This is a genomic window from Rhizobium sophoriradicis (genome assembly GCF_003939025.1).
GTDB lineage: Bacteria > Pseudomonadota > Alphaproteobacteria > Rhizobiales > Rhizobiaceae > Rhizobium > Rhizobium sophoriradicis.
In genome coordinates this window covers 55,583-112,169 of the sequence record NZ_RQIH01000017.1, presented here as the reverse complement: position 1 = coordinate 112,169, position 56,587 = coordinate 55,583, and the positions used below count along the sequence as shown (strand labels likewise).

At 61.7% G+C, this 56,587-nt stretch carries 56 protein-coding genes and 1 tRNA gene (2 of these 57 cut by a window edge); 35 read left to right on the top strand and 22 right to left on the bottom strand.

The window, feature by feature from the left end:
* From EFR00_RS26135 to EFR00_RS26110, 6 genes are all read left to right on the top strand, one after another.
* Window positions 1-514, top strand: partial view of a TadE/TadG family type IV pilus assembly protein gene (locus tag EFR00_RS26135; RefSeq protein WP_077995099.1) — the 3' portion only. It extends 122 nt beyond the left edge of the window; only the last 514 of its 636 coding nucleotides appear in the window; its start codon lies off the left edge, out of view; it ends in the stop codon at window positions 512-514.
* Window positions 514-1,095, top strand: a complete 582-nt coding sequence (locus EFR00_RS26130) for a TadE/TadG family type IV pilus assembly protein (protein ID WP_077995039.1) — start codon at window positions 514-516, stop codon at window positions 1,093-1,095. Before EFR00_RS26135 ends, EFR00_RS26130 begins: the two co-directional genes overlap by 1 nt.
* Before the next feature lie 103 nt (window positions 1,096-1,198).
* On the top strand, window positions 1,199-2,419 hold the full coding sequence (locus tag EFR00_RS26125; protein WP_077995040.1) for a phosphopentomutase: 1,221 nt from the start codon (window positions 1,199-1,201) through the stop codon (window positions 2,417-2,419).
* Window positions 2,416-3,384 carry an adenosine deaminase gene (locus tag EFR00_RS26120; RefSeq protein ID WP_009995012.1) on the top strand — a complete coding sequence of 323 codons (969 nt, stop codon included), beginning with the start codon at window positions 2,416-2,418 and terminating at the stop codon, window positions 3,382-3,384. The genes EFR00_RS26125 and EFR00_RS26120 overlap by 4 nt, the downstream gene beginning before the upstream one ends.
* Window positions 3,385-3,513: 129 nt before the next feature.
* Window positions 3,514-4,143, top strand: a complete 630-nt coding sequence (gene upp, locus EFR00_RS26115; protein WP_077995041.1) for a uracil phosphoribosyltransferase — start codon at window positions 3,514-3,516, stop codon at window positions 4,141-4,143.
* A 126-nt stretch (window positions 4,144-4,269) separates the two neighbouring features.
* Complete coding sequence (locus EFR00_RS26110) at window positions 4,270-4,839, top strand: retropepsin-like aspartic protease family protein (protein ID WP_077995042.1); 570 nt, start codon at window positions 4,270-4,272, stop codon at window positions 4,837-4,839.
* Between the two features lie 6 nt (window positions 4,840-4,845).
* On the opposite strand, the gene deoA is transcribed toward EFR00_RS26110, so the two are convergent.
* The 8 genes from deoA to EFR00_RS26070 form a co-directional block, all read right to left on the bottom strand.
* A complete protein-coding gene (deoA, locus tag EFR00_RS26105) occupies window positions 4,846-6,153 on the bottom strand; it encodes a thymidine phosphorylase (RefSeq protein WP_077995043.1) in 1,308 nt (435 codons plus the stop codon).
* Between the two features lies 1 nt (window position 6,154).
* A complete protein-coding gene (gene deoC, locus EFR00_RS26100) occupies window positions 6,155-6,931 on the bottom strand; it encodes a deoxyribose-phosphate aldolase (RefSeq protein ID WP_077995044.1) in 777 nt (258 codons plus the stop codon).
* Window positions 6,932-7,044: 113 nt separating this feature from the next.
* Entirely contained in the window at window positions 7,045-7,845 is an 801-nt protein-coding gene (locus EFR00_RS26095; protein WP_077995045.1) for a purine-nucleoside phosphorylase, read from the bottom strand.
* Entirely contained in the window at window positions 7,842-8,231 is a 390-nt protein-coding gene (locus tag EFR00_RS26090; RefSeq protein WP_003589240.1) for a cytidine deaminase, read from the bottom strand. The genes EFR00_RS26095 and EFR00_RS26090 overlap by 4 nt, the downstream gene beginning before the upstream one ends.
* Before the next feature lie 2 nt (window positions 8,232-8,233).
* The gene (locus tag EFR00_RS26085) at window positions 8,234-9,205 is read right to left on the bottom strand and encodes an ABC transporter permease (protein ID WP_077995046.1); all 972 of its coding nucleotides are present in this window, start codon (window positions 9,203-9,205) and stop codon (window positions 8,234-8,236) included.
* Between the two features lie 10 nt (window positions 9,206-9,215).
* Entirely contained in the window at window positions 9,216-10,319 is a 1,104-nt protein-coding gene (locus tag EFR00_RS26080; RefSeq protein ID WP_077995047.1) for an ABC transporter permease, read from the bottom strand.
* A gap of 7 nt (window positions 10,320-10,326) precedes the next feature.
* Window positions 10,327-11,838 (bottom strand): ABC transporter ATP-binding protein, encoded by a 1,512-nt coding sequence (locus EFR00_RS26075; RefSeq protein ID WP_039617281.1) that lies wholly within the window; start codon window positions 11,836-11,838, stop codon window positions 10,327-10,329.
* 88 nt (window positions 11,839-11,926) lie between these two features.
* A complete protein-coding gene (locus tag EFR00_RS26070; protein ID WP_077995048.1) occupies window positions 11,927-12,919 on the bottom strand; it encodes a BMP family lipoprotein in 993 nt (330 codons plus the stop codon).
* A gap of 156 nt (window positions 12,920-13,075) precedes the next feature.
* Between EFR00_RS26070 and EFR00_RS26065 the strand changes: the two genes are divergently transcribed.
* Entirely contained in the window at window positions 13,076-13,267 is a 192-nt protein-coding gene (locus EFR00_RS26065) for a hypothetical protein (protein ID WP_125864864.1), read from the top strand.
* Here the strand turns inward: EFR00_RS26065 and EFR00_RS26060 are convergent.
* Complete coding sequence (locus EFR00_RS26060; RefSeq protein WP_038686170.1) at window positions 13,228-13,545, bottom strand: hypothetical protein; 318 nt, start codon at window positions 13,543-13,545, stop codon at window positions 13,228-13,230. The genes EFR00_RS26065 and EFR00_RS26060 overlap by 40 nt on opposite strands.
* 227 nt (window positions 13,546-13,772) lie before the next feature.
* On the opposite strand from EFR00_RS26060, the gene EFR00_RS26055 reads away from it, so the two are divergent.
* Window positions 13,773-13,862 (top strand) — tRNA-Ser (locus EFR00_RS26055).
* Between the two features lie 32 nt (window positions 13,863-13,894).
* Here the strand turns inward: EFR00_RS26055 and EFR00_RS26050 are convergent.
* Window positions 13,895-14,185, bottom strand: a complete 291-nt coding sequence (locus tag EFR00_RS26050) for a type II toxin-antitoxin system RelE/ParE family toxin (protein ID WP_077995049.1) — start codon at window positions 14,183-14,185, stop codon at window positions 13,895-13,897.
* A gap of 2 nt (window positions 14,186-14,187) precedes the next feature.
* Window positions 14,188-14,439 (bottom strand): type II toxin-antitoxin system ParD family antitoxin, encoded by a 252-nt coding sequence (locus tag EFR00_RS26045; protein ID WP_009994620.1) that lies wholly within the window; start codon window positions 14,437-14,439, stop codon window positions 14,188-14,190.
* 212 nt (window positions 14,440-14,651) lie between these two features.
* Here EFR00_RS26045 and EFR00_RS26040 point away from each other — a divergent pair, with 212 nt between their 5' ends.
* Complete coding sequence (locus EFR00_RS26040) at window positions 14,652-14,861, top strand: KTSC domain-containing protein (RefSeq protein WP_009994618.1); 210 nt, start codon at window positions 14,652-14,654, stop codon at window positions 14,859-14,861.
* 326 nt (window positions 14,862-15,187) lie between these two features.
* A complete protein-coding gene (locus tag EFR00_RS26035) occupies window positions 15,188-15,412 on the top strand; it encodes a CrpP-related protein (protein WP_010057833.1) in 225 nt (74 codons plus the stop codon).
* Here EFR00_RS26035 and pncB read toward each other — a convergent pair.
* The 7 genes from pncB to EFR00_RS26000 form a co-directional block, all read right to left on the bottom strand.
* Window positions 15,409-16,713: a nicotinate phosphoribosyltransferase gene (gene pncB, locus EFR00_RS26030; protein ID WP_077995050.1), complete on the bottom strand. Its 1,305-nt coding sequence runs from the start codon at window positions 16,711-16,713 to the stop codon at window positions 15,409-15,411. The genes EFR00_RS26035 and pncB overlap by 4 nt on opposite strands.
* 166 nt (window positions 16,714-16,879) lie before the next feature.
* Window positions 16,880-17,260, bottom strand: coding sequence for a hypothetical protein (locus tag EFR00_RS26025; protein ID WP_009982537.1), 381 nt, complete (start codon window positions 17,258-17,260; stop codon window positions 16,880-16,882).
* A gap of 200 nt (window positions 17,261-17,460) precedes the next feature.
* Window positions 17,461-18,420 carry a 2-hydroxyacid dehydrogenase gene (locus tag EFR00_RS26020; protein WP_077995051.1) on the bottom strand — a complete coding sequence of 320 codons (960 nt, stop codon included), beginning with the start codon at window positions 18,418-18,420 and terminating at the stop codon, window positions 17,461-17,463.
* A gap of 8 nt (window positions 18,421-18,428) precedes the next feature.
* On the bottom strand, window positions 18,429-20,066 hold the full coding sequence (locus EFR00_RS26015) for an ABC transporter ATP-binding protein (protein ID WP_077995052.1): 1,638 nt from the start codon (window positions 20,064-20,066) through the stop codon (window positions 18,429-18,431).
* Window positions 20,063-21,211 (bottom strand): ABC transporter permease, encoded by a 1,149-nt coding sequence (locus EFR00_RS26010; RefSeq protein WP_077995053.1) that lies wholly within the window; start codon window positions 21,209-21,211, stop codon window positions 20,063-20,065. Before EFR00_RS26010 ends, EFR00_RS26015 begins: the two co-directional genes overlap by 4 nt.
* A complete protein-coding gene (locus EFR00_RS26005; RefSeq protein WP_038686157.1) occupies window positions 21,211-22,299 on the bottom strand; it encodes a microcin C ABC transporter permease YejB in 1,089 nt (362 codons plus the stop codon). Before EFR00_RS26005 ends, EFR00_RS26010 begins: the two co-directional genes overlap by 1 nt.
* Window positions 22,300-22,449: 150 nt before the next feature.
* Complete coding sequence (locus EFR00_RS26000; protein WP_039617265.1) at window positions 22,450-24,282, bottom strand: extracellular solute-binding protein; 1,833 nt, start codon at window positions 24,280-24,282, stop codon at window positions 22,450-22,452.
* A 247-nt stretch (window positions 24,283-24,529) separates the two neighbouring features.
* On the opposite strand from EFR00_RS26000, the gene mepA reads away from it, so the two are divergent.
* From mepA to EFR00_RS25970, 6 genes are all read left to right on the top strand, one after another.
* On the top strand, window positions 24,530-25,645 hold the full coding sequence (gene mepA / locus EFR00_RS25995; protein ID WP_039617263.1) for a penicillin-insensitive murein endopeptidase: 1,116 nt from the start codon (window positions 24,530-24,532) through the stop codon (window positions 25,643-25,645).
* 84 nt (window positions 25,646-25,729) lie between these two features.
* Window positions 25,730-26,110 (top strand): methylglyoxal synthase, encoded by a 381-nt coding sequence (locus tag EFR00_RS25990; protein ID WP_010061364.1) that lies wholly within the window; start codon window positions 25,730-25,732, stop codon window positions 26,108-26,110.
* A gap of 17 nt (window positions 26,111-26,127) precedes the next feature.
* Window positions 26,128-27,150, top strand: coding sequence for a glucokinase (locus EFR00_RS25985; RefSeq protein ID WP_077995054.1), 1,023 nt, complete (start codon window positions 26,128-26,130; stop codon window positions 27,148-27,150).
* A gap of 123 nt (window positions 27,151-27,273) precedes the next feature.
* Window positions 27,274-29,061, top strand: coding sequence for an ABC transporter ATP-binding protein (locus tag EFR00_RS25980; RefSeq protein ID WP_077995055.1), 1,788 nt, complete (start codon window positions 27,274-27,276; stop codon window positions 29,059-29,061).
* Between the two features lie 13 nt (window positions 29,062-29,074).
* Window positions 29,075-29,899 carry a 4-hydroxy-tetrahydrodipicolinate reductase gene (gene dapB / locus EFR00_RS25975; RefSeq protein ID WP_077995100.1) on the top strand — a complete coding sequence of 275 codons (825 nt, stop codon included), beginning with the start codon at window positions 29,075-29,077 and terminating at the stop codon, window positions 29,897-29,899.
* Between the two features lie 21 nt (window positions 29,900-29,920).
* The gene (locus EFR00_RS25970; RefSeq protein WP_038686149.1) at window positions 29,921-30,556 is read left to right on the top strand and encodes a 2,3-bisphosphoglycerate-dependent phosphoglycerate mutase; all 636 of its coding nucleotides are present in this window, start codon (window positions 29,921-29,923) and stop codon (window positions 30,554-30,556) included.
* A 39-nt stretch (window positions 30,557-30,595) separates the two neighbouring features.
* Here the strand turns inward: EFR00_RS25970 and phnF are convergent, their stop codons facing one another.
* Window positions 30,596-31,333: a phosphonate metabolism transcriptional regulator PhnF gene (gene phnF / locus EFR00_RS25965; RefSeq protein WP_009989346.1), complete on the bottom strand. Its 738-nt coding sequence runs from the start codon at window positions 31,331-31,333 to the stop codon at window positions 30,596-30,598.
* Window positions 31,334-31,513: 180 nt separating this feature from the next.
* Between phnF and phnG the strand changes: the two genes are divergently transcribed.
* The 14 genes from phnG to phnN all read left to right on the top strand — a co-directional run bounded on the left by phnG (window position 31,514) and on the right by phnN (window position 43,615).
* A complete protein-coding gene (phnG, locus tag EFR00_RS25960; protein ID WP_038686145.1) occupies window positions 31,514-31,990 on the top strand; it encodes a phosphonate C-P lyase system protein PhnG in 477 nt (158 codons plus the stop codon).
* On the top strand, window positions 31,990-32,598 hold the full coding sequence (phnH, locus tag EFR00_RS25955) for a phosphonate C-P lyase system protein PhnH (protein WP_077995056.1): 609 nt from the start codon (window positions 31,990-31,992) through the stop codon (window positions 32,596-32,598). Before phnG ends, phnH begins: the two co-directional genes overlap by 1 nt.
* 4 nt (window positions 32,599-32,602) lie before the next feature.
* Complete coding sequence (locus EFR00_RS25950) at window positions 32,603-33,709, top strand: carbon-phosphorus lyase complex subunit (protein ID WP_077995057.1); 1,107 nt, start codon at window positions 32,603-32,605, stop codon at window positions 33,707-33,709.
* Window positions 33,706-34,581: an alpha-D-ribose 1-methylphosphonate 5-phosphate C-P-lyase PhnJ gene (locus EFR00_RS25945; RefSeq protein ID WP_077995058.1), complete on the top strand. Its 876-nt coding sequence runs from the start codon at window positions 33,706-33,708 to the stop codon at window positions 34,579-34,581. The genes EFR00_RS25950 and EFR00_RS25945 overlap by 4 nt, the downstream gene beginning before the upstream one ends.
* On the top strand, window positions 34,578-35,354 hold the full coding sequence (gene phnK / locus EFR00_RS25940; RefSeq protein ID WP_038686136.1) for a phosphonate C-P lyase system protein PhnK: 777 nt from the start codon (window positions 34,578-34,580) through the stop codon (window positions 35,352-35,354). Before EFR00_RS25945 ends, phnK begins: the two co-directional genes overlap by 4 nt.
* Window positions 35,355-35,388: 34 nt before the next feature.
* Window positions 35,389-36,096, top strand: a complete 708-nt coding sequence (gene phnL / locus EFR00_RS25935; protein WP_077995059.1) for a phosphonate C-P lyase system protein PhnL — start codon at window positions 35,389-35,391, stop codon at window positions 36,094-36,096.
* On the top strand, window positions 36,093-36,710 hold the full coding sequence (locus EFR00_RS25930) for a DapH/DapD/GlmU-related protein (protein WP_077995060.1): 618 nt from the start codon (window positions 36,093-36,095) through the stop codon (window positions 36,708-36,710). The genes phnL and EFR00_RS25930 overlap by 4 nt, the downstream gene beginning before the upstream one ends.
* 119 nt (window positions 36,711-36,829) lie before the next feature.
* Complete coding sequence (gene phnC, locus EFR00_RS25925; protein WP_038686131.1) at window positions 36,830-37,672, top strand: phosphonate ABC transporter ATP-binding protein; 843 nt, start codon at window positions 36,830-36,832, stop codon at window positions 37,670-37,672.
* 70 nt (window positions 37,673-37,742) lie between these two features.
* Window positions 37,743-38,654: a phosphonate ABC transporter substrate-binding protein gene (gene phnD / locus EFR00_RS25920; RefSeq protein WP_077995061.1), complete on the top strand. Its 912-nt coding sequence runs from the start codon at window positions 37,743-37,745 to the stop codon at window positions 38,652-38,654.
* Window positions 38,655-38,721: 67 nt separating this feature from the next.
* A complete protein-coding gene (gene phnE, locus EFR00_RS25915) occupies window positions 38,722-39,702 on the top strand; it encodes a phosphonate ABC transporter, permease protein PhnE (protein ID WP_077995062.1) in 981 nt (326 codons plus the stop codon).
* Window positions 39,702-41,054: a phosphonate ABC transporter, permease protein PhnE gene (gene phnE, locus EFR00_RS25910; RefSeq protein WP_077995063.1), complete on the top strand. Its 1,353-nt coding sequence runs from the start codon at window positions 39,702-39,704 to the stop codon at window positions 41,052-41,054. The genes phnE (EFR00_RS25915) and phnE (EFR00_RS25910) overlap by 1 nt, the downstream gene beginning before the upstream one ends.
* Window positions 41,055-41,173: 119 nt before the next feature.
* Complete coding sequence (locus EFR00_RS25905) at window positions 41,174-41,869, top strand: DUF1045 domain-containing protein (RefSeq protein WP_077995064.1); 696 nt, start codon at window positions 41,174-41,176, stop codon at window positions 41,867-41,869.
* A gap of 13 nt (window positions 41,870-41,882) precedes the next feature.
* On the top strand, window positions 41,883-43,022 hold the full coding sequence (locus EFR00_RS25900) for an alpha-D-ribose 1-methylphosphonate 5-triphosphate diphosphatase (RefSeq protein WP_077995065.1): 1,140 nt from the start codon (window positions 41,883-41,885) through the stop codon (window positions 43,020-43,022).
* On the top strand, window positions 43,019-43,615 hold the full coding sequence (phnN, locus tag EFR00_RS25895; RefSeq protein ID WP_077995066.1) for a phosphonate metabolism protein/1,5-bisphosphokinase (PRPP-forming) PhnN: 597 nt from the start codon (window positions 43,019-43,021) through the stop codon (window positions 43,613-43,615). The genes EFR00_RS25900 and phnN overlap by 4 nt, the downstream gene beginning before the upstream one ends.
* A 371-nt stretch (window positions 43,616-43,986) precedes the next feature.
* Here phnN and EFR00_RS25890 read toward each other — a convergent pair whose 3' ends face one another.
* Window positions 43,987-46,344 (bottom strand): DNA translocase FtsK, encoded by a 2,358-nt coding sequence (locus EFR00_RS25890; protein WP_077995067.1) that lies wholly within the window; start codon window positions 46,342-46,344, stop codon window positions 43,987-43,989.
* A gap of 170 nt (window positions 46,345-46,514) precedes the next feature.
* Entirely contained in the window at window positions 46,515-49,508 is a 2,994-nt protein-coding gene (gene polA, locus EFR00_RS25885; protein WP_077995068.1) for a DNA polymerase I, read from the bottom strand.
* Window positions 49,509-49,943: 435 nt separating this feature from the next.
* On the opposite strand from polA, the gene EFR00_RS25880 reads away from it, so the two are divergent.
* Window positions 49,944-50,360 (top strand): MarR family winged helix-turn-helix transcriptional regulator, encoded by a 417-nt coding sequence (locus EFR00_RS25880; RefSeq protein ID WP_009996949.1) that lies wholly within the window; start codon window positions 49,944-49,946, stop codon window positions 50,358-50,360.
* A gap of 155 nt (window positions 50,361-50,515) precedes the next feature.
* On the opposite strand, the gene EFR00_RS25875 is transcribed toward EFR00_RS25880, so the two are convergent.
* Window positions 50,516-52,843 (bottom strand): bifunctional diguanylate cyclase/phosphodiesterase, encoded by a 2,328-nt coding sequence (locus tag EFR00_RS25875; RefSeq protein WP_077995069.1) that lies wholly within the window; start codon window positions 52,841-52,843, stop codon window positions 50,516-50,518.
* A gap of 212 nt (window positions 52,844-53,055) precedes the next feature.
* On the opposite strand from EFR00_RS25875, the gene EFR00_RS25870 reads away from it, so the two are divergent.
* The 4 genes from EFR00_RS25870 to EFR00_RS25855 all read left to right on the top strand — a co-directional run.
* Window positions 53,056-54,444, top strand: coding sequence for a dipeptidase (locus EFR00_RS25870; protein ID WP_077995070.1), 1,389 nt, complete (start codon window positions 53,056-53,058; stop codon window positions 54,442-54,444).
* Between the two features lie 388 nt (window positions 54,445-54,832).
* On the top strand, window positions 54,833-55,522 hold the full coding sequence (locus tag EFR00_RS25865) for an SH3 domain-containing protein (RefSeq protein WP_039617237.1): 690 nt from the start codon (window positions 54,833-54,835) through the stop codon (window positions 55,520-55,522).
* 487 nt (window positions 55,523-56,009) lie between these two features.
* Window positions 56,010-56,231 (top strand): hypothetical protein, encoded by a 222-nt coding sequence (locus EFR00_RS25860; protein WP_077995101.1) that lies wholly within the window; start codon window positions 56,010-56,012, stop codon window positions 56,229-56,231.
* A 262-nt stretch (window positions 56,232-56,493) separates the two neighbouring features.
* Window positions 56,494-56,587: the 5' end (the start) of a transglycosylase domain-containing protein gene (locus EFR00_RS25855; protein WP_077995071.1), read on the top strand. Its footprint extends 2,231 nt past the window's final position; only the first 94 of its 2,325 coding nucleotides appear in the window; its start codon is at window positions 56,494-56,496; the stop codon falls past the right edge of the window.

Genomic DNA, 56,587 nt, shown 5'->3' with positions numbered 1-56,587 from the left:
CATCCCTTATTTCGTCGTGATCTTCGCGATCCTCGAAACCTTCATCGCCTTCGCCGCCGAAGAACTCGTCTCCAATGCCGTCGATACGATGAGCCGGCGGATGCGGACCGGACAGATCACCTACAATCTCGGTCGTACGACCGATATGACCCAGACGCAATTCCGGCAGGCCTTCTGCGGCGAGATCTCAATCCTGATCAGCTGCTCGGCGACCGAGGCGGCGACGCCGAGCAAGCTCTACCTGGATGTGCAGACCTTCGCCGCCTTCTCGGCCATTCCGACGACGATTCCCAAGCTCTCCACCGACAGATATTCCGACATCAACACGGCGGCGATCAAATATTCGCCCGGCGGCGCCGGCACGATCAACATGCTGCGCGCCTACTATCGCTGGGAAATCATCACGGATCTGGTCCGGCCTTACATCACGACGATCCGCCCCTCCGACGGTTCGATGCCGACGCAATATCTGATCATCGCGACCGCGGCCTTCCAGAACGAGCAGTATCCATAATGGCATTGCGCAACCCGTTCACCAGACTGGCACTGACGGCGCGGCGGCTGATCCGAGAGCGCCAGGGCGCCGGCGCGATCGAGTTTGCGATCCTCTTTCCCGTGCTGGTCATGCTCTATATCGGCGCTTTCGAGATCACGATCGGCCTCAGCGTCTCCAAGCGCGCGACCCGTGCCGCCGGTTCGATCGCCGATCTTGTCACCCAGCAGCAATCCGTCACGAAGAGCACACTCGGCGAGATGCGGTCGGTCGCAAACGCGATCTTCGTGCCCTACAACTCGTCCTCGCTAACGCTGAAGATCACTGGGATTACTGTCGACGCCAGCGCCAATGCCACGGTGCTCTGGTCCTGGGCGCAGGACGGGAGCGTGCCCTATGCCAAGAATGCCGCGGTCAGCGACATACCCTCGGACATGAAGACGGCCAACAGCTTCCTGGTCCGTAGCGAACTCAGCATTCCCTATACGATGTTCCTGTTCGCGCCGAATTTCATGCCGGATGGAGTGCGCACGATCAACATCAGCCGCAGCTATTTCTACCGCCAGCGACAGGGCGATTCGATCCCCTGCGGCGACTGCTGACCTCCCCCATCTCGAATTTGCCAAGCCGGGCGCAGCATTATATGCCTGGGCCGCAACCGCTTCCGACATCCGGAGGTCGGCGATCGGTCCTTTCGGGGGTAAAATGGCGCGTGCCTTTCTTTTCGTTCTGGATTCCTTCGGCGTCGGCGGCGCGCCGGATGCGGCCGCCTATGGCGACGAAGGCGCCGATACGTTCGGCCATATCGCCGAATTCTGCGCCGCCGGAGCCGGCGATCGCGCCGGGCTACGCAGCGGACCGCTTCGCCTGCCGAATATGTCCGAGCTTGGGCTGATGCATATTGCGCGCGCGGCCTCCGGTCAGTTTCCGGCCGGCATGTCTCTTCCGGAAAAGGTCTACGGCGTTTATGGCGCCGCCAACGAAATCTCCCGTGGCAAGGACACGCCCTCGGGCCATTGGGAGATCGCGGGAACCCCGGTCAATTTCGACTGGGGTTATTTCCCGACGGAGGGCGACGCCTTCCCGCCGGAGCTGATAGAGGCGTTGTGCAGAGACGGCGATGTCCCCGGCATTCTCGGCAACTGCCATGCTTCCGGAACCGAAATCATCGCCCGGCTCGGCGAAGAGCATATCCGCACCGGCAAGCCGATCTGCTACACCTCGTCGGATTCGGTCTTCCAGGTCGCCGCCCACGAAGCACACTTCGGTCTCGAACGCCTGCTCACCTTCTGCCGTATCGCCCGTGGCCTCGTCGATCCCTACAATATTGGCCGCGTCATCGCCCGGCCCTTCATCGGCCTGTCGGCTTCCACCTTCCAGCGGACCGGAAATCGGCGCGACTTCTCGGTGCTGCCGCCGGAACCGACATTGCTGGACAGGCTGCTCCAGAACGGCCGGCACGTGCATGCCGTCGGGAAGATCGGCGATATCTTCGCCCATCAGGGAATTTCGCGCGTCATCAAGGCGACTGGCAACGAGGCGCTGATGGATGCGTCACTGTCGGCGATTGACGCGGCGAACGACGGCGATCTCGTCTTCACCAATTTCGTCGATTTCGACATGAATTACGGCCATCGCCGTGATGTGCCGGGCTATGCCGCAGCCCTGGAAGCCTTTGATGCGCGCCTGCCGGATGTGCACAAGAAGCTGAAGCCCGGCGACCTCGTCGTGCTCACCGCCGATCATGGCTGTGATCCGACCTGGCGCGGCACGGACCATACGCGCGAACGCGTGCCTGTTATAGCCTACGGCCCCGGCATCCGCTCGCGTTCGATCGGCATACGCCGCACCTATGCCGATATCGGCGAAAGCATTGCGCGCCATCTCGGCATTCCGGCCGGGCCGCACGGAAGGAGTTTTCTGTGACATCACATTTGAAGAAGGTGGAGCTGCACTGCCATCTGGAGGGCGCGGCGCCGCCAGCTTTGACCGAGGCGCAGGCGCGGAAATATGGCATCGACATCAGCGGGGCGCTTCGCGACGGCGCCTATGTCTGGCATGACTTCGCAAGTTTCCTGGAATGCTACGACAGGGTTTCTGAGGTCTACAAGACTGAGGAAGACTATGCGCTTCTGACCGAAACCTATCTCGATGAACTGGCCGCCATCAACACGATCTACAGCGAACTCATCGTGTCGCCCGATCACGGCAAGCGCATCGGGCTCGGCGCCGATGCCTATATAGCGGGTGTCTGCGAGGGCATCCGGCGCGCCAAGGAGAAGAGCGGCATCGAGGCCCGGCTGATCGTCACTGGCGAGCGGCATTTCGGCCCGGAGAGCGTGATCGGTGCGGCGGAATATGCGGCCAAGGCCGGCAATCCATTGATAACAGGCTTCAACTTGGCCGGCGAAGAGCGCATGGGCCGCGTCGCTGATTATATCAGAGCCTTCGATATCGCCCGCGATGCCGGCCTGGGGCTCACCATCCATGCCGGCGAGGTTTGCGGCGCCTTCAGCGTCGCCGATGCGCTCGACGCGGTGCGCCCCGCGCGCATCGGCCATGGCGTGCGCGCCATCGAGGATCTCGACCTGGTAAAGCGGCTTGCCGATCTCGGCACCGTGCTTGAGGTCTGCCCTGGCTCCAATATCGCACTGCGGGTCTTTCCCGATTTCGCTTCGCACCCGCTGCGCCGGTTGAAGGAAGCGGGGGTGCAGGTGACGATCAGCTCTGATGATCCGCCTTTCTTCCATACGTCGCTCGAGCGCGAGTATGCGCTTGCCGCTGAGGTTTTCGGCTTCGGCGATGCGGAGATCGACGCCATGACGCGCACCGCAATCGAAGCGGCCTTCGTCGACGGAGAGACGCGGAAGGCGCTGCTCGCCCGCCTTTGAGGCCAGAACCTTCCTAAACGGGAAAGGCTCCGGAGGTTGGGGAAGACCGGCGCAAATTCGGCTGCACTCTTGCGGTCGGGCCAATTTCCGTGAAAGAAACATGCGATAGAAAGAATGAAAGGCTTCCCCATGGACGGCGTCACGGTCATCGATCATCCGCTTGTGCAACACAAGCTCACCATCATGCGGCGCAAGGAGACATCGACGGGAAGTTTCCGGCGCCTGCTGCGCGAAATCTCCACCCTGCTCTGTTACGAGGTCACCCGCGACCTCGAGCTGACGATGGAAACGATCGAGACGCCGCTGCAGACCATCGAATCGCCGATCCTCGAAGGCAAGAAGCTGGTCTTCGCCTCGATCCTGCGTGCCGGCAATGGCCTGCTTGAAGGCATGCTCGATCTCGTGCCTTCCGCCCGCGTCTCTCATATCGGCGTCTATCGCGACCACGAAACGCTGCAGCCGGTCGAATATTATTTCAAAGCGCCGGAAGATGTGGCCGAGCGCCTGATCATCGTCGTCGATCCGATGCTGGCGACCGGCAACTCCTCGATCGCGGCGATCGAGAAGCTGAAGGAGCGCGGCGCCCACAATATCCGCTTCCTCTGTCTGCTTGCCGCCCCGGAAGGCATCAAAAATTTCCGCGCGGCGCATCCGGACGTTCCCGTCTTCACCGCGGCGATCGACAGCCACCTCAACGAGAAAGGCTATATCGTGCCCGGCCTCGGCGATGCCGGCGACCGCATGTACGGCACCAAGTAATTTCAGCCTTCCTTTACCAAATCGAAAGAGTTTTACGGCCCGGCGGTTCGCCCCGGGCCGTTTTCCTGCCCAATTAGCAACTTATCAGCACTTGCGGCTTAGCAATCTGGAAGCATGAGGCCCCGCATGAAGCGGGGTTTATACAGGAAGGATTTCTGTTTCATGCTCGTGCGTACCGTCATATTCGCCAGCATCGCCGCGGTGCTCGCCACACAAGTGCCGTCCTTCTTCGCCGGCACCGGCCAACAGCCCGCCGGTACTCTTTCCGCCAATTACATCTCGAGCGAAAGCGGCATGCCCGCAGCCGCCGCACCCCTCTCCGGCAGCCGTGTGATCCGCTTGCAGGCAGATGCGCAGGGCCACTATACCGGCAGTTTCAAGATCAACGGCAAGCCGGTGCAAGGCCTGATCGATACCGGCGCCACCTATGTCGCGCTCAACGAGACGCTCGCGCGCCGGATGGGCTTCACAGCCCACCAGCTCGATTTCCGCTATGGCGTAAACACCGCAAACGGCCAGACCAAGGCCGCGCACGTGACACTCGACCGGATCGAAATCGGCGGCATCCGCGTCCGGGATGTCGAAGCCTTCGTCCTTAGGGATGAAGCGCTGACGACGACGCTGGTCGGCATGAGCTTCCTGAAGAAGCTCGCCTCCTATTCCGTCGCCGACGGCTCGCTCAGCCTCAAGCAATAGATAGCGTCAGATACGACCCGCAATGACGGGGTTCAGCGCCGGCTCGTCCTCGCTGATGCTGTAGTGCGCGGCAAGTGCTGCGGCTGCCCTCTCCGCCGCGGCTTCGTCGGCGGCGTGAACGAGGGCGATCGGCTCGCCGGCATTCACGCGGGTGCCGAGCGGCAGCAGTTCGGAGAAACCGACGCGGTGATCGATCCGATCCGCGGGGTGACGCCGTCCGCCGCCGAGATCGATGACGCTGACACCAATGCCGCGGGCGTCGCAGGCGGCAAGCCAGCCGGACCGGCTAGCTGCGACAGGCATTTCGACCGGCGCTCGGGCCAGGTATTTGTCCGGGGTTTCGATGAGATCGGCCGGGCCGCCGAGCATGGAAACCATGCGCGCAAAAATCTCGGCTGCCTTGCCCGACGACAGGGCCCGGCGCGCCATTGCCTCGCCTTCCTCAGGCGAAGCGGCAACGCCCGATTTCTCCAGCATCTCGGCGGCGAAGGCAAGAACGACAGTATCGAGCCGCGTATTCCCCTTCCTGCCGGCCAGGAAATCCAGGCAGTTGCGCATCTCGACGGCGTTGCCGGCGCTATCGGCGAGCGGCTGGTTCATGTCGGTGATCAGTGCCGAGGTCTTCACGCCCGCGCCATTCGCCACCTCGACCAGCGACCGTGCCAGAATTTCCGCCTGATCGCGCTCAGCCATGAAGGCGCCGTTGCCGACCTTGACATCGAGCACCAGCGTCTGAAGACCGGCGGCAAGTTTCTTGGAGAGGATGGAGGCGGTGATCAAGGGAATGGAATCGACGGTGGCGGTCACATCGCGCACGGCATAGAGCCTGCCGTCGGCAGGCGCCAAGGCGCCGGTCTGACCGATGATGGCGCATCCTGCCTGTTTGACCACCCGGTGAAACAGATCCGCATCCGGGGTGATCATATAGCCGGGAATGGATTCGAGCTTATCTAGCGTGCCGCCGGTATGGCCGAGACCGCGGCCCGATATCATCGGAACGGCAAGGCCGCAGGCGGCGGCGATCGGCGCCAGCATCAGCGAAACATTGTCGCCGACACCTCCGGTCGAATGTTTGTCGGCGATCGGACGGTTGATATCAGCCCATTGCAACCGATCGCCGGAATCGGCCATCGCCAGGGTCAAGGCCACGGTCTCCTCGCGCGACATGCCCTTGAACCAGACGGCCATGGCAAAGGCGCCGATCTGGCCTTCGGACAATCGACCGGCGGCAAGCGCATCGATGAAAGACCGGATATCGGCGGCGTCGAGTTCGCCGCCGTCGCGCTTACGCCGGATGATCTCCTGCGGGATCATCTCAATAGCCCGACGCCGCCGCCGATGCCGGTTGCGCTCCGCTCAGAACCGCCAGTATGTCGTCGAGCAGGCCGGAAGCCCCGAAGCGGAAGGTCGAGGGCATCGCCCAATCCGGCGCCATGATGGTTTCGGCAAGGCTGAGATAAAGGCCCGCACCGGCCACCGAGCCGATGCCGCCGGCCGGCTTGAAGCCGACCTTGCGTCCGCTTTCGCGAATGGCCCGGATCATGATGTCGGCGGCTTCGAGCGTCGCATTGACGGCGACCTTGCCGGTGGAGGTCTTGATGAAATCCGCGCCGGCTTCGATGGCAAGTTCGGAGGCGCGGCGGATCAATGCCGCCTCTTTCAATTCGCCGGTCTCGATGATGACCTTCAGCAGAACGGGGCCGACGCATTCGGCGCGCACCGCCTTGACCATGTCGGTCACCGCCTTCTCGTTGCCTGATATGAACGTGCGGTAGGGGATGACCAGATCGATCTCGTCGGCGCCGTCGGCAATCGCCTCGCGGGTTTCGGCGGCGACATCGGCCACTTCCATCTCGCCCGCCGGGAAATTGACGACGGTGGCGATCCGTACGGCATGGCCGGTGCCGAGGATATTGCGGGCCTGGGCGACGAAGCGCGGCCAGATGCAGATCGCAGCGCTATTGCCATAGGGCGTCTGCGCGCGGGCGCAGAGCGCTTCGATCTGCGCCTCGGTGCAATCGTCCTTCAGATTGGTGAGATCGAGAAGGGAAAGGGCGACCGCCGCCGTTTCCCGGATGGAATGGCTATTCATCTTCACTTCCTCTAGAGCATGATGCCGAAAAGTGTGAGCGGTTTTCGGACAACATCATGCTCTCGCTATTAGTGTAGAACCGGATTCAGATTTTAGGCCGACCCGGTCTAAAATCATCCTGTTCTGGCCGCAATCATCTCTTTCAGTATGGCGGCGAGACGGGCGCCACCGACAGGCGCCATGTCCTTGGTTTCTTCATGGCTGAGCTCATTGCCGGTCATGCCCGCCCCATAGTTGGTGATAACGGAGGCTGCGGCAACCCTCAGGCCCAGCATTCTTGCGATGATGACCTCCGGCACCGTCGACATGCCGACGGCATCGGCGCCAAGGAAGCGCGCCATGCGGATTTCGGCCGGCGTTTCGAAGCTTGGACCGGAGAACCACATATAGACACCCTGCGCCAGCTCGATCTTGAGCTTTGCCGCAGCCTTCCGCATCGCGCTAGCAAGGCCGGCATCATAGGCGTTGGTCATGCCGACGAAACGGTGATCGCTTTCCTCGCCGATCAGCGGGTTCATGCCGGAATAGTTAATATGATCGGTGATCTGCATCACCGAACCCGGCGGCATGTCCTCGCGCAGCGATCCTGCCGAATTGGTCAGGATCAGCGCCTCGACGCCGAGCGCCTGCAACACCTCGATCGGCAGGCGCATGGCATTGGCATCGCCCTTCTCATAATAATGCACGCGGCCGGAAAGCATGATGACAGGAGCGCCGCCGAGCCGGCCGGCAACGACTTCGCCCGCATGGCCGGAGACGGCACTGACGGGAAAGCCCGGCAGGTCGCGATAGGGAATACGCACGGCGCCGTCCAGTTGGCCAACCAGGGAGCCGAGACCGGAGCCGAGCACGATGCCATGGCGCGGCTTGATAGTGCCGAGCAATGCGGCGAGCAGTTCGACCGTCGCCTTCATCCGAGTTCCGTCTCGAAGCTGAAGGGAAGAAGCTCTTCCATCGTCATGGTCTTCTGCACGCCGGCCTCGTCGCAAAGGTAGATCTTCGTGTCCTTGGAAGCGAATTCGGAGATCTTCTGGCGGCAGCCGCCGCAGGGCGGGCAGAGCGGCAGCTTCTCGGCGATGACAGCCATTTCGACGATCTTCTTCGCCCCGCCCATGATCATGGCGCTGATTGCCGTCGGCTCGGCGCACCAGCCTTGCGGAAAGGAGAGGTTTTCGATGTTGGCGCCGGTGTAGACCTTGCCGTCCTCAGCCCGGATCGCCGCGCCGACGGGAAATTTCGAATAGGGCGCATGGGCAAAGGCCATGGCGCCGCGCGCGGCTTCGAACAGGTCGTGGGACATGATCAACGTTCCTTCGTATAGGGCACGCCGCCGGCCTTCGGCGGGATTGCGACGCCGATGAAGCCGGCAAGCAGGATGCAGGTGAGGACATAGGGCAGCGCCTGAAAGACCTGGACCGGCACTGCGCCGATCAGCGGCACCTGCTTGCCCTGCATGAAATTCGCCAGCGCATCGAGGAAGCCGAAGAGCAGACAGGCGAACATGACAGGCACCGGCTTCCACTTGGCGAAAACCAGAGCAGCGAGCGCGATATAGCCCTTGCCGGCCGACATGTCCTTGATGAAGGCGGCGGACTGGGCGATCGCCAGATAGGTGCCGGCAAAGCCGCAGAGGATGCCGGCGCACATGACGGCGCGGTAGCGTAGCCAGGCGACCGAGATGCCCGCAGTGTCGACCGCACCCGGATTTTCGCCGACGGCGCGAAGCCTGAGGCCGAAGCGCGTGCGATAAAGCACCCACCAGGAGAAGGGTACGGCGAGGAAGGCGAGATAGGTGAGGATATTGTTGCCCGATATGACATTGGCGTAGAGCGGGCCGATGATCGGCACGTCACGCATGGCATCGGCGCCCGGCAGAATGATCGGCGCGAAGCGCGCATCCGGCGGCAGCTGCGGCGTGCGGCCGCCCTGGCCGAACCAGGCCTGACCGAGGACGATGGTGATGCCGGCGATGAAGAAATTGATCGCCACGCCCGAAACGATCTGATTGCCGCGGTTGGTGATCGAGGCGAAGCCGTGCACCAGGCTCAGCGCCACCGAGCAGACGATGCCGGCGCCGAGCCCCAGCCAGGCCGAGCCGGTGAGATAGGCCACACAGGCAGCGGCGAAGGCCGAGCCCAGCATCTTGCCTTCGAGGCCGATATCGAAAACGCCCGCGCGCTCGGAAAACAGGCCGGCGAGTGCTGTGAAGATCAGCGGGATGGAGAGCCGGACCGTCGAACTCAGGACGTTGATGAAAATCTCGTAGTAATCCATCGTCCGCTCCTCAGGCTGGCTTGAACTGCTGGTAGATGTGCACCATTACCGGCCGGAACATGTATTCCAGCGCACCGGCAAAGAGGATCACCAGACCCTGGATGACGAGGATCATCTCACGGGTGATATTCGGCATTTCGAAAGAGATCCAGTCACCACCCTGATAGAGGGTGCCGAAAAGGATCGCCGCCAGGATGATGCCGAGCGGATGGTTGCGGCCCATCAGCGAGACGGCGATGCCGACGAAGCCGGCGCCGCCGACGAACTCCACCTGCAGACGGGCGGAAGAGCCCATGACGGGATTGAGCGCCATCATGCCGGCCAGCGCGCCGGAAAGCAGCATGGCGATGATGACGATGCGCGCATAGGGAATGCCGGCATAGTCGGCGGCTGTCGAGCTTACACCCAGCGTGCGCATCTCGAAGCCGAGCTTAGTGCGCCAGATGAGGATCCAGACAAACCAGGCGGCAAAGAGGGCGACGATGAAGGAGACGTTAAACGGGGCGGCACCGAGCTTGGCTCCGAACATCGTCATCAGCCAACCGAGCTTAGGAAGCTGACCGCCTTCGAGAAAGGTGCGGGTTTCCGGCGCCATCTTGCCCGGCACGATCAGCACGTGCACCAGCAGATAGACCATGAGGGCGGCGGCGATATAGTTGAACATGATCGTCGTGATGACGATGTGGCTGCCGCGCTTGGCCTGGAGGAAAGCGGGAATGAAGGCCCAGGCTGCGCCCAAAATGCCGGCGCCGACGATGGCGACCGGCATCGTCACGTACCAGGGCACGTAATTGTCGAGCGCCAGCGCCACCAGTGCGCAGCCGAGGCCGCCGATATAGGCCTGGCCTTCGGAGCCGATGTTGAAGAGACCGGCATGGATCGCCACCGCAACGGAAAGGCCGGTGAAGATGAAGCTGGTCGCATAATAGAGTGTGAAGCCTATGCCTTCACCGCTGCCAAAAGCACCCTCGATAAGCAGGGAAAGGGCGGCAAGCGGGCTCTCGCCGATCAGCCAGACGACGAAGCCGGAGATCAGGAAGGCGACGATGAGGTTCAGAAGCGGGATCAGGCCGTAGTTGATCCAGTTTGGTAGCGGAACGGAAGCAGTGCTCATAAGGGCCTCACGCGGCAATGCCGGCCATCATCAGGCCGAGGGTCTGTTCACCGGCATCGGGCGTCTTCTCGCCGACGATGTTGCCGGCAAACATGACAAGGATACGGTCCGAAAGGGCGCGGATTTCGTCGAGTTCGACGGAGACGAGCAGGATCGCCTTGCCAGCATCGCGCATTTCGATAATCCGGCGGTGGATGAATTCGATGGCGCCGATATCGACGCCGCGCGTCGGCTGGCCGATGATCAGCATCTTCGGGTCGCGTTCGATTTCGCGGGCGACGACGATCTTCTGCTGATTGCCGCCGGAAAAATTCGCCGTCTTCAGGCGCGGGTTCGGCGGGCGGATGTCGTATTTTTCGATCTTCTCCATCGCATCCCTGCGGATCGCTTCGAGATCGAGCAGCGGACCTTTGCTGTAGCCCGGACGGCGGTGATAGCCGAGCACGGAATTTTCATATTCCTCGAATTTCAGGACCAGGCCCATATGGTGGCGGTCCTCGGGAATATGGGCGAGGCCGAGATCGCGCAGGCGGGCTGGATCGGCCTTGTCGATCGTCTGGCCGTCGAGGAGGATTTCGCCGGAGGCGGGCTTGCGGATACCGGCAATCGCCTCCAGCAATTCGGACTGGCCGTTGCCGGCAACCCCGGCTATGCCGACGATCTCGCCGGCGCGGACATCGAAGGAGACGTTGTCGACCATGGTGACGCCGCGATTGTCTTTGACCGTCAGGTTGCGAACCGTGAGCACCGGAGCGCCGGGGTTCGCCTCACCCTTCTGGACGCGCAGCAGCACGCGACGGCCGACCATCAGCTCGGCAAGCTCCTCAACCGTCGTTTCCGCCGTCTTGCGGGTCGCGACCATCTCGCCGCGGCGCATGACCGAAACGGTATCGGTGATCGCCATGATCTCGCGCAGCTTGTGGGTGATGAGGATGATCGTCTTGCCCTGGTCGCGCAGCACCTTGAGGATGCGGAAAAGATGGTCGGCCTCCGCCGGCGTCAGCACGCCCGTCGGCTCGTCGAGGATCAGGATCTCTGCGCCGCGATACATGGCTTTCAGGATTTCGACGCGCTGCTGCAGGCCGACCGGCAGCTCTTCGATGAGTGCATCGGGATCGACTTCCAGCCCATATTCCGTTTCCAGCCGCTTGAGCTCGGCACGGGCCGATGCGACGCCTCTGGCCAACAGCGAGCCGCCTTCGGCGCCGAGCATGATATTCTCGAGCACGGTGAAATTATCGACCAGCATGAAATGCTGGTGCACCATGCCGATGCCGGCTGCGATCGCCGCCTGGCTGTCACGGATGGTGACGGGTTTGCCGTTGACGCGGATCTCGCCGCTGTCGGCGTGGTAAAAACCGTAAATGATCGACATCAGCGTCGATTTGCCGGCGCCGTTCTCGCCGATGATGCCGTGGATCGTGCCCTTGGCAACGGTGAGATTGATGTCCTTGTTGGCGTGGACGGCACCGAATTTCTTATCGATGCCGACAAGCTCGATAGCGGGCTTATCTGTCACAGCAGGCTCCAAATAAGAAAAGGGCGTATGGCGAAAATCCCCTCCGCCATACGCCCGATCTCAATCGTCAATTACATCAGGGCGCGGATCACTTCGGGCAAGAATTGTCCGAGGTGTAATCGTGAACCTTGACAGTTCCGGCGATGATATCGGCCTTGGCCTTGTCAACGGCAGCCTGCATTTCCGGCGTGATCAGCGACTTGTTGTTGTCGTCGATCGCGGCGCCGACACCATCTTCCTTGACGCCGAGCGCCTGGACGCCGCCGGTGAACTTGTCGTTCTTCGTGTCGGTGAAGGCGTTGTAGACGGCAAGGTCGACGCGCTTGACCATCGAAGTCAGCACCGAGCCCGGATGCAGATGGTTCTGGTTGGAGTCGACGCCAATCGACAGCTTCTTGTTGTCGGCGGCGGTCTGCAGAACGCCGAGGCCGGTGGCGCCGGCTGCCGCGTAAATGACGTCGGCGCCCTGGTCGATCTGGTTCTTGGTGAGCTCGCCGCCGCGAACCGGGTCATTCCAGGCCGCACCTGTTGTGCCGGTCATGTTCTGGAAAACCTGGATGTCGGCCTTGGCGGCGCGAGCGCCCTGCTCATAGCCGCATTCGAATTTGCGGATCAGCGGAATGTCCATGCCGCCGACGAAACCGACCTTACCGGTCTTGGAGGCCATGCCGGCGAGAATACCGACGAGATAGGAGCCTTCTTCTTCCTTGTAGACGACCGAACGGACGTTCGGCTTGTCGACGACGGAGTCGACGATGATGAACTTGGTGTCGGGGAATTCGGCTGCGACCTTCTCAATGGCCGAAGTCCAGGCGAAGGAAACGGCGACCACGGGGTTGAAGCCGCGGCTTGCGAAGTTGCGGATGGCCTGTTCGCCCTGGGTGTCGCCCGTCGGCTCGAAGTCGCGATAGGCAATGCCGGTCTCGGCCTTGAACTTCTCGGCGCCATTGTAGGCTGCCTCGTTGAAGGACTTATCGAACTTCCCGCCGGTGCCGTAAACCAGCGCCGGCTTGACATCGGCGGCCAGCGCCGTCGTCGACATGGCAGCCACGGCAATAAGAGTGAGAAGGGATTTTTTCATTGTGCAGCCCTGTTGTTGCTATTCGTTAGGGGTCCTCCCGCAAGTCCTTTGCGGACATGTCTGCGGAACCACCGACCTCCCCCCGGAGGCCTGGCTGCGCGCATCCTTGCATGGCTCACGGAAAAATTCACCAGAAATTTTTCAGGCGGTAAAGATTTGCAGCAATTGCTGAAAATCAGTTCTGCCGGGCGGATTTTTGGACATCTCGCCGACCGGGATGCGGATTTTTTAGCCGATCCGCTGGCCGTTGCTGAAACCGGGGACGGGCAAATGCACCCGGTCTTTTGCCGGATCGACGGCTCAAGCACCTATGCAGTGAAGCGACCGGCGATCGGCGGCTTCTTATAGCCGATCATCCAGAGAAGCAGCGCGATCACCAGAAAGACGGCAAAGGCCGGCTGGAGCATCAGCCACTGGAAGATAAAGGCGTAGAAACGGGGATGGATATAGTAGGAAAGCGCAGATTGCAGCGAGGTCAGCGTGTCCGGACTCACATCCTGCCAGGCCTCCGACATCGGCGTCATGACAACGGCGGATGCCGCAACCGACTGGATCGAATCGATGGTCCCGGCAATAACGGCCGCCGCAAGCGCGACAAGACTGGCCAGACGCAACAGGAAACGCATCAACTCCTCCGACGCTTCGATATGCCGGACAATTCCGGCGGACCCCGCGCCATTCTCCGCCTTGAGAATTACATAGTCATCGATGGGGTGAAGCACAATGGACGGGCGCAGGCGAGTTTTATCCGAAGAAGTCAAAAAACTGTTAGATTTGGGTTGATCGGCAAAAATTCATCGGTATATATCGCGCCGTTCCGACGATTTGCTCCTCTCCTGGTGCGAACGCCAAAGGACAGGTGGCCGAGTGGTTTAAGGCGCACGCCTGGAACGCGTGTGTACGTGAAAGCGTACCGAGGGTTCGAATCCCTCCCTGTCCGCCATTCTTCGCATTTTCATCCAACAGAGTGAAATTTTAAACCTGACTGGACCAATCTTCGTGTCCGTGGCGAATACGGACAATGAGAACATTATCGCCCTCCGCAATCGTATAAACGACGAGATGGGCCTTGAACGGATGAATGCACATCGGAGGAGAAATTTCATGCCGTTCGCGCGCCATACGGGGATTGGCAGCAATCAGATCAAAAATGGCGTAGAGTTCATCATGGTAGCGCCGAGCGTGCGCTGAGCCAAACAGGCGAATGCCCGTTTCGGCTATGCCGACAATGTCCTCTTCCGCTTCTTCCGCAAGGCGAAAGCCCATCATCAATTGCCGCGAGAGCTTTCCTCGCGCGCCCGAGCAGCCTCAAACAGCTCGTCCTTCGACCGCGACCCGACGCCGCTCTTCAAGCCTTCATCGACAAAGCGCTGCATAGCTGCGACCTTGTCGTTTCGCTCCTGATCTTTCCTGATGAGGTCGCGGACATAATCGCTCGCATTGGCATAACGGCCTGTTTTGGTTTGCGCTTCCACCCAATCTTTCATGGGATCGGGCAGCGATACGTTCATGGTCGCCATCGAAGCTCTCCGTTTCATCAAAATTGAGTTGTTTGGCAAAGTTTGTCAACATCGGCTGATCTCCCATAACGTGCGGAAACGAAGGCCCGATCCCCATCGAAGGAAACGCCAGGGTTGATCAGAAAGATTCCTGAATTTTTACCACGCTGCTTCACCGCGTCTTTGCACGTTTGGGTTTACCGTCTGCAAAACTAAAAACAGAGGTAAAACAGGTGGAAGAACTTTCGGTGAAGTCGAAGATCATCAAATCCGTCTATTTCAGCCAGGAAGACGGGCGGCTCAGGATTTGCTTTAGGAATGGCGAGGAGCGGCTGTTCGAGGGCGTTCCCTCTTCGGAAGCCCATGCGATGACGGCGGCACCGTCTCCCGGCCATTATTACCTCGACCGGATCAGAACCCGGTTTCGCAGGCTGGCGGCCTGAACAGTCGAGAATGCCGCAGCCGACCTGCCGGATCGTGTGGGATCGGCACAGATCCGGTGGATATTAGCCGACCGTTCACCATTGATCTGATCTTGGTTGGATCGCCCCGGCCGGAAGGCGACAAGTTGTCGGCGCTGCCGACTTGAAGATCGGCCAGCCGGGAGGCTCGGCGGCGGACCCCAGCCAGGAAGCCGGGCCTCCCCGTCAACTCAGCATCGAGATAGCAAATTAGGGCTAATCCTGTGAAAAACCGGAATCCCCGCATCCGGACTCGACAATGCTTCATTAGCATGATTGCATAAACCCAATCAAAAGAGGGGGTGACGATGTTCGAGGATCTGCTTGAGATGCAGGAACGCGGCGCACGCGACCGTGCGCTCGGCCGCAGCCTGGCCGACAATCCGATGTCGAAGCCGGATGTCCTGCCGATCACCGATCTGCAGGAATGGTATTCGATGTTCGACGCCTGGCGCTTCGGCTGGTCGATCGAGGACGCGATGGCCGGGCACATCGATATGCCCCGGGACGGCCGTACGGCGCGGCGAGCCTAAACCAGGACGGTCTGATCGACCCTGTCCTCGGTGCCGAAGAATTTCAGGTAACGTTCGACCTCTGCCGGTTCGCCCGTCGCCTTCTGCGGATTGTCTGAGAGCTTCACCGCCGGACGGCCATTGGCGTCGCTGACTTTGCAGACGACCGAGATCGGGTTGAGGCCCGATATTTCGGTCGGGGCACAGCCGGCAAAATCATTCGTCAGATTCGTGCCCCAGCCGAAGCTCATCCGCACGCGGCCTTCGAAATGCCGGTAAGTGTCGATGATGGCGTCCACATCGAGGCCGTCGGAGAAGATCAGCAGCTTCTGGCGCGGATCGCGGCCCATCTTTTTCCACCAGTCGATGATCTTCTCACCGCCCTCGATCGGCGGCGCGCTGTCCGGGCGAAAGCCGGTCCAGTCGGCCACCCATTCCGGCGCGTCGCGCAGGAAAGCCGCGGTGCCAAAGGCATCCGGCAGGACGATCAGAAGGTTGCCGCCATAGAGCTTGTTCCAGTCGCGCAGGATCTTATAAGGGGCGGTGCGCAGCTGCTCGTCGGTTTGCGCCAGGGCAGCGGCCACCATCGGCAGCTCATGGGCATTGGTACCGACCGCTTCGAGATCGGAATCCATTGCCAGCAATACATTGCTGGTGCCGGTAAAAGCCGGGCCGATGCCTTCCTTCAGCGCCTCGACGCACCAGCGCTGCCAGAGAAAACTGTGGCGGCGGCGGGTGCCGAAATCGGAAATGCGTAAACCCGGCAGTTCCCTCAGCCGCTCGACCTTCGACCACATCTTCGCCTTGGCGCGGGCATAGAGCACGTCAAGGGTGAAAGGGCCGAGCGCTTTCATCGCCGAGCGCGAGCGCAGCTCGTTGACGATCGCGAGCGCCGGGATCTCCCACATCGTGGTTTCCTTCCAGGCCCCGTGAAAATCCAGCACATACTGGCCGTCCTTCTTCGACAGCTCGTATTCCGGGAGCTGGAAGTTGGAAAGCCAGGCGAGGAATTCCGGCTCGAAAATCTGCGCGCGGCCGTAGAAGCTGTTACCAGCCAGCCAGATCATCTCCTTCTTGGAAAGCCTCAGCGTACGGGCGTGATCCAGCTGTTCACGCAATTCGCCTTCGTCGATCTCCTCGGCGAGGTGGACGCGTTTCGTCCGATTGATCAACGTGAAGGAGGCATTGACGTCTGGATAGAGCTTCCAGATCATCTGCAGCATCAGCAGCTTGTAGAAGTCGGTATCGATCAGGCTGCGGATGATCGGGTCGAGCTTCCACGCGTGATTGTAGACGCGTCTTGCAATATCGGTCTTGGCCATGAATTCCTGCCCCTGTCCCATCCGGTCAGGTGCTGCCAAGTTTGCGGGCCGGCGCACGAAACCGGCTCGTGCGTCTTCTTATCGAAAAATCAGCGGGCAAAGTCCAGATAAAACATAAACATCCCGCCGCGTCCTGGCGGCGGGATGGAAGATACGTTGATTTGCTCTATTGGGCCGGCGCCGCCGGCTGGGTCGGTGCCGCGGGCTGGGCGGGTGCCGCAGGCGCCGCATCCGGGGCCGGTGCTGTCGCCGGCGTCTCGGTCGGCACCGCATTGCTGTTCTGCTGCGTCGGGGCAGGTGCTGCGTCCGATTGCTGCTGCTGGAGTTGCTGGCCGGGCTGTTGCGGCGCAACCTCGTCCGCCTCGCGATTACCCCAGATCTCGACCGGGATCCAGACCACGAAAGCGAGGATCAGGGCGACGAGCAGCACCGTCAGGATGCGGTATCCCGTGCGCCCCTGTTTTGCCTTGACCGGCGGGATCTGCTCTTCCTTGTGAAGCTTGCCGTCGGATTTTTCCCAGCGTGTTTCCGTCTGATGCGCCATCATCGTCTCCTTCCGCTGACTTAGAGCATGATGTCGAAAAGTGTGAGCGGTTTTCGGACGACATTATGCTCTAACTCTTTAATTTAGAACAGGATTCAGATTTCAGGCCGACCGGGCCTAAAAGCATCCTGTTCTAGCGGCCGATGCGGCCGCAAGAAACGTTCGCAGAGAAAACGGTCAGTCGTCTCGAAGGTTCCGGAGGCTCAATAACCGGCGGCGCGGTCGATCACGAATTGCAGCGATTCACCGCGCTCGAAACGGGCGATCTGCGTCTCGACATGGCGGAACAGCGCGGTCTCTTCGGAGACCGCCGCGTCATGCGGGGTGATGAAGACGTTTTCCAACTCCCACAGCGGGCTATCCGACGCCAAGGGCTCCACCTCGAAAACGTCAAGCGAAGCGCCGCCGAGGATGCCGCTGCGGATGGCCGAGACGATGTCGGACTCGACCTGGCTCCGGCCACGGCCTGCATTGATGAAGATCGGCCGCCCCAGCGCACCGTCGCGGCGGAGCTTCTTAAACAGCCCGCCATCATAAAACCCCGTGGTGTCAGGTGTCAGCGGCAAGAGGCCGACGAGAATGTCGGTCCTGGCGAGGAACCCGTCCAGTTCGCGCGCATCGAAGGTCTCTACGCCATCAATCTGTTTGCGGGTCCGCGACCAGCCGACGACGTTGAACCCCATCACTTTCAGCTTGGCGACCGCGTCCTGCCCGAGCACGCCGAGGCCCATGACGCCGACCGTCACTTCCGCCGCTTCGGGCGCGATCAGCTTGGCCCATTCCCGCCGTCGTTGGCTGATATCATGGGCGTATTGCCCGCGCAGATGCATCAGGCATTGCATCACCACCCACTCGCTCATGCGGGTGGTCAGGCTGCGATCGACGAACCGAACGATCGGTATCTCAGGCAAGCCGTCCATGCCGACGATATGGTCGACGCCGGCGCCGCCCGAGAAGATCACCTTGAGGTTCGGCGCCCTTTTGAAAAGATCGGCATCCGGCTTCCAGAGAAGCGCGTATTCGGCCACGCTGAGATCCCGGGTCCGATCGGCCGGATAGGCGAGATTGATGCTGCCACGGTCGGCAAATGCCGTTTTCAGCACGCGGGCGACACCTTCGGGATTGAACTTGATGTCGACGAGAACAGGAGGATGTGCGGACATGGTGTTCTTTACTGTTGCACGGCGGGCGTCGGCACCGCCTCGATGTTGAAGGCGGCGGCCATCAGCGCCTTGGTGTAATCGTCCTTCGGAGCGCGGAAGATTTCCGAGGACGGCCCCTGCTCCACCACCTTGCCGAAACGCATGACGATGACGTCGTTGGCGAGCGCCTTCACCACCTTCAGATCATGGCTGATGAAGAGATAGGCGAGGTCGTGCTTCTTCTGCAGGTCGCGCAGGAGATCGACCACCTGGGCCTGGACGCTCATATCGAGCGCAGAGGTCGGCTCGTCGAGCATGACGAAGCGCGGTTTGAGCACCATGGCGCGGGCAATGGCGATGCGCTGGCGCTGGCCGCCGGAAAATTCATGCGGGTAACGCCAGCGGGTCAGGGGGTCGAGACCAACCTCCTCCAGCGCCCAGCATACGCGCTGGTCACGCTCTTCGGCGCTTAAAGCGCGCTCATGCACCTTCAGCCCTTCGGCAATGATATCGCCGACCGACATGCGCGGGCTGAGCGAGCCGTAAGGATCCTGGAAGACGATCTGCAGCTGGTTGCGCAGCGGCCGCATCTCGCTGAACGAATAGCCGGCTATATCCTTGCCGACGAAAGCGATCCGCCCCTGCGAGGAGATCAGCCGCGTGAGCGCCAGACCGAGCGTCGTCTTGCCGGAACCGGACTCGCCGACGACGCCGAGCGTCTGGCCGGCGCGCAGCGAAAGATCGATGCCGTCGACCGCCTTCACATGGTCGACGACACGGCGCATCAGCCCTGCCTTGATCGGGAACCAGACGCGGATATCGGACCCTTCCATCACCACCGGCTTCGACGGATCGGCAAGCGGCGGCTCGCCGCGCGGCTCGGAGGCAAGGAGGTGGCGGGTATAATCGTGCTTCGGATTGGCGAAGACCTCCGCGACGGTCCCTGTCTCGACGATCCTGCCCTTGGTCATCACGCAGACGCGATCGGCGAATTTGCGCACGATGCCGAGATCATGGGTGATGAACAGCAGCGACATGCCGTGCGCCGCCTTCAATTGCCGCAGCAGTTCGAGGATCTGCGCCTGCACGGTGACGTCGAGCGCGGTGGTCGGCTCGTCGGCGATCAGCAATTCCGGCCGGTTGGCGAGCGCCATGGCGATCATGACACGCTGGCGCTGCCCGCCGGACAGTTCGTGCGGATAGGCCTTCAGCCGCTTTTCCGGCTCGCGGATGCCGACCTGGTTCAACAATTCCAGCACACGCTGGCGCGCCGGCTGGCCGGTGATGCCCTGATGCAGGGCGAGGATTTCGGCGATCTGCTTCTCGATCGTATGAAGCGGATTGAGCGAGGTCATTGGCTCCTGGAAGATCATGGTGATGTCGTTGCCGCGAACCTCACGCAACGCCCGCTCCGACGCCTTCAAGAGGTCCTTGCCCTTGAACAGGATTTCGCCGGAGGGATGGCTTGCGGAGGGATAGGGCAAAAGCTTCAGGATCGAATTGGCCGAGACCGACTTGCCGGAACCGGATTCGCCGACCAGCGCCACGACCTCGCCCTTGGCGATATCGAAGGAGATGTGATCGACGGCAAGCGACGTCTCGCCGCCCTGATGAAAGGCAACCGAGAGATCGCGGACGGAAAGGAGCGGTTCTGTCATGTCATTCATTGGAACGTCTTCCTCGGATCGAAGGCGTCGCGCACGGCTTCGCCGATGAAGATCAGCAGAGACAGCATGATCGACATGGCGAAGAAGGCCGTCAGCCCGAGCCAGGGCGCCTGCAGGTTGGTCTTGCCCTGGGCGATCATCTCGCCGAGCGAGGGGGAGCCAGGCGGCATGCCGAAGCCCAGGAAATCGAGCGAGGTCAGCGTCGTGATCGAGCCGGAGAGGATGAAAGGCAGGAAGGTCAGCGTCGCGACCATGGCGTTCGGCAGCAGATGGCGCCACATGATGGTGCGGTTGTTGACGCCGAGGGCGCGGGCGGCGCGGACATATTCGAAATTGCGGGCGCGCAGGAATTCAGCGCGCACGACGCCGACGAAGCCGACCCAGGAAAAGAGCAGCATGATGCCGAGCAGCACGAAGAAGCCGGGCGGCAGGATGGCGGCGATGATGAGCAGGATGTAGAGCACCGGCATCGACGACCAGATCTCGATGAAGCGCTGCAGCAAAAGATCGGTCCAGCCGCCGAAATAACCCTGCACCGCGCCGGCCGTCACGCCAATGATTGCCGAGCAGATGGTGAGCGCCAGCCCGAAGAGCACCGAGATGCGGAAGCCGTAGATGACGCGGGCGAGCACGTCGCGGGCCTGATCGTCGGTGCCGAGCCAATTGAGGTTGCCGAGCGTGCAGGCGGGATCGTTCACGCCTTCAGGATAACCGGAGCAGCGCTCCTCCTTGGTCATCAGCCAGAACGGAGCAGTCGGCGCCGAATGCGGAATGTTGGAGTTGACCGAGCGGTAGGAATAGCGGATTGGCGGCCAGATCATCCAGCCATTGGCGTTGATCTCGTCTGATATCACCGAGGAACGGTAATCGGTTTCGGCGAGGAAGCCGCCGAACTTCTCCTCGGGATAGTCGATCAGTACCGGAAACAGGATCTCACCCTTGTAGGAGGCGATGATCGGCCGGTCGTTGGCGAGGAACTCGGCGAAGAGACTGAGCACGAATAGCAGCAGGAACAGCCACAGCGACCAGTAGCCGCGGCCGTTCGCCCGGAAATTCTTCCAGCGGCGGATATTTGTCGGCGACAGCAGGCCCTTGCGCGGCGGCTTGACGGGGGTTGCAGTGACGGGATTTGCGGCAGCGTCCATCAGACATCCCTCCGCTCGAAATCGATGCGCGGATCGATCCAGGTGTAGATCAGGTCGGAGATCAGGCTGACGAAAAGGCCGAGCAGCGAGAAGATGTAGAGGGTGGCAAAGACGATCGGATAATCCCGGTTGACCACCGAGAGATAGCCGAGGCGGCCGAGACCGTCGAGCGAGAAGATGTTCTCGATCAGCAGTGAGCCGGTGAAGAAGGCGGAGATGAAAGCGCCGGGAAAACCGGCGATGATGATCAACATGGCATTGCGGAAAACATGGCCATAGAGCACCTGCCGCTCGTTCAGCCCCTTGGCGCGGGCCGTGACGACATATTGCTTCTTGATCTCCTCGATGAAGGAATTCTTGGTGAGCAGCGTCGTCGTGGCGAAAGCGGCGAGCGAAAGCGAGATCAGCGGCAGAGTGAGGTGCCAGAAATAATCGAGCGGCTTCTGCCACCAAGGGAGCTGGTCGAAATTGTCGGAGACGAGCCCCCGCAGCGGGAACCAGTCGTAGAAGGAGCCGCCGGCGAACAGCACGATCAGCAGGATGCCGAAGAGAAAGCTCGGCACGGCATAGCCGACGACGATGACGCCCGAGGTCCAGACATCGAAGGTCGATCCGTCCTTCACCGCCTTGCGGATGCCGAGCGGAATGGAGATCGCATAGGAGAAGATCAGGATCCAGATGCCGAGCGAGATCGACACCGGCAGCTTTTCCTTGATCAGGTCCAGCACGGAAGTGTTGCGGAAGAAGCTTTCGCCGAAATCGAAGCGGATGTAGTTCCACATCATCTCGCCGAAACGCGTCAGCGGCGGCTTGTCGAAGCCGAATTGCTTTTCAAGCTTGGCGATCAGCTCCGGATCGAGGCCCTGGGCGCCGCGATATTTCGAGCTTTCTTCGCCTCCTCCTCCGCCGAGAAGATCACCGCCGCCGGACAGGCGCTGATCGGCGCTGTCGGCTTGGCCGGTCAATTGGGCAATAACCTGCTCAACCGGACCGCCGGGTGCGAATTGCACGACGATGAAGGAAATCGCCATGATGCCGACGATGGTCGGAATCATCAAAAGCAGGCGGCGAATGACATAAGCGCCCATCAGCCTTCAGCCTCCGGGAATGTTTTTCTTGTCTGCACGCCGTTCAGTCCAGTGCCGCTCAATCCGCCAGCCTTCCCTTGCCGGCCCCGCCGGCTTGTCGTGATTCGCTCGGGCCATTTGGAGCCCAGAGCCCCTGCTTTGCAAGCCCGCTCATTTTGCCGAGGTGGACCACCAGGCATCGGGGAAGCCAAGGCCATAGGCCGGAAACTCGGCAGGATGCGTGACCGTGTTCCAATAGGCGATGTTATAGGTATCGCGGTAGAATAGCGGGATTACGTAGTGATTTGCCAGCAATACCCGATCCATGGCCTTGATCGCTGCAACCTGTTCTTCGCGGTTGGGCGCGAAGATGATCATGCGAACGAGTTCATCGACGGCCGGGTTGGCGATACCGGCATAATTGCGAGAGCCTTGCTGGTTGACCGAGCCGGAGCCCCAATAGTCGGCCTGCTCATTACCTGGGTTCAAGGTCTGCGCCCAGACGTTCCAAATCATGTCGTAGTCAAAGCTGCGTTCGCGGTTTACAGCTTGCGAGGCGTCGACCGTACGGACGCGGGCATCTATTCCAATTTTCTTGAGGTTGTTGGCGTAAGGAACCGCCCAGCGCTCCAACATCGGGCTTGACAACAGGATCTCGAAACTCATCGGCTGGCCGGTCTTGGTATTAACCATCCGGTTGTTCTTGATCTCCCAGCCGGCTTCTTTCAGCAGCCCAATCGCCTTGCGGAGGTTGTCGCGGCTTTTCTGCGGATCGCCGCCGACCGGATTGGTATAAGGCGTCGTGAAGACCTCCGGCGGAACCTTGTCCTTCATACCCTGAAGGATTTCCAGCTCTCTACCCTGCGGAAGGCCGGAGGAGGCGAGGTCGGTGTTCCAGAAATAACTATCGATCCGCTTGTAACTGTTAAAAGCAACCGTACGGTTCAACTCTTCGAAATCAAAACCGTAATTCAGCGCCCTGCGGACTCTGATGTCCTTGAACAGGTCTCGCCGCATGTTGGGCACGAGCGCCTGCAGGATGCCGGTGGACCGCAGCGGGTTCTTGACCTCCTCCTTCTTGACCTTTCCTTCCTTTACCGCGGGAAAATCATACCCCGTTGCCCAGCGGGCAGCCGTAGTTTCCTGCCAATAGTCACTGTTGCCGGCGCGAAACGCTTCGAACTCAACATCGCGATCGCCGAAATAGGTGTAGGTGACGTTGCGGAAATTGTTCTGGCCGACATTCACGTTGAGGTCCTTGCCCCAATAGTCGTCACGCAGTTCATAGCGGATGGTCGCGCCCGGGGAGAAGGATGCGATCTTGTAAGGCCCGGACCCCATTACGGGCTCGAGCGTCGTCTTTGAGATATCGCGCGGTTTGCCGTCCGGCCCCTGTCCCTCCCACCAATGTTTGGGCACGACCACCAACTGCCCGAGAATATTGGGCAGTTCGCGATTGTTCTTCTCGTCGAAAGTGAAGGTGACGTCACGCTCGCCGGTCTTTTCCGCCTTCAGCACGTGACTATAATAATTGGCCGTGAGAGGATTGAGCTCCTTCGTCTTATCAAGACTGAAGATGACGTCCTCAGGCGTGACCGGCTGACCATCCGCCCATTTCGCTTCCTTGCGCAGGCGAAAGGTCGCGCTGGAGACGTCAGCCGGAAAGGACAGGCCCTCTGCGAGCAGACCATAGGAGACAAGGAGTTCGTCTTCGGCCGGCTTCATCAACGTGTCGTAAACAAGCGACAGACCTACAGCTGCCTGGCCTTTGGCGAGCAGAGGATTGAAGGTGTCGAAGGCGCCACTGGCCGAAAGACGCAGGTCTCCACCTTTCGGGGCATCGGGATTGACGTAGTCGAAATGGGCAAAGCCCGGCTTGTACTTCATCTCACTGATGACCGAGCTTCCGATCAGAAACGGCTGGTCCTGACCAACAGCCCCCACCGGCGCCAAAACAGCCGCAAGGGAGAGAAACAAACCGATCTTCAACGACAGAAATGCCATTCCCACTTTCCCCTGACTATTGATGGTTCGACAATACGAGAAATAGGGGCGAAAAACAGGTAAGAGTTTGATTTTTGCTAGGCTCACGAAATATTCAAGCTACCCGGCCGTGTCTGAGATCCTCGAGGCTTAAGCCGCTGCGGCGATCCGTCACCGCCGCCTCCGGCGCCCGCCCGGCAAATCATCGATTCACCAAAATCTCTTTTCACGTTAGATTCGCAGACAAATCACTTCTCAAGGGAACAGCATGGCATTCGGCTTCACTCAAGCTTTCAGGACATTCGGCAGACTGGCGCTCGCCGGCGCAATCGGCGCAGGCCTTGCCGCCGGCGACGTCGGCGCCGAGCAGAAGACGCCGAGCCCGGGCAGCGCCAAGGCTCTGTTCGGCGGCGCCAGCCTGCCGACGCAGGGACCGGCGCAGCCGATCGGCTTTTATGCCAAGGGCTGCATGACCGGCGCTGTGGCGCTGCCGACCGACGGCCCGACCTGGCAGGCGATGCGGCTTTCGCGCAACCGCCGCTGGGGCAACCCCGCGATGATCGCGCTCTTGGAACGGTTTTCGCAGGATGCGGTCAAATATGCCGGCTGGCCGGGCATTCTCGTCGGCGACATCGCCCAGCCGCGCGGCGGGCCGATGCTCAACGGCCATTCCTCGCACCAGATCGGCCTCGATGCCGATATATGGTTCACTCCGATGCCCTCGCGCCGCCTGACGGCCGAGGAGCGTCAGTACCTGCCTTTCACCACCATGCTGCAAAAGAACAAATTCCTGACCGTCGATCCCAAGGTATGGACGGAATCGCGGGCTCGACTTTTGATGCTGGCGGCAAGCTATCCCCAGGTGGAGCGCATTTTTGTCAATCCCGCGATCAAGAAAAAGATGTGCGACACCTGGACGGGCGACCGCACCAACCTCGGCAAGCTCCGGCCGATATACGGTCATGACTCGCATTTTCACATCCGTATAAAGTGCCCGCCCGGTGCAGCCGGATGCACCCCGCAAGCTCCCGTCCCCGCGGGAGACGGCTGCGACAAGTCACTCGCCTATTGGTTCACGCCGGCGCCATGGGCGCCACCAAAACCGCCGAAGCCCGGCGCCAAGCCGCCGAAACCGCCGCGCGAGATGATGGTCTCCGACCTGCCAAAGGCCTGCGCTGCCGTGCTCGACGCCGCTTCCGTCACCTCGATGCAGGCCGCCACCTATGGCGGATCTTCTGCCGCGGGCGGACCTTCTGCCGCCAGCGGACCGTCTGCCGCAAGCGCGCTTGCCGCCGCGCCGACGGCGGCACCGGCCACCGACGATGACGACGGAGAACTGCCCGATGTCGGCCCGGTTCCGAACGACAAGCCGGCGATGCAATGAGGAGCGCCCGGCGCTGTCTTTCAAATCGCAAATTCTTGGTATAGAAGCGGTCAAATCGATTGAATTGTCCGGGCGGAGGGGTTGATGGCTGGCGGCAAATGCCTCGCATTGATTGCGCATGATCAGAAGAAGGACGACATGGCGGCGTTCGCCCGCGCCAACAAGGATCTTCTCTCGCGCTGGAAAATCGTCGCGACAGGTACGACCGGCGGGCGGGTGCTCGATGCCGCGCCCGACCTCAACGTCGTCAGGCTGAAAAGCGGCCCGCTCGGCGGCGACCAGCAGATCGGCGCGCTGATTTCGACCGGCGAGGTCGATGCCTTGATCTTCTTCGTCGACCCGCTGACGCCGATGCCGCATGATGTCGACGTGAAGGCGCTGATGCGGCTGGCAATCGTCTACGACATTCCGATGGCGCTCAACCACGCGACCGCTATAAAGCTCCTTCCCACCCTCGAAGCCTGATCAGCACGGAACCGGCCATGCCAAAACCGAACCACAGCACTCCGCTGCCTTTCCCGATCCTGATCGGCGATATCGGCGGCACCAATGCCCGCTTCTCCATCCTGTCCGATGCCTATGCCGAGCCGAAGCAGTTTCCGAATGTGCGCACGGCGGATTTCGCGACAATCGACGAAGCGATCCAGAAGGGCGTGCTCGACAAGACCGCGGTGCAGCCGCGCTCGGCAATCCTCGCCGTCGCCGGTCCGATCAACGACGACGAGATCCCGCTGACCAATTGCGACTGGGTGGTGCGGCCGAGGACAATGATCCAGGGCCTCGGCATCGAGGACGTGCTCGTCGTCAATGATTTCGAGGCGCAGGCGCTGGCGATCGCCGCCCTGTCGGATGAAAACCGCGAGCGCATCGGCAGCGCCACCGGCGACATGATCGCCTCGCGCGTCGTGCTCGGGCCCGGCACCGGCCTCGGCGTCGGCGGCCTCGTGCATGCCCAGCACAGCTGGATCCCGGTCCCCGGCGAAGGCGGCCATATCGATCTTGGGCCGCGCAGCAAACGCGATTATGACGTCTTTCCGCATATCGAGACGATCGAAGGCCGCGTTTCGGCCGAGCAGATCCTCTGCGGGCGCGGCCTCGTCAACCTCTATAACGCCATCTGTATCGTCGACGGCATTCAGCCGACGATGAAGGATCCGGCCGACATCACCTCGCACGCGCTTGCCGGCAGCGACAAGGCCGCCGTCGAGACCGTCTCGCTATTTGCCACCTATCTCGGCCGAGTGGCGGGCGACATGGCGATGGTGTTCATGGCGCGCGGCGGCGTCTATCTCTCCGGCGGCATCTCGCAGAAGATCCTCCCGGCGCTGAAGAAGCCGGAATTCCGCAGGGCCTTCGAGGACAAGGCGCCGCACACCGCGCTGCTTCGCACCATCCCGACCTATGTCGTGACGCACCCGCTGGCAGCCCTTGCCGGGCTTTCCTCCTATGCGCGCATGCCGGCCAATTTCGGTGTTTCGACGGAAGGCCGCCGCTGGCGGCGCTGAGCCGGCGCGCGTCCCTCCGGGACGCGCCGCGCTCTAGCCAAACCAGTCCCAACTCTTTATAGAGCCGGCGAAGTGCGCGCCATATTCACCGGCGCGCTTGGTCTCGGACAGGAAGCGTAATATTTGGAAGCCGTAGAAAGCAGGAAGCAGAGCGTCAGCAGCGATACCGTCACCGGCATCCTCAAGCGCATTATCGCTGAAAACGGCCGCGACCATCTCTGGGGTTATGTCTTCGCGATTGCCTGCCTGGTCATCGTGGCGCTTTCAACGGCCTTCACCGCCTGGATCATGCGGGCGATCATCGATGAGGCCTTCGCTAATCGCCGCGCCGACGTCGTCTGGATCATCTGCCTTTCGATCTTCGTCGCCTTTGTGCTGCGCGGTTTTGCGAGTTACGGTCAGGCAGTGGCGCTTTCCAAGGTCGGCAACGACATCGTCGCCCGGTATCAGCGCCGCCTTTATGCGCATCTGATGACACTTTCCGTCGGCTTCTTCAGCGAGGCGCGCTCGGCCCATATCGCCGCGCAGGTGAGCCAGAACGTCAGCGGCATCCGCGACGTGCTCAACCTGACGATCACGTCGACGGTCCGCGACCTCCTGACCTTCGTTTCGCTGATCGGCGTAATGGTCCTCCAGGACCCGCTGCTTAGCCTTTCCGTGTTCATCATGGCGCCGCCGCTGCTCTATGCGTTGCGTTATGTTTCCAAACGGCTGCGCTCGGCAACCCGCGAGGCCGTGCATCTGAACAGCCACGTGCTGGGCGCCATGCAGGAGACGATCCAGGGCATTGCCATCGTGAAAGCCTTCACGATGGAAGAGGAGCTGGAACGCAAGGTCAACAAACTTATCAAAGGCGCTGAAAACCGGGCAAACCGGATTGCCCGGCTTTCGGAACGCACCTCGCCTCTGACCGAGAGCTTTGCGGGCTTTGCCGTTGCCAGCGTGCTAGCCTATGCCGCCTACCGCTCGATCTATTACAACGTGCCGCCAGGCGCCTTCTTCTCCTTCGTCACCGCCTTGCTGCTGGCCTATGACCCGGCCCGCCGGCTTGCGCGCCTACAGGTGCAGATGGAGCGCGCCGTCGTCAATGCGCGGATGATCTATGAACTGCTCGACATGGAGCCGCGCCAGCGCGACCTGCCGGATGCTCAGCCGCTGACGGTGACGCAAGCCAGGATCGAATTCCGCAACGTTTCCTTCGGCTACGGCAATGAGAGCGTGCTGAGCGGAGTCAGCTTCATCGCCGAGGGCGGCGCGACGACGGCCCTGGTCGGACCATCGGGGGCCGGCAAATCCACGGTCATCAACCTCATTCCGCGCTTTTACGACCCACGCGAGGGCGAGATCCTGATCGACGGGCAGGACATCGCCCACATCACCAAGAAATCGCTGCGCCAGCAGCTCGCCTACGTCTCGCAGCAGCCTTATCTGTTCGAGGGCACGATCCGTGACAATATCCGCTATGGCCGGCCGGAAGCGACCGATGCCGAGGTGGAAGAGGCCGCCCGGCTTGCCTATGCGCATGACTTCATCTCAGCCCAGCCGCAGGGTTACGATACGCCGGTCGGCGAAAACGGCGTGACGCTTTCGGGCGGCCAGCGTCAGCGGCTTTCGATCGCGCGGGCTCTGGTGCGCAATGCGCCAATCCTGCTTCTCGACGAAGCGACGTCGGCGCTCGACACCGAATCCGAAGCCGCCGTGCAGAAGGCGCTCGACGAGGCGATGACCGGCCGCACCGTCGTCGTCATCGCCCACCGGCTCTCGACCGTGGTGCGCGCCGACAAGATCGTCGTCATGCAGCAGGGCCGGGTCGTCGAGGAAGGCAATCACGAGACGCTTGCGAAGGTCAGCGACGGTCTTTACGCTCGCCTCAACAATCTGCAGAGGCCTTCGGCCTCCGATACAAACTGACCTGGTGACCGAAATGAGCGATGCTGCGATGAAACTGGTGGTGGTCGGCGCGGCAGGGCGCATGGGACAGACGCTGATCCGGCTCATCCATTCGATCGAAGGTTTGGTGCTGCATGCCGCCGTCGATCGCGCCGGCTCGCCCTTCGTCGGTAAAGATGCCGGCGAAATTGCCGGCCTCGGCCCGACCGGCGTCATCATCGGCGACGATCCGCTCAATGCCTTCCTGCATGCCGACGGCGTGCTCGATTTCACTTCGCCTGCTGCAACAGTGGAATTCTCCGGCCTCGCCGCCCAAGCCCGCATCGTTCACGTGGTCGGCACCACCGGCTGTTCGGAAGACGACAATGCCAGGATCGCCGCCGCCGCCCGCCATGCCCGTGTCGTCAAGTCGGGCAATATGAGCCTCGGCGTCAATCTGCTGGGTGTGCTGGCCCAGCAGGCAGCGCGAGCGCTCGATCCTGTCGATTGGGACATCGAAATCCTGGAAATGCACCACAAGCACAAGGTGGATGCGCCTTCCGGCACCGCCCTTCTCCTCGGCGAAGCCGCGGCCAAGGGCCGCAATATCGATCTGGCCTCGAAATCGGTAACGGTGCGAGACGGCCATACCGGCGCCCGTGAGGCCGGCACGATCGGCTTTGCGACCTTGCGCGGCGGCTCCGTCATCGGCGAGCATTCCGTGCTTTTCGCCGGCGAAGGTGAAATCGTCACCCTGTCGCACAGTGCGGCCGACCGCTCGATCTTCGCGCGCGGCGCTATCAAGGCGGCCCTCTGGGCGCGCGATAAAAAGCCGGGCCTCTATTCCATGCTCGACGTGCTCGGGCTTTCTTCCCAATAACGACATTTCGGAGACATATTCATGAGCGGAACCCTCGTCCTCGTTCGCCACGGCCAGAGCGACTGGAATCTGAAGAATCTCTTCACCGGCTGGAAGGATCCCGATCTGACCGAGCTCGGCATCCAGGAAGCCAATGCCGGCGGCGCCGCCCTCGCCGAATACGGGATCAAATTCGACGTCGCCTATACCTCGGCGCTGGTGCGCGCCCAACACACGCTGAAGCTCATCCTCGACAAGGTCGGCCAGCCCGACCTGCAGACGATCCGCGATCAGGCGCTGAACGAGCGCGACTACGGCGACCTCTCCGGGCTCAACAAGGACGATGCCCGCGCCAAATGGGGCGAGGAGCAGGTGCATATCTGGCGCCGCTCCTATGACGTTCCGCCTCCCGGCGGCGAAAGCCTGCGCGATACCGGCGCCCGCGTCTGGCCCTATTATCTCACCGACATCCTGCCCCGGGTGCTGCGCGGCGAGAAAGTGCTGGTCGCCGCGCACGGCAATTCGCTGCGTTCGCTCGTCATGGTGCTGGACAAGCTGACCAAGGAAGGCGTGCTTGCCCTCAACCTCGCGACCGGCGTTCCCATGGTTTACAAGCTGAACGCCGATTCCACCGTCGCTTCCAAGGAAGTGCTCGGAGACATGTCCGGCGCGCATTGAATCCAATGGCCTTCCCTGCACCGACAGGGAAGGCCATCCTCAGTTCTCGATCGTGAACTGCACCCGGTCGGCCGCGAACCGGCTGATCGAATATTGCACCGGCATGCCGTCGAGATCGGTATTCATCGCCTTGGCGACCAGCAGGATCGCACCGGGGGTGAGTTCGAGATCGGCCAGATCTGCCGTGTCGGCATGCGCCGCCGTCACCTCGGTGGTCGCCCGAACATAATCCGCCAATCCAAGTTCGACGAAAGCCTTGGTGATCGATTGATGTTTGCGGTAGGCCTCGCCGATCCCGGCGAAACGCTCGGCAGGAAACCAGCTCGTCGCCTTTGACACCGGCCGCTTGTCGGCCTCGCGCAGCGTTTCCAGCCGGATGACCTTTGCGCCCGGCTTCAGCCGCAGCCAGCGGGCGACCTCGGCGCTCGCCTCCTCCGTCACCTCATCGAGCAACAGGCCGCGCGTCTCGCGCGCCTGGTCGCCGATGCCGGCGGTAAAACGAGTACGCCTGGTGATCGGGAAGTTCAGCCGTTCCTTGCGCTCGATCAGCGTGCCGCGACCTTGCACCGCCCGGACGATGCCTTCCTGCGCCAAGGCTGCCAAAGCGCTGCGCACCGTATGCCGGTTGACGCCGAATTGCAGCGCCAGAACGGTTTCGGGCGGCACCATTCCGGTTTCGTCATAGGCGCCGTTGCCGATCGCCTCACGAATCCGGTCGGCAATCTGGCGCCAGAGCGCCACGCCGGTCTGCCTTTGCACCTGATTCAGTCCCGCCATTCCGTCCCCTGCCCTGCCATTTCATGCCTTCTATCGAATTCAAAGAGGTACCGCACCCTTCATACGCCTGAAAAGACGCGAGGCGCTGCGCAATGTCACACGCTTGTCACGGCATCGATTTAGGACTAGGTATAGCTTGTATAGTTGTCTATATCAATAGACATATTAAAGGAAGCGGCGATGATATCAGCGGACAGGAACGACGCTACATCACAGACGGCATCCGGGCGTAAACGCGCCGCCGATCTGCTGGCGCGGGCGGAACGGAGCGAACTCTCGGCAGCCTGGATTGCGTTGCCGCAAAAGCCTGCGGCGCATCCGGTGCGCGGACCGGAGACAGGGCTGGTGATGGTGCGCGGACGCATCGGCGGCGGCGGCGCTCCCTTCAATCTTGGCGAGGTGACGGTAACGCGCGCGACGGTCCGGCTCGACTCCGGTTCGGTCGGCCATGCGCAGGCGCTCGGCACCGACCACGAGAAGGCGCGGCTTGCGGCGATCTTCGATGCGCTCTGGCAGGAGGAAGCGACGAAGGATTTCGTCGAACGGGCGCTGCTTTTGCCGATCACTGAGCGAATCGCTGCTGCCGAACGCCGCAAGGCCGACGAGACGGCGGCGACCCGCGTCGACTTCTTCACCATGGTGCGGGGAGACAACTGATGGATTTCAACACCGAAGCCTTGACCGGCGGCTTTGCCGAGCCGGTCTTCCATGCCCAGAGCGTGTTCAAGATGCTGATGGACGGCATGGCCCGTCCCGGTACGATTGAGACCGTTCAGCCCGACGTCGCGCCGCCTGCGCCGCTCGGCATTGCCGCCGGCGCGATCGCGCTGACGCTTTGCGACCACGACACGCCGGTCTGGCTTTCCCAGGGGCTGGCGAAATCCGCCGTGCCGGATTGGCTCGGCTTCCACGCCGGCGCGCCGCTGACCACGGAGAAGGCCGAGGCACGCTTCGCCTTCACCGAAGCCGGTGCCGCGCTCTGCCCCTTCGGCCTCTTCGCCTCAGGCACGCAGGAATATCCCGACCGCTCGACGACCCTCATCATCGAACTTTCCGACCTCGAGGGTGGGCGCCGGCTGGCGCTGATCGGACCCGGCATCCAGAGCGTGACCGAGATCGCTCCTGTCGGCCTGCCGGAGACCTTTCTGCGGCTCTGGGCCGAGAACCGCGCGCTCTTCCCGCGCGGCATCGATATCGTGCTGACCTCGGGCGAGCGCTTCCTCTGCCTGCCGCGCACCACCAAGATCACAGCAACGGAGATCTGAGCTCATGTATGTTGCCGTCAAGGGTGGCGAGGCCGCCATCGCCAATGCCCACCGCCTGCTTGCCGACCGCCGCCGCGGCGACCGTTCGCTGCCGGCGATCGGCATCGACCAGATCGTCGCGCAGCTGGCACTCGCCGTCGACCGTGTGATGGCCGAGGCCTCGCTTTTCGACCGCACGCTCGCAGGCCTCGCCATCCGCCAGTCGCGCGGCGACATGATCGAGGCGATCTTCCTGCTGCGCGCCTATCGCACGACGCTGCCGCGCTTCGGTTATTCCAAGCCGCTCGACACGGCTAATATGACGATCGAACGCCGTATCTCGGCCACCTACAAGGATCTGCCGGGCGGCCAGCTTCTCGGACCGACCTTCGATTATACCCATCGCCTGCTCGATCCCTCGCTGCTTACCGACGAGACGGTCGAGGGGCCCGCCCTGCGTACAGCCGAAACCGGCCGCGTCATGCGCGTCTCCGAAATCCTCGACGAGGAAGGGTTGATCGAGGCCGACGGCGATATGCCGGAGGATCACGAAGTCGGCGACCTTACGCGCGAGCCGATGGAATTTCCGATGAGCCGCGACCTTCGCCTGCAGGCGCTCGCCCGCGGCGATGAGGGTTTCCTGCTGGCGCTCGGTTATTCCACCCAGCGCGGTTACGGCCGCAATCACCCCTTCACCGGCGAGATCCGGATCGGCGAGGTCGAGGTGGAATTCGAGGTGCCGGAGCTCGGTTTCGCCGTTTCGCTCGGCACGATCCAGGTCACCGAATGCCAGATGGTCAACCAGTTCAAGGGTTCGGCCAAGGCGCCGCCGCAATTTACCCGCGGTTACGGCCTGGTCTTCGGCCAGAGCGAGCGCAAAGCGATGGCGATGTCGCTGGTCGATCGCGCATTGCGTGCCGAAGAACTCGGCGAGGATATCACCGCGCCCGCCCAGGACGAGGAATTCGTCATCTCCCATTCCGACAACGTCCAGGCGACCGGCTTCGTCGAACATCTGAAGCTTCCGCATTATGTGGACTTCCAGGCCGAACTCGATCTCGTTCGCCGCATGCGAAGCGAATTCGAAGCCGCCCGCAACAGGGGCGAAGATTTGAAGGAAGCCGCCGAATGAGCGATCTTGCCAGCTACAACTTCGCCTATCTGGATGAACAGACGAAGCGGATGATCCGCCGCGCCATCCTGAAGGCCATCGCCATTCCCGGCTACCAGGTGCCGTTTGCCTCGCGCGAAATGCCGATGCCCTACGGCTGGGGCACCGGCGGCGTGCAGGTGACGGCCTCGATCATCGGCCCCGACGACGTGCTGAAGGTCATCGACCAAGGCGCCGACGACACCACCAACGCCGTCTCCATCCGCGCCTTCTTCCAGAAGGTCGCCAATGTGGCGGTGACGACGCATACAGGCGAGGCGACGATCATCCAGACGCGCCACCGCATTCCCGAGGAAAAGCTCAAGGCCGGCCAAGTGCTCGTCTACCAGGTGCCGATCCCCGAACCGCTGCGCTTCCTCGAGCCGCGTGAAACCGAGACGCGCAAGATGCATGCGCTGGAAGAATACGGTCTCATGCACGTGAAGCTCTACGAGGATATCGCCCGCAACGGCCGCATCGCCACGACCTATGCCTATCCGGTCAAGGTTTACGGCCGCTACGTCATGGATCCCTCACCGACGCCCAAATTCGATAATCCCAAGATGCATAAGTCGGAAGCGCTGCAGCTTTTCGGCGCCGGCCGCGAAAAGCGCATCTATGCCGTGCCGCCCTATACCGACGTCGTCAGCCTTGATTTCGAGGACCATCCCTTCGAAATCCAGCGCTTCGGCAAGCCCTGCGCGCTTTGTGGCGCCGAGGATGTCTATCTGGACGAGGTGATCCTCGACGACAAAGGCGGGCGCATGTTCGTCTGCTCCGATACCGATCATTGCGAAGATCGCCGGGCACACGGACATGCCGGCGAAATGCTGGCCCGGGAGGCTGCAGAATGACCGATACGCCGCTTCTCAAAGTCAACGACCTGTCGAAGTTCTATGGCAACCGCATCGGCTGCCGCAATGTGTCCTTCGAGCTCTGGCCCGGCGAAGTGCTCGCCATTGTCGGCGAATCCGGCTCGGGCAAGACGACGCTGCTGAACTGCATCTCTACCCGGCTGATGCCGACCAGCGGCAGTGTCGAATACCACATGCGCGACGGCACCTATCGCGACCTCTACCATATGAACGAGGCCGAGCGCCGTTTCCTGATGCGCACCGACTGGGGTTTCGTGCACCAGAACCCGGCCGATGGCCTGCGCATGACGGTTTCCGCCGGCGCCAATGTCGGCGAACGCCTCATGGCGATCGGCGACCGGCATTACGGCAAGATCCGCTCCACCGCTATCGACTGGCTGGAACGCGTCGAGATCGACGCCGACCGCATCGACGACCAGCCGCGCGCCTTTTCCGGCGGAATGCGGCAGCGATTGCAGATCGCCCGCAATCTCGTCACCGGCCCACGCCTCGTCTTCATGGACGAGCCCACAGGCGGCCTCGACGTCTCGGTGCAGGCGCGTTTGCTCGATCTCGTTCGCGGCCTCGTCAACGATCTCGGCCTCTCGGCCATCATCGTCACCCACGATCTCGCCGTCGCCCGGCTTCTGTCGCACCGCATGATGGTGATGAAGGACGGCTACGTCATCGAACACGGGCTCACCGACCGGGTGCTCGACGATCCGCGCGAACCCTACACGCAACTGCTCGTTTCCTCGATCCTGCAGGTCTGAGCGCCGCTGCAGGTCCAAAACCAGGGAAGACATCATGCCAACGCCCCTCGTCGTTTCCGAAGTCTCGAAGAGCTTCACCATGCATCTGCGCGACGGCATCCGGCTGCCCGTCGTCTCCGATGTCGCCTTCTCGGTCGCTTCAGGAGAATGCGTCGTGCTCGGCGGCCCGTCGGGCATCGGAAAGAGCTCGCTGCTGAAGATGATCTACGGCAATTATGCGGTCGACACCGGTCAGATTCTCATCCGCCACGACGGCCGCGTCGTCGATCTCGCCGCCGCCGATCCGCGCACCGTGCTCAATGTGCGGCGCAATACGCTTGGCTATGTCAGCCAGTTCCTGCGCACCGTGCCGCGCGTCGCGGCAATCGACGTGGTGGCGGAACCGCTAGTGGCGCGTGGCGAGGAAGCCCGTGCAGCACGAGAGAAGGCGGGCGCCCTGCTCGCCAAGCTCAACCTGCCGGAAGCGCTCTGGCAGCTTCCGCCCGCTACCTTCTCCGGCGGCGAACAGCAGCGCGTCAACATTGCCCGCGGCTTCATCACCGACCATACAATCCTGCTGCTCGATGAACCCACCGCCTCGCTCGATGCCCGCAACCGAGCCGTCGTCGTCGGCATGATTTCGGAAAAGAAGCAGGCGGGCGTCGCCCTTCTCGGCATCTTTCACGATGAGGAAGTGCGCGAGGCCGTCGCCGACCGCATCCTCGACGTCCAGCAGTTTTCTCCCAGAAAGATTGCCGCATGAGCCGCAGGCTTGGCATTGAACCCTATGTCCACGAGACCGCGTCCGTCAGCGATTCCAGCTTCGGGCGCTATACGGAGGTTTCGGAGCGCTGCCGCATCAGCGAGGCGACCTTCGGCGACTATTCCTACATCATGCAGGACGGCTCCGTCTGGTGCGCGACGATCGGCAAGTTCGTCAATATCGCCGCCGCCGTGCGCATCAACGCCACCAACCATCCGACCTGGCGCGCGACGCTGCATCATTTCACCTATCGCGCCGCCGATTACTGGCCGGACGGTGACATGGAGGAGGACTTCTTCGCCTGGCGGCGCGCAAACCGGGTGACGATCGGCAACGACGTCTGGATCGGCCATGGGGCGACGATCCTGCCTGGCGTCAGCGTCGGCAACGGCGCGGTGATCGGCGCCGGCGCCGTCGTCTCGAAGAACGTCGCGGCTTACTCGATCGTTGGCGGCGTGCCGGCTAATATAATCCGCGAGCGCTTTCCGAAAGAGGTCGGCGAGCGCATGGACAGGCTTGCATGGTGGGACTGGGAGCACGACCGTTTGCGCCTGGCCTTGCAGGATTTTCGCAACCTAAGCGCGGAAGATTTCCTAGCGCGCTACGGGGGCTAGAAGCGGTCTTCGCAACGCCGAGAATTGTGACGCCACTTACACAAATATGACACGCGACGTTCATGAAGCGGGACTAATGCGATGCTCATCAACGCCTGGAATACAAGGGGAAGAGCATGATGTTCGAGCTGAAGGATGTCACCCGTCGTTTCGGAAACAAGCTCGCCGTTGATGCCGTGACACTAACCATTCCCCAGGGCCAGATGGTCGGCATCATCGGGCGCTCCGGTGCCGGCAAGTCTACGCTGCTCCGCATGATCAACCGCCTGCAGGAACCAAGCTCCGGTTCCATTCGTTTCGCCGGAGTCGAAGTCTCTGGGCTTCGTGGCCAAGGCTTGCGCAACTGGCAGCGCGACTGTGCGATGATCTTCCAGCAGTTCAACCTGGTGCCCCGCCTCGATGTGCTGACCAATGTCATGCTCGGCCGGCTCAATCACCGCTCGACGCTTCTCAGCCTGCTCAACGTCTTCACGCGCGAGGAGCGCGTGCATGCGATCGCGGCGCTCGAGCGCCTCGGCATCGAGCAGACGGCGCTGCAGGCGGCCGGTACACTCTCCGGCGGCCAGCAGCAGCGTGTGGCGATCGCCCGCGCGCTGATGCAGAACCCGAAGATGGTGCTTGCCGACGAGCCGATCGCCTCGCTCGATCCGCTGAACGCCAAGATCGTCATGGATGCGCTGCGCGACATCAATGAGCGCGAGGGCATCACCGTCATCACCAACCTGCACACACTCGATACCGCCCGCAACTATTGTGAGCGCATCGTCGGCATGGCCGGCGGCCGCGTCGTCTTCGACGGTAAGCCGTCAGAGCTGACCGGGGAGGCCGTTAAGGAAATATACGGGACTGACAAGGACGGCGCCGGCATCGACGAAACCATGACGTCGACCAGCCTTGAATCCACGCGCCGCGCCGAGACCCCATCCTCCGGCATGATGGCCAAAACAGCCGCCATGCATTGATCCGTGTCCGGCCGACGGGACAACGGCCGGAGAACCAACTGACGAGCCACGTCACAACAGGGAGACTTCTATGTCTGCATTCCGCAAGATTTTGATGGCAACCATCGCCGTAGCCGCCCTCGCCGGCAATGCCGCCGCTCAGGAGGTCAAAGTCCTCCGCATCGGTCTCGATGGCGGTGAAAACGAAGCCGACCAGGTTCGTCGCACCGAGTGCGTCAAGCCGGGCCTGATCGCCGCCACCGGCGTTTCCGAAGTGCAGCTCTTCCCGTCGCCGAACTACAACGGCGTCATCCAGGGCCTGCTCGGCGGCACGATCGATCTCGCCGTCATGGGCGCCGCCTCTTACGCCGCGGTCTATATCAAGGATCCGAACGCCGTCACCCCGGTTCTCACCACCAAGCAGGCGGACGGTTCGACCGGCTACTACTCGATCATGGTTGCCCGCAAGGATTCCGGCATCAAGACGCTGGCGGACGCGAAGGGCAAGAAGCTCGGCTTCGCCGATCCGGACTCTACCTCCGGCTACCTTGTTCCTAACGTTGCCCTTCCGAAGGACACCGGCGCTCCAGTCAAGCAGTACTTCTCTGAAACAGGCTTCGGCGGCGGCCACGAGAACCTCGTTCTCGGCGTTCTCGACAAGAAGTTCGACGTCGGTACCACCTTCGGTTCCGGTCAGGGCGATTGGGCGCAGGGTTACACATCCGGCAACCTGCACCAGATGGTCACCAAGGGCCTGCTCGACATGGACGATATCGTCGAAGTCTGGAAGTCGCCCCTTATCCCGAACGGTCCGCTGATGGTTTCCCAGAAGCTGCCGGCCGACCTGCAGAAGAAGGTTACCGCCTACTTCGCCGAACTGCCGAAGAAGGACAAGAGCTGCTTCGAATCGTTCACCGGCGGCGGCTACGTTGACTGGGCGCCGGTCGACCAGAGCTTCTACCAGACGATCATCGACGCCCGTAAGGCGGTCATCGGCGGCTGATCCTCAGCCTGAACAGTCTTGCGGCGGCATCATGATGGTGCCGCCGTTTTCAAGAAGGAAGCCATAGATGGCGCACTCGGCCGGCGCGGATTCTCTCAGCGGATTGCAGGAGAGCTCCCGCACCATCCTCGATCATTATCAGAGCCAAGTCCGAACGCGACGCATCTATACCGTCGTTTCGATCGTGGTGTTCCTAATCATCCTCGGCGCCTCGCTCGACTTCGCCAACAGTGTCAATTCGGGCAAGTTCTTCGAGCGCCTGCCCTATTTCTTCGATTTCATGAAGAGCTTTGTACCGGACAGCCCGCTGGAGATCTTCCGCGCCATGTTCGACTTGCCGTCGCCCTACTCCGACGGTTCGATAAAATACGACTACACAAGCGACCGCGTCTGGATCACCGACAATTTCTACATCCCGAATTTCTTCTACCAGCTCGCGATCACGCTCAACATCGCCATCGTCTCCACCATATTGGGCGCCAGCGGTGCGTTCCTGCTCTGCTTTTTCGCGTCCACCAATCTGGTCGGTGCGGGTGTGACGCGCTGGATTGTCCGGCGCATCATGGAGATCATGCGCGCCTTCCCGGAAATCGTCATCGCCGGTCTTCTCGCGGCGATCCTGTCGATCGGTCCGATCTCGGCGATCATCGCGGTGTGGTTCCACACTATCGGCGCGCTCGGAAAGCTGTTCTTCGAAGTCGTCGAGAATGCTGACATGAAGCCGGATGAAGGCCTGCGCGCCGTCGGCGCCGGCTGGCTGAAGCGTGTACGTTTTGCCATCCTGCCGCAGGTCCTGCCGAACTTCGTCTCCTACACGTTGCTGCGCACCGAGATAAATGTGCGTGCCTCGACCATTATCGGCGCGGTTGGCGGCGGCGGCATAGGTGAAGTCTTCAGCCTTTCGATTGGCCGCGACCATGCCGCCAAGACTTACGCAATCATCATCCTGCTGCTGATTACGGTCATTTGCGTCGACCAGTTTTCTGCTTGGCTGCGCCGACGGCTGATCGGCCAGCAGTCCTTCGAATTTGGCCGGGGAGCGGCGTGATGACCTCGGGCCTGAGCATGAACGCTGTCGAACGCAACCGCCTGTTGGCCGCCTATCCGGACGTCTTCCATCGCAGTTTCATGCAGCGCTGGGGCCTCCTTGTCGTTTCGGCGGCAGTCCTCGTTTACCTTGCCTTCTGCTTCGCCTTCTTCAACGTCATTCCCACGTTCGTCAACGGCAACTGGGATCGCGCGGCGATCTATGTTCAGGACTGGTATTCCTGGCGTGCCCAGCCGCGCCTCCGTTTCCAGAACGATCAGGTCGTCCCGCAATGGACAAGCCGCCGCCAGTATCCGGAAGGCGCCGACATCTACTGGCTGAAGCCTAGTGCCGATGGAAGCAGATACACCGTCACCTTCGGCAGCGACGGCGACCGCCTGGAGGTGAGCCCGACCCGCGTGGACGTCTATATCGACGGCAAGCTCTATCCCGTCACCATCACCCGCGACCGTGCTTCCCTGCCTGCCGACGCGCCGGTCCAGATGCAGCAGGACGACAACAAGGTGAATGTCTATTACGGTTTTTCCGGACAGGCAGAAATCCGCACCAGCCAGGTCTACGTGCAGCGCCGTTTTCTCGGCTGGGCGAACTTTTTCTTCGATACGCAATCGCCCTTCTGGGGCCGCAGCCTGCCCGAGGTTGTCGGCCTGATGTTCTCCGGCGCACGACTGGATGCAAATCAATCCAACGCCTCGCTGGCCTTAGACAACTTCCTCAACAACGCGAGCTGGCAGCACGGCGACATCCTGTCGAAACTGATGCAGACACTCGTCATGGCCTTTGTCGGCACATTATTCGGCACGCTGGTTGCTTTCCCGCTCGCCTTCATCGCCGCACGCAACATCATGCGCAACCGCGCCGTGAACTGGGCCACGAAGCGCCTCTTCGATTTCCTGCGCTCGATCGATATGCTGATCTGGGCGTTGTTCTTCACCCGTGCCTTCGGTCCGGGGCCGCTTCCCGGGATCGCGGCGATTTTCTTCACCGATACCGGCGCGCTCGGAAAAGTCTATGCCGAAGCCCTCGAGAACATCGACGACAAGCAGCGTGAGGGCGTGAAATCGGTCGGTGCGGCGCCAGTTGCCGTTCAACGTTTCGGCGTCGTCCCACAAGTCCTGCCGGTCTTCATCTCGCAATCTCTTTATTTCTGGGAGTCGAATACCCGTTCGGCAACCGTGATCGGGGCCGTCGGTGCGGGCGGCATTGGCCTGAAGTTGCTGGAGTCCATGAAGACCAATTCGGACTGGGACAAAGTCGCCTATATGGTGCTTCTGATACTCCTGGTAGTCTTCGCCTTCGACAATCTGTCGAATGCGCTGCGCTCGCGCGTGATGGGGAAAAAGAACCACTGACAAGCTGCCGCCATCATCATTCTGTCACGGAATTCTTTTAGCCGGGGAGCCTGCTTGCGGTTCGCCGCCAAATCACTGCACATTGCGCTCCCCGTTTCGACGATCCCCAGGACAAAGCCTTGCGCTACGCTCTCTATTTCTCGCCGCCGAAGGATGATCCCCTGACCGGCGCGGCCTCGCTCTGGCTCGGCCGCGACGCCTTTACCGGCGAAACCTATCCTGCCCCGGCCTATGAGCAGCTCGGCCAGGCAGAGCAGTTCGAACTGACCGCCGATCCACGCCGCTATGGCTTCCATGCGACGATCAAGGCGCCGTTTGCGCTTGCCGCCTCCGTCACCGAAAAGGACCTCATGGCCTTTGCCGAGGATTTTGCCGCGCGCACGCCGGCCTTCGAGATTCCCGAACTCGTGCTCGGCCAGCTCGGCCGTTTTTTTGCCCTCGTCCCCGGTTCTCTTCATCAACCTCTTCAGGATTTCGCCGCGAAGGTGGTAAGGTCTTTCGAACCGTTTCGCGCGGCACTTTCGGAAGCCGATATCATCAGGCGCAACCCGGAGAAGCTCAGCGACAGCCAGCGCGTCAATCTGCAGCGCTGGGGTTATCCCTACGTCATGGAGGATTTCGGCTTCCACATGACGCTGAGCGGGCAAGTGCCCGAGACCCGCGCCGCGGTAATGAAAACGATTCTGGCCGAGCGTTTTTCCGGTTTTACCGGCCGGCCGCTGTCGATTTCCGGCCTTGCCGTCTTCGTCGAGGAGACGCGCGGCGCCCCGTTCAAAGTTCATTCCTGGTTGCCGCTTTCCGGCGCCAAAAGCTGAAAGACCTGACGAGATGAGCAAAGAGACTGTGTTTTCCAATGCCCGCATCGTTCTCGAGGATGACGTCCTCGCCGGATCGATCCTCATCCGCGACGGAAAGATCGCCGATATTTCCGAAGGAAACTCGGTAGCCGGCGAAGATTTCGAAGGGGACTTCATCATTCCGGGGCTCGTCGAGCTACACACCGACCATCTCGAAGGGCATTATCAGCCGCGTCCCGGCATTCGCTGGAACAAGACCGCCGCGGTCCAGGCGCATGACGCCCAGATCGTTACATCCGGCATCACCACGGTGTTCGATTGCCTGCGCATGGGTGCGGACGAGGACGGCGGCTTCGAACTTGGCGAGATGCGCGACATGGCCGACGCCATTCAGTCGGCGGAGAGGGAGGGCCGGCTGCGCGCCGAGCACCTTCTGCACCTGCGCTGCGAGGTCTCGGCCGACAATGTGCTCGCACATTTCGCGGATTTCGAGGAGGATCCGCATGTGCGGCTCGTCTCGCTGATGGATCATGCGCCCGGCCAGCGGCAGTTCCAGACGATGGATCAATATATCTTCTACTACCAAAAGAAGCGGGGCTTGAGCGACGAGGTCTTCGCCCGTTTCGTCGCCAAGCGGCAGGCGGAATCGGCGCGCAACTCGACCCCGCACCGCAACGCCATCGCCAAGGTCTGCGCCGAACGCGGCATCACGGTGGCAAGCCATGACGACGCCACACTCGCCCATGTCGACGAGGCGATCGACAACGGCGTGCGGCTCGCCGAATTCCCGACCAGCTTCGATGCCGCCCGCGCCTCGCACGAGCACGGCATGAGCGTGCTGATGGGGGCGCCCAACATCGTTCGCGGCAAATCCCATTCCGGCAACATCGCCGCCCGCGACCTCGCCGAAATGGGCGTGCTCGATGTGCTGTCCTCCGACTACGTGCCGCTCAGCCTGCTGCACGCGCCCTTCATCCTCGCCGACGAGGTCGAGAGCATCACGCTGCCGAAGGCGATCGCCATGGTGACGTCGACGCCCGCCCGCACCGTCAGCCTCGACGATCGCGGACGGATCGCGACCGGGCTGCGCGCCGATCTCGTCCGCGTCCACCGTTCGCATGGCGTGCCGGTGACACGCTCCGTCTGGCGCCAGGGACGCCGTGTCGCATGAGCCCGCACCAACCCCATCCCGGTGCCGGCGCCGAACGCGGCATCATGGTCGTCGTCGTCGGGCCGAGTGGCGCCGGCAAGGACACGCTGATGAACCTTGCCGCCCGGCATTTCGCCGGCCGCGCTGACATTCACTTCACCCGCCGCGTCATTACCCGCCACCGCGGCGCCGGCGGCGAGGATCATCTTTCCGTCTCCCTCGAAGGGTTTGCCGCCATGGAGCAGTCGGGCTCCTTTGCCGTCTGGTGGGAAGCCCATGGTCTGAAATACGGCATTCCGGCCGAAGTCTCGGTGGCGCTGTCGAGGGGCCATATCGTTGTCGCCAACGGCTCGCGCTCCGCGCTGCATCGCTTCCAGGCCGCCTTCCCGCGGCTGAAGGTCATCAACGTCACCGCCAGCGCCGAGGTGCTCGCCGGCCGGCTGGAGGCGCGTGGGCGCGAGACGCATGAGGATATCATGGCGAGACTCGCCCGCGGGCCGCTGACGGTGCGCGGCGACTACGATGTGACGGAGCTCGACAATAGCGGTTCCATCGAAGCGGCCGAGCAGAAGATGATCGCGATCCTCGACGGACTGCTGGCGGACGTTCAGTAGACGAACGACAGCAGAAATTTGCGATGCCGCAGGCCCTCGCTGTCCGAACCGGATAAATAGGCAACTGATCAGGCCAGCGGCAGGAATTGCACGTCCGGCAAGCGACGTGATGTACCGCGAAGAGAGGTCCTCGGCGCGCTGGATCTCTGTGACAAGCACAGAGATGAGGGAGGAGAGGTAGAGCCTCCCATCCACTGTCGCGGGACGGAACAGCTTTTGCCATTAGAAATCTTGGCGGAAGCGCTTACCCACCCACCCTCATCTCTGTGCTTGTCACAGAGATCCAGCCACGGCGCGTCCGCGCCGTGAATGACTCATCTGAAGAAGTTGCCTATCTTTCAATTGAACAATCGGAACAGGCGACTTGGCGACTATTCCCCGTCGCCTCGTCCCGAAACGATCTCGCGCTTGCCGACATGATTGGCCGGGCCGACCAGGCCTTCCTTTTCCATGCGTTCGACCAATGAGGCGGCGCGGTTATAGCCGATGCCGAGGCGGCGCTGGATGTAGGAGGTCGAGCACTTCTTGTCGCGCATGACGACCTTGACGGCCTGCTCGTAGAGCTCGTTGCCGTCCTCGGAGGCCATGGCGCTCTTGTCGAACACGGCGCCGGCCTCTTCCTCTTCCGGCTCTTCCTCTTCGTCGGCGGTGACGGTGTTGAGATATTCGGGACGCCCTTGCGTTTTCAGATGGGCAACGACCTTTTCGACCTCGGCATCCGAAACAAACGGACCGTGCACGCGGGCAATCCTGCCGCCGCCCTGCATGTGCAGCATGTCGCCCTGGCCGAGCAGCTGCTCGGCGCCCTGTTCGCCGAGAATGGTGCGGCTGTCGATCTTCGAGGTGACCTGGAAGGAGATGCGGGTCGGGAAGTTCGCCTTGATCGTGCCGGTGATGACGTCGACCGACGGGCGCTGCGTCGCCATGATCAGGTGAATACCGGCCGCACGCGCCATCTGCGCCAGACGCTGAATCGCGCCTTCGATCTCCTTGCCGGCGACCATCATCAGGTCGGCCATTTCGTCGACGATGACCACGATATAGGGCATCGGCGCGAGATCCAGCTCCTGCTGCTCCTCGACCGGCGCGCCGGTTCCCCTGTCGAAACCGGTCTGGACCATGATATGGATGGTCTCGCCCTTTTCGCGCGCCTGGGAGACGCGGCCATTATAGCCGTCGATGTTGCGGACGCCGAGGCGCGACATCTTGCGATAACGCTCCTCCATCTCGCGCACCGCCCATTTCAGCGCCATGACCGCCTTCTTCGGGTCGGTGACGACCGGCGTCAGCAGATGCGGGATGCCATCATAGACGGAGAGTTCGAGCATCTTCGGATCGACCATGATCAGCCGGCACTGTTCCGGCGTCATGCGATAGAGCAGCGACAGGATCATCGTGTTGATGGCGACTGATTTGCCCGAGCCGGTGGTGCCGGCGACAAGCAGATGCGGCATCTTGGCAAGCTCGGCGATCACGGGCTCGCCACCGATGGTCTTGCCGAGGCCGAGCGCCAGCTTATAGCCGCTCTTGTCGAAATCCTGGCTCTCGATCATCTCGCGGAAATAGACTGTTTCACGGGTGACATTCGGCAGTTCGATCCCGATGACGTTGCGGCCGGGAACGACGGCGACGCGGGCCGAAAGCGCCGACATCGAGCGGGCGATATCGTCGGCAAGGCCGATGACGCGCGATGACTTCACGCCGGGCGCCGGCTCGAATTCATAGAGGGTGACGACCGGGCCGGGGCGGACATGAATGATCTCGCCCTTGATGCCGAAATCTTCCAGTACGCTTTCCAGAAGGCCGGCATTCTGCTCCAGCGTCTCCTGCGACATGATCTCGCCAAGCCGTTCCGGCGGCTCCTGCAACAGGGCGCGCGGCGGGAATTCATAGCCTGATGCATCGACCTTTTCCGGTCGTGCCATCAGGCGCGGCGACGGCAGAACTGCGGCGACAGGCGGCGTTGGCCGAGGCGCCGGGACTGCCTGGGGCAACGGTGTAGCCTGGGGCAACGGTGCAGCCTGCGGCATTGGCGCGGTCTGGGGTGCCTGGGGCACGCCTCTCGGCGCCAGCACGATCGGCTCCGGAGCACGAACCGGCTTTTCCAGGGATATCGCGGCCGGCTGCCGCAGAGCTGCCGATGCGGGTCTTGCGGCCGGCGGCTGGATCGGGCGCGTTGCCGCGGGAGCTGGTTTCGGCGCGCCCGGACGCCATTCCATGACGCGGAACAGGGAGGTGATTGATTCGGGCGTGGTCTCGATCTTCGGAACAACAATCGGGTGGGTGCGGACCGGCTCGCCTTCTTCGAAGGCCATGACTTCCCAGAAGGCGAAATCGGAAATCGAAGACAGTTCGGACGCAGCGCGCAAGGCAGGCGCCTCCGCCCGGCCGGCGGCCGGCTGCGGCATCTCGATCATCGGGGCCGGGGCTGCGGCAAGCTCGCTCGGCTCCGGCAGATAGATGTCGAAAGGCACATCGACGGCGACCGGTTCTATCCGTATCGGTTGCTGCTCGAGCTGCGATTCGTCGCGAACGGGCTCGTTCGACGGACGGCGCCGGCTGATCAGCGTTTCCGGGGTGCGGGTGAAGCGAACATTCGGCGCGAGCGAGAAGTTGCTCTGCCAGATCGGCGCCGCCGGCTTTTCGCCGGGATTTTCCTCCGCAAGCTCGGTTTCAAGCCCGCTGGAAAAATCTGCGGCATCCGTCAAATTGGTTCTGGGAAAACGCATGCGTCCGCTACTCACTCATGCCTGACAAATTACGACCCTACCGGGATAGAAAAGGAAGGTTAATAAGTTCCTTCCAGCCGCATCGTTCCGGTACGCCCTGCAGAGACAAACCGTTGCCATTTCAATGAGTTGCGTGAACCGGAAAAATCTTTTTGGTTTTGGGGAGGCGGTTAATGCGCCTCATCCCAATTGGTGGCGGCGCGCGCATCGACGCGCAGCGGCACGCGCATTTCGAGCGCCGGCATGGTGGCGTTTTCCATGACCGAGACGATGATCGGCATGGCCTTGTCGACATCCTCATCTTCGACTTCGAAGATGAGTTCGTCGTGCACCTGCAGGAGCATGCGGACACGCTCGGCAAGACCGGCTTCAACAAGCGCCGGCTCCATCTTGATCATCGCCCGGCGGATGACGTCGGCGGCCGAGCCCTGGATCGGCGCGTTGATCGCGGCCCGCTCGTTGAAGGCGCGCACCGACGGATTGGAAGAACGGATTTCGGGATAGTTGATTCGCCGGCCGAAAATCGTCTCGACGTAACCCTTGTCGCGCGCCATGGCCTTGCGGCTTTCCATATAATCGCGGATGCCGGGGAAACGCTCGAAATATTTCTTGATATAGTCGCCGGCTTCCGACCGCTCGATCGAAAGCTGATTGGCGAGCCCGAAGGCCGAGATGCCGTAGATGATGCCGAAATTGATCGCCTTGGCGCGGCGGCGAACTTCGCCCGGCATGCCTTCGACCGGCACCCCGAACATTTCCGACGCGGTCATGGCATGGATGTCGACGCCATCCTCGAAGGCCTTGGTCAGCTGCGGGATCTCGGCCACATGGGCAAGCACACGCAGTTCGATCTGGCTGTAATCGGCGGAAATCAGCTTGTGGCCCGGTGTCGAGATGAAGGCGGTGCGGATCTTGCGGCCTTCAGCGGTGCGCACCGGAATATTCTGCAGGTTCGGCTCGGAGGAAGACAGCCGCCCTGTCGTCGTCGATGCCAGCGAGTAGGAGGTGTGGACCCGCTTGGTCTCCGGATGCACATAGCCTGGAAGCGCGTCGGTATAGGTCGATTTCAGCTTGGTGAGCTGACGCCAGTCGACGATCTTGCGCGGCAGTTCGAACCCGGCGGCGGCGAGATCCTCGAGCACCGAGGCGGAGGTCGACCATTGCCCGGTCTTCGTCTTGCTGCCGCCGGCAAGACCCATCTTGCCGAACAGAATATCGCCCAGCTGCTTCGGCGAACCGATATTGAAACGCTCGCCGGCCAGCGTATAGATTTCGTCCTCCAGCCGCGCCGCACCCTGGGCCAGTTCGCCGGACAGGCGCGACAGGATCTGCCGGTCTACGGTGACGCCGCGCGCTTCCATGCGGGCGAGCACGGGCAACAGCGGCCGCTCCAGCCGTTCATAGACGCTGGTCAGCCCTGCCGCCGCCAGCCGCGGCTTCAGCACCAGCCAGAGGCGCAGCGTCACATCGGCGTCTTCGGCGGCGTAATGGGTGGCGCGGTCGATATCGACCAGATCGAAGGTGACGTTCGCCTTGCCGCTGCCCGCCACGTCCTTGTAGGGGATCGGCGTGTGACCGAGGAATTTTTCCGAAAGCGGATCCATGCCATGAGCGCCGGTGCCGGCGTCGAGCACGTAGGAAATCAGCATCGTGTCGTCGAAACTCTTCGTCTCGATGCCGTAGCGCTTCAACAGCAGATAGTCGTATTTCAGGTTCTGGGCGACCTTCAGAACCGATTCGTCTTCAAGTAATGCCTTCAGGCGCGGCAGAGCATCGCGCATCGGGATCTGGTTTTCGGCAAGGCCGCCGCCGAGCAGATCACCGACACCATTTTTGTGGGCAAGCGGCACATAGGCGGCGCGGATCTTCGTGCCGGTGGGATCGGCGACATTGTCGGCGATCGCCATCGCAAATCCGACAAGCTCCGCCTGCATCGCATCCAGTGACGTGGTCTCGGTATCGAAAGCGACGAGGCCGGTGTCGCGCGCATCGGCGATCCATCGGTCGAGTGCCGCCAGATCGCGGATCGTTTCATAGGTCGAATGGTCAAAGGGCAGCGTGGCAAACGCTTCAGCCCGCGCCTTGGCAAGATCGGCAGGCGAAAAGGTACCTTCGACGCCAGCCTTCGCACGCGCCGGCACGGACACGGATTGCCCTGAGACGTCGGGAATGCCGCCGGCAACCGGCTCCGGCTCGGCCGCATCGAGATCGGGACCACGGGCAGCCGCGCCCCATTCGATAGGAACGACCGCCGGTTCGATGGCGCTCGCATCGCAATCACAGACTTCGGCGACGCGGCGCGTCAACGAAGTGAATTCCATCGTCTTGAGAAAGCCGATCAGCTTCGGACCGTTCTGCGGCTCCAGTACCAGCGCGTCGAGATCGAGATCGAGCGGCACGTCGGTGCGCAGCCGCACGAGTTCGCGCGAGAGCCTGGCCATCTCGATATTGGCCAGGATCGTCTCGCGGCGCTTGACCTGCTTGATCTCGGTGGCGCGTTCGAGCAGCGTGTCGAGATCGCCGTATTCCTCAAGCAGCTGGGCGGCGGTTTTCGGGCCGATGCCGGGAATGCCGGGCACATTGTCGACGGAATCGCCGGTCATCGCCTGCAGGTCGATCATCTTTTCCGGCGACACGCCCCATTTCTCGACGACGTCGGGAATGCCTATCTGCTTGTCCTTCATGCTGTCATACATGTGGACATTTGCTGTGACGAGCTGCATCAGATCCTTGTCGGAGGAAACGATCGTGACGTCGGCGCCTGCCGCCTCGGCCTGGCGGGCATAGGTGGCGATGATGTCGTCAGCCTCGAAGCCTTCGGTCTCGATGCAGGGCAGGTTGAAGGCGCGGGTCGCCTCGCGGATGAGGCCGAATTGCGGGATGAGCTCTTCGGGCGGGGCCGAACGGTTCGCCTTGTAAGCGTCGTAGAGAACCTTGCGAAAGGTCTTGGCGGAATAATCGAAGATGACGGCGAGATGGGTCGGTGTTACCCCGACATCGGTGTTGCGCGCATCCCGCAAGAGCTTCCACAGCATGTTGCAGAAACCGGAAACGGCGCCCACCGGCAGGCCGTCCGATTTGCGCGTCAGCGGCGGTAATGCATGAAACGCCCGGAAGATGAAACCGGAACCATCGACTAGGAAGAGGTGATCGCCTTTTTTCATGCGTGCATGGATAGCGCGGGCACGGAACGAGGTCCATATAAAGTTCGGCGCGCCAAGAGATTATGGGTCGGGTTCCAGGAAATATGCAGAAGGGATTCCTGCTCACCAAACTGTTACCGATTTGTAACGTGGCGTGACCCTTGAAAAACCACATTCGCAGTTACAAATCCATGTCACCGGCGCTTGATCGTGCCGCGGGTCTGATTACCGGCTTGTCCCCCGCCGCATCAGGCTTGGACAAAGGCCTTATCCCCCTCTCCGGGCCTTTGTCCCCATTTTAAAGTCGCCATGGCCAACCTCCAGGTCATGGCGACTTTTGTTTTTCCAGCCGCGAAATGATGGCGGAGCCTGCATTTTTTGGAGCGTCCTGTGCGATTTGCTGCATTGTCTCCGGCATGGTTTTGAGCCTAACTTGCAATCATGGGATTTAACCGCATGGATTCGGGAGCTTACCTTGCCAGCCAGCTGGCGAAGGGTTTTGCCCGCTCGCTGCACCGGCGCGCGGTCGGGCTCGGTTTTTCCCCCGGTCAGTTTCCCATTCTGCTGGAGCTCTGGGGCGAAGACGGCCTGACCCAGAAACAGCTGCTCGAGCGGGTCGATATCGAGCAGGCGACCATGGCCAATACGCTGTCGCGCATGGTCCGCGACGGGCTGATTGAACGCCGGCCGCATCCATCCGACAAGCGGGCGCAGCTGATCTTCCTGACGCCGCGGGCGCGTGCCATGGAAGCCGAGGCGATCGAAAGCGCGCGCGAGGCCGACCTCGCGCTGTTCAAGGGCTTTCGGACTTTCGAGCGCGAACTGACGCTCGAATATATCCGCCGGCTGCTGGAAAACGCCAAGGCGCTCTGAGCGGCATTACTCGCCAGGGTGGGTCGCCGCCACGGTATCGACGGATCGTCCATTTAAAGCGAGTCGCATCGAATTTGATTCATGCGACGCGCTTTAGCCTTTTGTTTTTATGCATGTCGCGTCCCGGACCGCTGCACGCCTCCGAGCGACATGCATTAGGCTGTCGAGGACAGGCGGCTTTCGCGGGCAGCGAGCTTGGTACTCGGCTCGACATCCGGTCTGCCGAGCAAAAACCCCTGTACCTGCGCACAGCCTTCTTCGACGACGATCTGACGCTGTGTCTCGGTTTCGACGCCCTCCGTCACGACAGGCATGCCGAGACTGTGACCGAGGCCGATGATCGCGCGCACGATCGAACGCGCCGCCGCGTCATGGTCCAGCATTCCGGTGAAGCTGCGGTCGACCTTGATCTTGTCGAAAGGGAAGGTTCGCAGGTTGGAAAGCGAGGAAAAACCGGTGCCGAAGTCATCCATGACGATGTGAACACCCAGACTGCGCAGGCGCTGCAGCGTGGCCATCACGCGGTCGCGATCACGGATGAGAGCGGCCTCGGTGATCTCGATTTCCAGCCGGCCGGGCGCAAGCCCGGTTTCCTTGAGGATCGCCTCGATCCGCTCGCAAAGGTTCGGCAGCATGAACTGCACCGGCGAAACGTTGACGGCGATCCTCAGTGGATCCGGCCAGCGCGCGGCCTCTTTGCAGGCCTGCTGCAGCACCCACTCACCGAGCTGAACGATCGACCCGCTTTCCTCGGCGATCGGAATAAAGATATCCGGCTCGCTCAAGCCGTGGCCCGGCCGGTTCCAGCGCATCAAGGCCTCGTAACCGCTGATCTCGCCGCTCTGTGCATCGAGAACCGGCTGATAGCTGACATGGATCTGATTGCGGGTGACGGCGTGGCGCAGTTCGCTTTCGATCTGGCGGCGGGCTCGCGTGGCCTTGTCCATTTCCGCATTGAAGAAACAGGCCTTGCCGCGACCATCGTGCTTGACCCGATAGAGTGCGATATCGGCGCTGTTGCAGATCTCGTCTGCATTGCTTCCGTCGGTCGGATAAAGAGCGATGCCGAGGCTGACGCCGACGGCGGTTGGGTCGCGCGCCATATCCATTTCGGCGGCGAATTCGTCGAGGATCGCGGCTGCGAGCTTCTGCGCGGCCGCCGGTTGCTGTCCGGCCGACTGAATGATGGCAAATTCATCGCCGCCGAGACGGGCGATCGTATCGCGTTCATCGGCCACACGACGCAGGATTGCGGCGACTTTGCAAAGAATGCGGTCGCCCTCAGCGTGGCCGAAAATATCGTTGACGGTCTTGAAGCGATCGAGATCGATATAGAAAAGGGCAACCTCGCTGTTCTTTCCCTTGGCCATCTGCAGCGCCTGGCGGATGCGCTTGTCGAACATCGACCGGTTTGGAAGGTCGGTGAGAACATCGTGATGGGCTAGGTGTTCAATCATCTCCTCAGCCTGCCGGCGCTCGGTAAGATCGCGCACCGCCAGCACGTCGCAGTTGTGGCCACGATAGACGATCCTGCTCGTGTTGACTTCGACGGCGATCTCCCGGCCGTTCCTGGTGTTGAGCAGCGTCTCGCCGTTCTGTCCCTGGACGGCGGTTAAGACCACGGAGGGCGCCTTGCCCGAGAGATCGGCAAGCTTCCAGCCGGAAAGGCCCTGAAAGCGTTCGTTGGTATCGATAATTCTGCCGTCGCGCAGGATCAGCAATCCTTCCTGCGATGCATTTGCGAGTCCCCGCAGGTCCGTCATGTGGCTTTCGACAAAAACAACGGCAATCGCGATCAGAATGAGAGCTGTGGCCGCCACCACGACGATCGCGGCCAGCAGGCTGGTATCCAGCACCGTTGCCGGAACCTCTTTGCCGGGATCCGGCACGAGCGTGATGCTGGCCATCGAAATGAAGTGGAGTGCGCAGATCGCGAGGACGAAGGCAATCGAGGAGGTGAGGAGCCGTCTCAGTCCCTTCAATTGGAAGAAGGCGTGGAAGGCAGTGCTCGACAGCAGCGCTCCCGCAAGCACGGCAGTTACGGTCATATACGGATCGTAGAGGATTTCCGCCTGTGTTTCGATCGCCTGCATGCCGGTCAAGTGCATCGAGGCGATGCCGAGCGCCATCAGGACGCCGCCTTGGATGCGCGAAAACCTGCCCCGGCCTTGCGAAGCGACGAGGATTGCCGCCCACGAGGCGACCACCGACAAGCAGAAGGAAAGCGCCGTCAGGCCCAGCTGGTAGCTGATCGGCATGCCGCCGTCATAGGCCAGCATCGCGATGAAATGGGTTGCCCATACGCCGGTGCCGAAGGCGAAAGCCGACGCGCCGATCCAAAGCTTGCGGCGTCCGGCATCGCATTCCTGGGCGCGGGAAAGCGGCAGCATCGCTGCCATCGCGCCGATCAGGCAGACCGCGGCCGCCGCGAGCACCAGCCGCCAATCGTGATAGTCGCGAATACAAGTAATGACCGAAAACATCTCGCCCCTCGTACAGCTGAATTCGGTCACGTTAGTTTGGTTGTGCTAAATAACTGTAAATTGAATTAGGATGTTCTTCTATACATCTAGCAAATCTTCCCGACGCTGATCCAGATCTGCTCACCTCCGCCGCGCCCAGTTTTGCTTTTTCCGCCTCGCTTGCCCTGCTGGTTTGGTCTATCGTCCGGCCAAATTTCAAAAAGGAGTCGAAAATGACGGATGTACAACAGGTGCTTGCACGCGCGGATCAGAACCTTTCCTCGAGTCTCGAAAAGCTGTTCGAGCTTCTGCGCATCCAGTCGATTTCCACCGATCCCGCCTTCAAGGCGGAATGCCGCAAAGCGGCCGAATGGCTGGTCGCCTATCTCCAGGGAATCGGCTTTTCCGCTTCGGTGCGTGACACGCCCGGCCATCCGATGGTGGTCGCCCACCATGTCGGGGCATCCGCCGACGCGCCCCATGTTCTGTTCTACGGCCATTACGACGTGCAGCCCGTCGATCCGATCGAGCTCTGGGAAAACGATCCCTTCGAGCCGTCGATCAAGGATATTGGCGAGGGCCGCAAGATCCTGACCGGCCGCGGCACATCCGACGACAAGGGCCAGCTGATGACCTTCGTCGAAGCCTGCCGCGCCTATAAGGAGATCAACGGCTCGCTTCCCTGCCGCATCACCATTCTCTTCGAAGGCGAGGAAGAATCGGGCTCGCCGTCGCTGAAACCTTTCCTCGAAGCCAACGCCGCCGAGCTGAAGGCCGATTATGCGCTTGTCTGCGATACCGGCATGTGGGACCGCGACACGCCGGCCATCGCCGCGGCGCTGCGCGGCCTCGTCGGCGAGGAAGTGGTCGTGACGGCCGCCGACCGCGACCTGCATTCCGGTCTGTTCGGAGGGGCTGCAGCAAATCCGATTCATATTCTCGTCGAGGCGCTTGCCGGCCTGCGCGACGAGTCCGGCCGCATCACGCTTGACGGTTTCTATGACGGCGTCGAGGAGACACCCGACAACATCAAGGCGTCATGGGAAACGCTCGGCAAGAGCGCGGAAAAATTCCTCGGCGAAGTCGGCCTTTCCATTCCCTCCGGCGAGAAGGGCCGGTCGGTGCTGGAGCTGACCTGGGCGCGGCCGACCGCCGAAATCAACGGTATCTGGGGCGGATATACCGGCGAAGGCTTCAAGACGGTGATCGCCGCCAAGGCTTCGGCAAAGGTTTCGTTCCGGCTCGTCGGTACCCAGGATCCGACCGCCATCCGCGAGGCCTTCCGCAACTATGTCAGGTCGAAAATTCCGGCCGATTGCTCGGTCGAATTCCATCCGCATGGCGGCTCGCCGGCGATTCATCTCTCCTATGACTCGCCGCTGCTGACCAAGGCAAAGACCGCCCTTTCCGACGAATGGCCGAAACCCGCCATCGTCATCGGCATGGGCGGCTCGATCCCGATCGTCGGCGATTTCCAGAAGATGCTCGGCATGGAATCGCTGCTCGTCGGCTTCGGCCTCAGCGACGACCGCATCCATTCGCCGAACGAAAAATACGAGCTTGTCTCCTATCACAAGGGCATCCGCTCCTGGGTGCGGATTCTTCAGGCCCTTGCCGCCTGAGAGAGACTGGCGCGTCTGACGCAGCACGAAAAATCGCGACAACAAAAAGGCCGGTTCAAACCGGCCTTTCGTTATCCGCTCGTCTCAGTGCCAGTTCATCCGTGGTCAAGAAGCAAGCGGTATTGCCATGAGACTGCCTTCGAAAGGTTAACGAGCGGTTAACGACACCTGCACAAGCATTTCCGCATCGAGAACGCCATATCGCATCACAAAATCCCCCTCGTTCAAGCTGCGTTCATCGCGAAGTCAGTATAACCTTTTGAAAGACAAGGAAAATGGTGACGCCCTAACAAATGCCGGCGATCGCTCTATCTTTGCGCATATGGCATATGCCGCAAACAAGCGCAGCCAAGCGCTGCCGAAAACACGCCAACCAGGAGTGAGAAGCGTGAAAAACCTCATCGTCAAGATCGCCGCGGCCGCGCTGCTTGTGCTGGCTCCGGCAATAGTACAGGCCGCCGAGGGCTACTCGACGGCGAATGTCAACATGCGTGCGGGACCAAGCACGCGCTATCCCGCCGTCGCAGTCATCCCCGCCGGCTCTTCGGTCGAAATCCGTGGATGTCTTTCCAACGTCAACTGGTGCGACGTCGAATTCTACGGCGGCCGCGGCTGGGTTTCCGGCCAGTATGTGCAGGCCGTCTACCAGCAACGCCGTGTCTATGTCGGTCCGCAATATTACCGTCCGCTGGGCATTCCGATGGTTACCTTCAGCGTCGGCAATTATTGGGACCGCTACTACCGCGGCCGCGATTTCTATCGCGAGCGTGACCGCTGGAGCCGCGGCCCGGACTACTATTACCGCGACCGCGACTACCGGGACCGGGATTACCGGCCGCGGGAGTATCGGGATCGGGATTACCAGGCCCGCGAGTACCGGGATCGTGACCGCGACCGGCGCGACGACGCCCGCAGGGAGGAACGCCGCAGAGAGGTCCGCAGGGATGATGACAACAGGAGTTCGAATTTCCGTGATCTGCCGCAGTTCAGGGGCGGAAAGGCCGATACCTACAACCGCCCGGATCCCAGGGCTTCGCCCTTTGTCTGCCGTCCGGGCGATCCGTCCTGCGACAACTGAAATATCGAGGGCGGCAGCAATGCCGCCCTCTCTGCATAGACGGGTCCAATGCGACAGCAGTGCCAGAAAAAAAGCCCGGCGCTCCTTGGGGGGATGCACCGGGCCTGATGTCGATCGGCCGCGTTGAGGGGAGACGGCCGATCTAGGCGGGACGTGAGGGGGTGTCCCGCTGCTCAATAAACAATCGTCGAGCCTATTGGTTCCACCCTGCGCATAATTCCTTAAATCAGAAATCGCATTTGATCGATGCAACGCGTCGTTGGTATTTGTGCATGCCGGGTGTGGCCGCAAGGGCGATCCGAAACGGGCGCGATCTGCCGGCCTCAGCGCGAGTGACGAAGGCAGCGCGGCAGCGGCTACGTTGGTCCGCGCGAGGTTATAGGCAATTTGCTGTGAGTATAGCCTGCCGCTCTTGTTTTGCCGGGTTGCTTATAGCAATTTTGCGGAATTGCGGATCGATTCTGATCCGTTCGAGGCTGGAACCCTGATGACGCAAGACTACCTGGCTTTCTTCGGGCTGTTCGGCCCTCGGGCGGCCGCCACGGACGTTGCTGTTTGGCATAGATACAACCCCATCCTTCCCGTACGCCTGACTGATGGGGCCAGCCTCAACCCTTCCGGCCAGATCTGGCGCCGCTTTCATCTCGGCGAGTGGGAATATAAGCAGGATCCGGAAACGCCTGACGATTACGAGGCCCGCCAATATTGAAGAGACGATTTAACGGGAGGCGGCGCGACGCCCTCGTTTGCCGCCCTTTAACACCCCGTTAAATCGCCGCAATTAAAGTTCAACCGGATGATCGCGTCGCCCGCTGCGTCGTTCCTTGAACCGGAATCGGTTGAAGGCAAAATCACGCAGCCCTTCAAAGTGCTACAGCGTTCTTGCGCGTCCGGAAGGACACGCGGCGCTGCAGGGGCGCCGTTATGCGAAGTGGGCTTCGCGATCGAACAGGGGATGCGACCGGTCGGCGATGGCAGGCAGAGGCAGATCAAGCGACAGAATAGAACCGTCCTTCAGCGGCCGCCCGGCCCGCGACGATGACGAATTTTCGCTGGATGCCGATG

Bases quoted from the DNA above. Each gene is read 5' to 3' on its own strand.
- EFR00_RS25870 (WP_077995070.1), top strand. From the start codon at position 53,056: ATGACGGATGTACAACAGGTGCTTGCACGCGCGGATCAGAACCTTTCC.
- EFR00_RS25860 (WP_077995101.1), top strand. From the start codon at position 56,010: ATGACGCAAGACTACCTGGCTTTCTTCGGGCTGTTCGGCCCTCGGGCG.
- EFR00_RS25875 (WP_077995069.1), bottom strand. From the start codon at position 52,843: ATGTTTTCGGTCATTACTTGTATTCGCGACTATCACGATTGGCGGCTG.
- EFR00_RS25880 (WP_009996949.1), top strand. From the start codon at position 49,944: ATGGATTCGGGAGCTTACCTTGCCAGCCAGCTGGCGAAGGGTTTTGCC.
- EFR00_RS25900 (WP_077995065.1), top strand. From the start codon at position 41,883: ATGAGCAAAGAGACTGTGTTTTCCAATGCCCGCATCGTTCTCGAGGAT.
- phnE (WP_077995062.1), top strand. From the start codon at position 38,722: ATGGCGCACTCGGCCGGCGCGGATTCTCTCAGCGGATTGCAGGAGAGC.
- EFR00_RS26035 (WP_010057833.1), top strand. From the start codon at position 15,188: ATGTTCGAGGATCTGCTTGAGATGCAGGAACGCGGCGCACGCGACCGT.
- deoC (WP_077995044.1), bottom strand. From the start codon at position 6,931: ATGAATAGCCATTCCATCCGGGAAACGGCGGCGGTCGCCCTTTCCCTT.
- phnF (WP_009989346.1), bottom strand. From the start codon at position 31,333: ATGGCGGGACTGAATCAGGTGCAAAGGCAGACCGGCGTGGCGCTCTGG.
- EFR00_RS26110 (WP_077995042.1), top strand. From the start codon at position 4,270: ATGAAGCGGGGTTTATACAGGAAGGATTTCTGTTTCATGCTCGTGCGT.
- phnD (WP_077995061.1), top strand. From the start codon at position 37,743: ATGTCTGCATTCCGCAAGATTTTGATGGCAACCATCGCCGTAGCCGCC.
- mepA (WP_039617263.1), top strand. From the start codon at position 24,530: ATGGCATTCGGCTTCACTCAAGCTTTCAGGACATTCGGCAGACTGGCG.
- phnL (WP_077995059.1), top strand. From the start codon at position 35,389: ATGCCAACGCCCCTCGTCGTTTCCGAAGTCTCGAAGAGCTTCACCATG.
- phnH (WP_077995056.1), top strand. From the start codon at position 31,990: ATGGATTTCAACACCGAAGCCTTGACCGGCGGCTTTGCCGAGCCGGTC.
- phnC (WP_038686131.1), top strand. From the start codon at position 36,830: ATGTTCGAGCTGAAGGATGTCACCCGTCGTTTCGGAAACAAGCTCGCC.
- EFR00_RS26025 (WP_009982537.1), bottom strand. From the start codon at position 17,260: ATGATGGCGCATCAGACGGAAACACGCTGGGAAAAATCCGACGGCAAG.
- EFR00_RS26070 (WP_077995048.1), bottom strand. From the start codon at position 12,919: ATGAAAAAATCCCTTCTCACTCTTATTGCCGTGGCTGCCATGTCGACG.
- EFR00_RS26080 (WP_077995047.1), bottom strand. From the start codon at position 10,319: ATGAGCACTGCTTCCGTTCCGCTACCAAACTGGATCAACTACGGCCTG.
- phnE (WP_077995063.1), top strand. From the start codon at position 39,702: ATGACCTCGGGCCTGAGCATGAACGCTGTCGAACGCAACCGCCTGTTG.
- EFR00_RS26095 (WP_077995045.1), bottom strand. From the start codon at position 7,845: ATGAAGGCGACGGTCGAACTGCTCGCCGCATTGCTCGGCACTATCAAG.
- EFR00_RS26130 (WP_077995039.1), top strand. From the start codon at position 514: ATGGCATTGCGCAACCCGTTCACCAGACTGGCACTGACGGCGCGGCGG.
- EFR00_RS26010 (WP_077995053.1), bottom strand. From the start codon at position 21,211: ATGGACGCTGCCGCAAATCCCGTCACTGCAACCCCCGTCAAGCCGCCG.
- EFR00_RS25890 (WP_077995067.1), bottom strand. From the start codon at position 46,344: ATGCGTTTTCCCAGAACCAATTTGACGGATGCCGCAGATTTTTCCAGC.
- EFR00_RS26125 (WP_077995040.1), top strand. From the start codon at position 1,199: ATGGCGCGTGCCTTTCTTTTCGTTCTGGATTCCTTCGGCGTCGGCGGC.
- EFR00_RS25950 (WP_077995057.1), top strand. From the start codon at position 32,603: ATGTATGTTGCCGTCAAGGGTGGCGAGGCCGCCATCGCCAATGCCCAC.
- dapB (WP_077995100.1), top strand. From the start codon at position 29,075: ATGAGCGATGCTGCGATGAAACTGGTGGTGGTCGGCGCGGCAGGGCGC.
- EFR00_RS25930 (WP_077995060.1), top strand. From the start codon at position 36,093: ATGAGCCGCAGGCTTGGCATTGAACCCTATGTCCACGAGACCGCGTCC.
- EFR00_RS26050 (WP_077995049.1), bottom strand. From the start codon at position 14,185: ATGGGCTTTCGCCTTGCGGAAGAAGCGGAAGAGGACATTGTCGGCATA.
- EFR00_RS26045 (WP_009994620.1), bottom strand. From the start codon at position 14,439: ATGGCGACCATGAACGTATCGCTGCCCGATCCCATGAAAGATTGGGTG.
- EFR00_RS26005 (WP_038686157.1), bottom strand. From the start codon at position 22,299: ATGGGCGCTTATGTCATTCGCCGCCTGCTTTTGATGATTCCGACCATC.
- EFR00_RS26060 (WP_038686170.1), bottom strand. From the start codon at position 13,545: ATGCGTTTCCTGTTGCGTCTGGCCAGTCTTGTCGCGCTTGCGGCGGCC.
- EFR00_RS26020 (WP_077995051.1), bottom strand. From the start codon at position 18,420: ATGTCCGCACATCCTCCTGTTCTCGTCGACATCAAGTTCAATCCCGAA.
- EFR00_RS25985 (WP_077995054.1), top strand. From the start codon at position 26,128: ATGCCAAAACCGAACCACAGCACTCCGCTGCCTTTCCCGATCCTGATC.
- deoA (WP_077995043.1), bottom strand. From the start codon at position 6,153: ATGATCCCGCAGGAGATCATCCGGCGTAAGCGCGACGGCGGCGAACTC.
- EFR00_RS26085 (WP_077995046.1), bottom strand. From the start codon at position 9,205: ATGGATTACTACGAGATTTTCATCAACGTCCTGAGTTCGACGGTCCGG.
- EFR00_RS26090 (WP_003589240.1), bottom strand. From the start codon at position 8,231: ATGTCCCACGACCTGTTCGAAGCCGCGCGCGGCGCCATGGCCTTTGCC.
- phnK (WP_038686136.1), top strand. From the start codon at position 34,578: ATGACCGATACGCCGCTTCTCAAAGTCAACGACCTGTCGAAGTTCTAT.
- EFR00_RS26000 (WP_039617265.1), bottom strand. From the start codon at position 24,282: ATGGCATTTCTGTCGTTGAAGATCGGTTTGTTTCTCTCCCTTGCGGCT.
- upp (WP_077995041.1), top strand. From the start codon at position 3,514: ATGGACGGCGTCACGGTCATCGATCATCCGCTTGTGCAACACAAGCTC.
- phnN (WP_077995066.1), top strand. From the start codon at position 43,019: ATGAGCCCGCACCAACCCCATCCCGGTGCCGGCGCCGAACGCGGCATC.
- EFR00_RS25945 (WP_077995058.1), top strand. From the start codon at position 33,706: ATGAGCGATCTTGCCAGCTACAACTTCGCCTATCTGGATGAACAGACG.
- EFR00_RS25970 (WP_038686149.1), top strand. From the start codon at position 29,921: ATGAGCGGAACCCTCGTCCTCGTTCGCCACGGCCAGAGCGACTGGAAT.
- pncB (WP_077995050.1), bottom strand. From the start codon at position 16,713: ATGGCCAAGACCGATATTGCAAGACGCGTCTACAATCACGCGTGGAAG.
- EFR00_RS25990 (WP_010061364.1), top strand. From the start codon at position 25,730: ATGGCTGGCGGCAAATGCCTCGCATTGATTGCGCATGATCAGAAGAAG.
- phnG (WP_038686145.1), top strand. From the start codon at position 31,514: ATGATATCAGCGGACAGGAACGACGCTACATCACAGACGGCATCCGGG.
- EFR00_RS26015 (WP_077995052.1), bottom strand. From the start codon at position 20,066: ATGAATGACATGACAGAACCGCTCCTTTCCGTCCGCGATCTCTCGGTT.
- polA (WP_077995068.1), bottom strand. From the start codon at position 49,508: ATGAAAAAAGGCGATCACCTCTTCCTAGTCGATGGTTCCGGTTTCATC.